Consider the following 56945-nt stretch of genomic DNA (forward strand, 5'->3'; position numbering starts at 1 on the left):
TCGGCCTTAGGCTGGAAAAGCCCCGTCGCTTTCGAAAGGAAAGTGGCTTAAACGAGCACTTGGAGCGGCACGAATACGTGACAGGTCCAATCGGCAGACAGTTCACGCGGCCATCGTCGCACCCACCGAAATGCAACGTGACCGAGCCGTCTTCTGCTGCTTCGGCTGTGTAACCGTTGTAGCTGTTTACGCCCAGATCATTGGCTTCCAGAAAGCCGTCACCGTTATAGACAGTCACCGACCAGAACGCCCGAACCGGCACATCCTTGACGGTTACCGCATGCGGTGTTTCGCCGTCATTCTGATCGACCGCGTCCAACAGATAGATCGCGGCCTCAGGCGGAAGACCGCCCCAACCCGAGAACGCACCGACCAGAAACTGAACCGGATCAATCTCGTCCTTTGTTCTGCCAAAGGCGCGGGCTGAATCGGTGCCCAGCAAGGATAAATCGTTTATCGCCTGACGCGCAGTGGCAAGTTGTTCGGTGTTCCAGTTGGGCGCGTCAAACGGGCCCGTTCCACCGCCGCTGACGACAATTCCATCCTGTGCCGCTTGCGCGGCGGCAATATCATCCGGGTCAGTCACATCGACGAATGTGCGAAACGCGATGAAACCAAAGCGCGTACCAAGGTCTTCCTGTGTGATTTGATACGTGCCGGGCTCTGCCTCGGCATACATGAAGTGGTCCTGATTGATGACATGCATCGAGATATAGCGGCCATCCGCTTTAGGCAGTGTCACTTCGACGGGTTCGCTCAAATCCAGCAGAACGCCGGAGTAGAGCGTGTCCTGGTTCATGCGGATGACGGGCTGGTTATCCGGTGTGGTGGCTTCGCGCATATGCCCCAATTCGCCAACAGCGAGGCCGAGATTGGCCATGTTGGTCCGAAACATGTGATCTGTCTCGGCGCGCACAAGGGTGTCGACGGTCACATCGACCATGTCTTCGGCCCAAACGCCTGTCGGGAGTGTAAGCGCGACTGTCAGAAGAAGCTTTTTCATCGTAAGCATCCTGTTGTTCAGTTTGCGGGTTCTACGGAGGGGAAGACCCAGCTTCCGTCGATGACCTCTGGGCCCGGCTGATAAAGGCGCACGGCATAGTTCCAGCCATCCATGATCGGGAGACAGTTCACACGTCCGTCGTTGCAACCGCCGAAGTGCACGGTCACACTGCCATCGTCATTCTTGGTGCCTGAGACCGAGTTGACCACATACGTGTCGAGGGAATTGAGTTCAAAAAACCCGTCTGCATTATAAAGGCTCACGGACCAGAATGCGTTCACTGGCACATCCGCCGGGACCTGGATTTTGTATTCCCCAAGCGGCAGGCCGGGCTCGATATTAAGATAAAAGGCCTCGTCTTCTGGCAGCCCACCAAAGCCGACTGCTGTGCCAAGGAAATGGCGTAATGGGTCTACATGATCTGCCTTACCAAAAGTCCGGACGCTGTCTGTGGCGAACCTGCCCAGCTCAATTGCGGCTTGGCGCAGCGCCTCAAAGCTCTCCGCGTCGTAATTGGGCATTTCGAAGGGCGTTGCGGAGGCAGCATCAATGGTGAACCCGTCCTGAATTGCATTGACCGCCGCAACATCCTTGGGGCTCTCGGCATCCACCAGTATTCTCATGAAAACAAGTACGTAGGGGGTATGGAATGTACCCATGTCAAGCTGGAACACACCGCCACCGTCGAACACTTCATTGATGAAATGATCCTGATTGACCACCATCGTCGTCATGTATCGGTCGCCCACATCGGGCAGAGTCAAGGTTGCGCCTTGGCTGATATCAATAACCGCAACGCTGTAGAGTGTGTCGCGATTCATCCGAATGGTGGGCTGATTGTCGATGGGGGTGGGTTCTTTGAAGTGAAAGAACTGATTTACGCCTCCGGCCAGGCCATTGTACGTCTTCAGTTCATTGTCTGTAGCAGCCCGAACAAAGTTGTTTATGGTAATGGGCACTTCGTATGTCTCAGCAAGTGCATCGACCGTGGTATCAAAGCTCTGAGCGGTCGCTGTGCTTCCAATCAAGACAGCTAAAGCAGCAAGTTTCCAGCGTTTGTGCGTGAGATTCATAGTTTGCCCGCTCCACTAGCCAATTACAGAAATGCATTGCTTGATGGTCCCGGCACCTGATCAAAAGCGCATTCTCACGCCTCTCATTTTGTTGTTTTTTAAAATGCTACAATTGGAGCCTTGGCCATCTCTCTCCAACAAACCACAAAGTTCGAATGTATGCCCTGACAGATTGGAGCGACCGCTTCCGAAAACTGGTTAAAAATGACAGGTAGCGATAGCGTTTCGGCCAACAACTAGAAACTCTCTTTGCATATTGACCCGACGGCGGTCCTATTATTCGTGTGGTGATGTCAATCTCTTAGAGCGCACTCTCTGCGGGTAGCGTGGTTCAATTCGATTGAGCCCCTACCAGCGGGCACCTGACTTTTTTACCTCAAAAAGTGACTTCCGCTTTGACGCAGGTCAGGGACACAGAGCCGCGCTGGTCTATGCTTGACGTGCCCGACCTTTCAATTGCGGGGTCTTAAGGAGCTATGATGACAGGGCATGACGCACATGCTCAACACAGAACACCGCCGCTTACACGCGGGCGGGTTATCGTGCCGCTTTTGCTTGCGTTTCAAGAATCCGGTCAATCTGTAGAAAGTCTCCTAGCGGAATTCGATCTATCCTTCTCGGAATTGAACGCTCCGAGTTGTTTCATTCCGCACGACACTGTCTATGCCGTGTTTGAAGCCGTCGCACAAAAGACATCCCCAGACTTTCCAGCACTTGTTGGTCAAACTTCAGATCCGACCGTTGCATCCCCATTCGGACAGGCCTTTCGCGTAGCAAAGTCGCTGGCCGATTTCATTGCCAGGTTTTGCGTTCATGCGGGAAACAACACAAACGCGGTCACCATGACACTCGATGTCTCTGGAGAGTTCGCCGTGCTGTCCGCCAAACGCAGGTTCACGCCATGCTGTTCGCCCGCCTATATGGATGCGTTTCAGATCAGCCGATGGGCTACGTTGCTGCATGAAACCGCAGGTCAGCGTTGGGAAGCAAAAAAGGTTCTTGTGCGTGTGAACCGTCCTGATCTGCTCCCGTCTTACTTCTACGGTATCCGGGCGGTAGGTGCGGGCTCAGACGGGTATTCCATCCGCTTCCCAAGTGCCTGGCTTTTGTTTGAACTGGTTAACCGAACCGCGACCGAGTACGTGTTGACCACTCAGGACGAAAAAAACCCTGTACCTACAGACTTGTTGAGTTCGATCCAAAGCGTTGCCAACTCAAGGGTCGGGCGCACGGACTTGTCGGCTACGGCGCTCGCCAAGGCATGCGGTTTTCGAGGCGCGGTTCTCAACCGACGGCTTGCTGTCTATGGGACATCACTGTCGCGCATCGTCATCGAAGCCAAATGTGACCAGGCGAAACTTCTGCTTTCCAAGTCTGAGTTGTCGGTGGGCGATATCGCTGATCATTTGGGATACTCTGACGCGACGGCCATGACACGGGCCTTCAAGAAATGGACGGGTCAAACACCGTCAGAGTTTCGCGCCCGTGAAATGAATAGCGTTAAGGCATCTGTTCCGATACTCGACCCGGTCGAATGCGATTGTGAAACGTAACAGGACAACGGCGCGGCCCATCTTTTGCCGCGCCTCGAACTCGGGATAGGCAAAGGGGGGAGCGGGCCATGGCGTGCTTAAAAATACGGTGTATCGCAAGCAGTTTTCTGGTTGCGGCGACGATGCTGCCCGGCGGATCAACAGCAGTGGCACAGGACTCCGACTGGAGTTTTTCCGGCAGCTTCTACATCTACGCGGCGGACACCAAGACAACCATTGGATCGCTGGAGTCGGAACTCAGCTTCAGTGAAGCGGTTGAAAACCTTGATCTGGCATTCATGGGTACACTTGAAGCGCGAAGTGGCCGGTGGTCGCTGATCGCGGACTACATGCGCACAGACCTGTCCTTTGACAATGACACTCCCGGCCCGGTGTTCAGTGGCGCTGAAACCAGTCTGAAGACGCAGTTTTTAAGTGGATATGCCGCTTACACGGCCTATCAAGACCAAAACCTGGCCGTCGATCTCGGTGGCGGGTTTCGCTGGTTTGAGACGAGCAGCACGATCACTCTGGTCGGCGGCCCCACCCCGGCACCAAGTTCCAGTGCCAGCGACGATTGGATAGACCCTCTGATTGCGGCCCGTATCCGGTATCAGATCAATGACCGATGGTCGGCCGTTGCCTTGGCCGACTATGGTGGATTTCGCTCAGATCGCGAAACCGCACAGTTTTTGGCAACGGTAGGTTATGCGATCGCTCCAAAGTGGAATTTGCGCGCAGGTTATCGCTACATCATGGTCGACAAAGGTGAAGTTGACAGCAGGTTCAAGCTCTCACAATTCGGACCCGTGTTGGGTGTGACCTACAGCTTCTGAGTAAGGGCATTATGCGAAAGGCGGCCATGCCGAACACAAACAGGTCTGTAGTATCGAAGTTGCGCCAAGGCGCGAGCAGCGGTGCCGACATGCTTGGGACCGACAATTGCAGCCGGATGCGAACAGTCGGACAAAGGCAATTCAGAAAAGGAACGACGAGGCGACTGATTGCCAGAGCTTTGCCTGCGGCAACCGTGTGTTCGTTCTGTGTCCTCGCTGCCTGCGGGCCAAACATCTATGACGAAATTGAACTGATGCCCTCCCCAACGGTCTATGCCGAGGCTGCTTTTGACCCTTACAAGGACATCACGGAAGACAATTTCGTGCAGCGTTCGCAGCTATTCTACGCTACAGATCGGCTGCCCGCGGTTCCCGGCGACCCACAAGCCTATTACAACAATGAGCGCGGTCACATTCTGCGTACCGGCATTGCCGAAGTGCAAAGCAACCCCCCATTGGCGACGTTGAAAAAGCTTCGCCACGTTACCATGACGCGCGACCGCGCTAAGGACTACACGCTCAGCTTGTCTGACGTACAAGAGATTGGTGTCATGCCGTTCAGTGTCACGCGCTACATGAACGATCCACCTTCGCAAAAGGAGATGAAGGCAGCCGGACTTCGGTTTGCCCAATGGATTGACGATCACCTTGCAGCCTCTCGCAACAAAGACATTTTCATCTATGTCCATGGCTACAATGTCGATTTTGATTACTCGACCCTTGTCTCCAAAGAGTTGCAACACTTTCTGGGCTATCAGGGCGCCTTCATCAGCTACAACTGGCCCGCTACACCCAATCGCTTGGCGTATTTTCGGGATCAGGAATCTGCATTGGCGACGCGCCGCAATTTGCGTTCTCTTGTCGAATACTTGTCGGCAAACACCAACGCCCGGCGCATTCACCTTATAGGATACAGCGCAGGCTCAAGGCTCGCATTTGAAGCCGCCTATCAGATTGCTTTGCGGCCTGGGCCAAAGCCGCGGCTGGGGCAGTTGATCCTGATCAGCAGCGATCTTGATCGAAGCTATTTCTTGCAATCAATTGAAGACGGCCTTCTGGATGCCGTTATAGGTGTGACACTCTATCAATCGCAGACCGATTCAGCGCTGGCGATGTCACGGTTGGTCTTCGGCCGCGACCGTCTGGGTCAGGTTTCCGATGAAGCAATAAATGGGTCTCTGTTCCAGCGCCGACTGTCTGAGATGAAAACCCTACATATCATCGATGTGACCGAGGCCGAAGCAGCCGATACAGGAAACGGGCATTGGTACTTTCGGTCTTCGCCCTGGGCCAGCAGTGACCTGTTCATTTCTCTGCTTACAGACCGAGATCCTCAAGCGCGCGGGCTTGTGCGTGCTCCGGGCGAAGCTGTCTGGAGTTTTCCATCGAATTATCCGCAGACACTGCAACGCTTTCGAAATGGCAGCTAGTACTGGGACTCCAGTGGGTCAGAACCATTAGAACCAGTTTCTGGATTTAATCTATGAGCCTGACAACGCACCTAGAATGCTCAACGCAAAGCTGACGTTCGAGCAACGCGCAGCATCGGTAGAAGTGGGCTCGTTGCCGTCATCGGAACAACCGCAGCATTTCATTGGAGGGCCCAGATCACGACAATGAAGTCGGCCCCAAGCCGACCTTGCGCGAGGTCTTCTGATGCTGCACTTGCAACCTGCGTTGCTGACATTCGCCGCGAGCGCATATTCCGTTGGATTGCGAATTCACACATCGCGGAACAAAACGGTCTTTCGTCTTTTGAATACATTGACTGCCATCAGCGTAAAGCGGAACCCCGGTTGTGCGCGAAGGGTGGACTGTAGTTATAGCGCGGTCACTTTATCATCGATTCTTAGCACCGGAAAAAGGACGATCTGGGTGGATTGACCAACAGGGCATTCATTAATGCTACGTGATGCTCCGACGGAATGATCCCCGATCGAACGGATCAAGAGGCGTCCCGTGTTTCCGAGAGGCCGCATCCTGAGAGGCAGCCTCTCAAGAGCCAGGTCATTTTGCTATCTCAACACCCAGCCTCTCTGCGGCTTCAATGTTGGCATGCAGATGGTGCTCGAAAGCGGGCAGGACCGCTTTGAAATGCTCCTTCAGCTCGGGCGCATCCGCCTCGGGCAACAGCAGCCCTTCGACCGCCGCAATTGCAGAACGGTGAAAGGCGACTTCATGCGTCAGGTAAGCTGCGTCAAATCCGTCGGGGCCCGCGGCGCGCAAGGTCTCGATTACCTTGTCATGCTCCATGGCCGCTTCGATCCGCGCCGGAGGCAGCATGGACCTGTCACATTTTCGTGCCGCTCCAAGTGTTCGTTTAAGCCACTTTCCGTTCGAAGGCGACCGGGCTTTTCCAGCTCAGTGCTGAGTGCTTTCGACGCGGATTGTAGAACACATTGTTCAGCGTTTGTACCGGGAACTACGCCCCAACGCGACGAGTTCATCAGCGTCCACCATCAAATACACGGGGCCGAATGATGCGCGATGAAATGCATATCGAACACGATTGTCTGAAGTCAGCGCCAATGGGACAATTTAGGTCGTTTTGATAAGAGAGGGTTTCTGGCACATCGTTGCCACCAAGGAGTGGAGATGAGACAGAAACCCCGAGCCAAGCGGAGCCACGGCGAGAAAGATGCCAAAGACATCCGTTGGCAGTGGAGAAATATGAGCGGCGCAGCAGTGCCAAACCAACCGAGCAGGAGTTGGCCTGACTTCGTGATAAACAGTTGTCGCGGTGAGTATCTTCTCGCGCTTTTCGCGTATCGTTTTATTGACGCAACGTCGATTCAGTTGTTGTGGCCATTAAGAAGTTTACGCAAACTTAAGAAGCGATTTGATTTTTCGACTAGTCGCTCAAAAAGTGACGTCAGACGGCGTTTTCTTCCCCCTTACGTGTCAGTTTGCAACTCTTACATGCGCTCAGTCGCTGCGGGTTGGCACTCACAGTAAGTGATCCTTGAGCCCTCCTTACCAGCGCGGATCGGATCAGACCCGCAGCGGCTCTATTCAAGTCGTAGTTCCTCTCGCCAGGGCATGGGATGCCAATCAATGCCCGACACGTGCCATTTCTTTTGAAACGCTGGTTCGAGTCGCAATTGAACAGGCGCAGTTCGGGATAAGAACTGCGCCTGTTCATGGTCAAACTCGAAAACCGCGCGTTTAAGCGGCGACCCACATCTTCAACGGTGCGCGGAAATCCATCAGGTCAAAGCCCTTGTGATCGTCAACCCAACCGCTGATCCGATCTGAAGTCGCACCGACAAAGTCGTTGAACATCGGACAGATCAGACCACCATCATCACGGATCAACGCTGAGGCTTCTGCGTACATTTCCTTGCGCTTCGCATCATCGAGTTCGGCGCGCGCTGCGATGACGATTTGATCGAAACGCTCGTTGAAGAACCGGGTGTCATTCCAATCCGCTGTGGACAAATATGCTGTGGACAGCATTTGGTCCTGAACCGGACGGCCACCCCAGTAACTGGTGCAGAAAGGTTGCTTGTTCCAAACTTCAGACCAGTAGCCGTCATTGGGCTCGCGCTTCACATCCAGCGTTATGCCCGCGGCAGCTGCGGACTGCTGGAACAACGCGGCCGCATCCAATGCGCCGGGGAACGAGTTCTCGGACGACCGAAGCGTGACCGGCCCGCTATGACCCGATTTCTTGAAGTGGAACGCCGCCTTGTCCGGGTCGTATTCGCGCTGTTCGAACCCAGTTGCGAGGGGATAAGAGCTGTTGATGGGTGTGTCATTGCCCACAGAGCCGTAGCCGAAGAGGATCTTGTCCACCATTTCCTGACGATTGATGGCGTATTTCAAGGCCATACGCAGATCATGGTTGTCGAACGGCGCGGTATTGACGTGCATGATAAACACGTAATGACCTGCGCCAGACGTAGAGCGCACCGTGATACCGGGCGCGCGGTCAACAAGACGTGCAGTACGGGGCGGCACACGGTCAATCATGTCGACCTGACCAGATTGCAGCGCCGCGACTCGTGCGGTGTTGTCGTTGATGACAATCACTTCGATCGTGCCGGCATGACCAATCGTGTCATCCCAATGGTTGGGGTTGTGTTCAGCCACGAAACGCACACCCATATCGGCGGCTTTCAAAACATAAGGACCGGTGCCAATTGCAGCAGCTGGGTCCTCTTTACCGCCGCCAGGCTGAATGACGAGGTGATAATCCGAAAGCAGATATGGAAGGTCCGCATTGGGCGCTTCCAGCTCGACAATGAACAGGTCGCCATCTGTTCGCATATTTGCGATACCGCGCAACAAGCCCAACGCCCCGGATTTGGTCTCTTCGTTCGAGTGTCGGTCGATGGTCTGTAGAACATCCTCGGCAGTGACGGGCTGACCGTTTGAGAAGGTGATGCCGTCTCGTATCTTGAACGTCCACGTTTTTGCGTCGGCAGAAGCCTCAAAGCTTTCTGCGACCTTTGGCTCAAGGCCGCCATCAGGTGCAAGCGTCAAGAGCGTCTCACCCCAAAGGCGGGCGACCATATTAGCGGTTGAGTTTGCGGCGGTCGCAGGATCAAGGCTGTCAGTTGTGCCGCCGCCCTGGATGCCAACGCGAATGGTGCCACCTTTTTGTGGACCAGCGGCTTTGACCGCTGACGACATCGCCAGATTGGCTGTTGCAGCAGCCAGCCCCAAGGCGGATGCCTTCCCAAGAAATTCACGGCGGGGCATTTTGCCAAGCGCTGCCTGTTTTGCCAGATATTTGATATGTTCGTTCATGGTGACTTCCCCGTTGTCGTTTGAGAGCTCAGATTTGATTAGTAGGTTGCAAGTGACACTCCGCCTGCATCCGCAGCTGGCGGAAAGTGTCGTGACAATTTTTCAATGATCTCGTCACGCGTGCTGCGGTATTCTTCTTTGAAGAAGAGATTGACGTGTTCACCCGGATCGTTGCGAAGATCGAACATCTCTCCCCAGTCTGCGTTTTGAGGATAGATTGTGACACGCCATTCGTCTGTCATTACCGTCTGGTTGTAAGTGTCCATGCGCGTACGTGGGTGATATTCGGCAAAAAACGCCCGACGCCCCGGGCCATCTGCCTGCGTCATCAGGTGAGCGAAAGAGACCCCTTCGGTCGGCTGATACTCCAGCTCCAAAAAATCCTGCAGGGTCGCGCGCAGATCCAGATGACTTGTTGTCCCGTGACGTTCGCCAGGCTCGATCCCCGGACCTGCAGCGATCAGCGGTACGTGCAAAAGCGATCTGTAGGGGCTGGGGCCTTTTCGGATAAGCCCGTGATCACCCAACAACTCGCCATGATCCGAGGTGAAAATGACAACGGTGTCTTCAAGGAGACCCTGATGCTCCGCCTGTGCCATGATCCGGCCGACGCAAGCGTCAATCATCGAAATCATTCCATTGGTATACGCGATCGCACGGCGAATTGAATCGTCCGAGAAGTTCGATGTTGTCTGCAAAAAACCCTGTTCTCGCGGTGGTCCCGGATCGCGCAGGAAGTCCACATAGCTTTTACCTTTTTCCTCATCATCGCCGTCGCGCAGGAAAGACGGCATCGCTGACAGCTCATCAGGCACATATGAGGGCATTGGCATGTCCGCCGGATCGTACATGTCGCACCATGGCGCAGGGGGGGAAAAAGGATGGTGCGGATCGGGAAAGGAAACAAACAGAAAGAACGGGTCTGACCCGTCATTTTCGGTCAGGAACTCGCAGGCCCGATCTGTAATCCAAGAGTTGTAATGCAAGTCGAAAGGGATGGCCGATTTCCAAACTTCGTCAATATCCCCACATTGCGGTTCAAGCGCGTTTTCCGGGAGATAGAGCTCGGCCGCTCCCGGCGCGACAGATTCCAGCCAACGGGCATAATGCCCACCCTTTGTGGCACTAACGGATTCTCCAATCAGAATGTCGACCGCGTCGAACCCGTAAAAGGGGCCGCACCATCCCTCACTTTCCGGTAAGTCCCAAAAGGCGTTTGAATCCGGCATAAGATGCTCTGGCCCGGCCAGAATAGGTTGGAAGTGGAATTTCCCAACCCCATGGGTCTTGTACCCCATGGCCTGAAAGTCATGGGTGATCAGTTTCAGATCCTCAGGCAGGGCAACCCCGTTGCGCGTCAGGCCGTGCGACCTTGCATACTGACCGCTGAACAAAGTGGACCGGCTTGGAGAGCAGATCTGGTGCGGTGTGAAATGCTTGGTAAAGACGGCGCCCCGCTGGGCCAGTGCGTCTATATTCGGTGTCCTGACATGCTTGTTTCCGGTGCAGCCCAGACTGTTCGCGCGTTGCTGGTCCGTCATAATCAAAATGACATTTTTCTTCATTCTTGGCGCTGCCCTCCGAAACAACGGGACAGTACCACAGCGCTTACATTTGAAATAATACTATCTGTTTCGACTGATATTTGTTAATCGAATACCTATGTTCACCCATAACCAACTCAACGTCTTCTCTGCGATCATGCAAACCGGGTCGGTTTCCGCTGCTGGTCGCAGGTTGAATCTGTCACAACCCAGCGTCAGCCGGCTTTTGTCGGATCTGGAGCGGGAGTTTGGCGTTCCTTTGTTTCGTCGCCGGAGTAAGGGTGTGACACCGCTCCCCGAAGCGGAAGAATTCTATCAAGAGGTTAAACGCAATTTTTCGGCCCTTGCGAACTTGGACGAGATCGCCTCTCAGATCGCTCGGAAGGATCGCGGGTCCTTGTCAATTGCCACAATAACCGCCGCCTCATTAGACCTCGTGCCTCAGGCCCTGAGACGGCTGAACATAGCGGAAAAGAACATCCGGATCGATTGGCGGGTACGATCTTCAAACTGGATACTGGACTATGCCCGTTTCGGCGCGATGAGAACAGGCTTCGCCTATGTTTCGCGCTCTCTGAAGCAAATGAACGTCCTGTTTGAGGGAAGCTTACCACATATTTGTTTTGTTCCCGAAGGTCACCCTTTAGCCGCAGGTCAGGGGGCGCTGACACTGGAACAGATGGCGCCCTATCAGATCATCGGGCTGCGCAACGAAGTTGAGAGTGCTTTGTCGCTAAGTGACTTGCTAGAGGGTGAGCGCCCACCGGTGACTGTCGAAACATCTTTAGCTGCACTTACTCTTAGCAAATCCTGCGGCGGGTTGCCTCTCGTGGATGCTTTTACGGTTTTTCATTGGTTGCAAGGGAACAAAGGACGGCCGCGGATCGTAGAGGGCCTTCCTCTCTATCGGTTTGCGGTCGTTGAACCAATTGGCATCAACGCTTCACAGATAGACAGGGATTTTCAGGATTGCCTGATCCAAGAGATCGAACGCGTTGTTTTGTGGACCAAACAACTCGGCTAAAAAACAAAGCGTTCATTGACGTTCAGACTTCTACGGATACACCGGCATTGCGGGACTGTTGCATGCGTTGATGGGTCCCGCTTTTGCCACCGACCAGGATATGCCTCTCGTCCACGCGCCAATCGACACTGGCACGCCGCACGTGTTTCTGGGTCCGCGTTGTGTGCTCCGGCGCAAACTTGGGGCAACGAAGACCAAAATCCAAGGCACTTGCGCGTAGACAGAGGTTAAAACAAGCAAACACCCTTAAGGGTGAGAATGATTGGACGCTCAAAAAGGCAGCACGCTTCTATGAGTGGCCAACCATAGTCCGAATGACTTCAAGCCAGTTGCGCCCCTTCACAAAACCACCGCGCGGACCGGATCACAAAGCAATACCCAGCCCGCAACATGCGGATTGGCCGTTTAGCCTTCGATAAAGGAGGAGTCTTTCAACAAAATGGGCTCAAAGCAGCCCTTCTTCCCGCAACAATTCCAGCATATCCGCTTCGGGTCTTGGGCCGATATGGCTGATGACCTCGCGGGCGCAGACGTTGCCGATCCTGGCGCAGGTCTCGTAATCGCGCCCTGTGGCCATTCCATACAGGAACCCCGCGGCGAACTGGTCACCGGCACCTGTTGCGTCTACTGGCACGATCCTCTTGACCGGCACGTCGATGCGCGCGCCTCCGTTCAGGACGGTCACGCCATCACCCGAGCGGGTGCAAACCACCAGCGGGCAAATCTCGGCGGTCTTGATCAGCGCCTCTTCCAGATCGTCGGTTTCAAACAGCGATTTGATTTCGGCCTCGTTGCCGATGACGAAATCCAGCTCATTCTCGATCAGCAGCAGGAAATCGACCCGGTGCCGTTCCACGCAGAACGGGTCGGAAATGGCGATCCCGGTCTTGCCGCCGCCCTTGTGGCAGGCGCGCGCGGCCTCAAGAAACGCGGCCTTTCCCTTTTCCTTGTCGAACAGATAGCCCTCAAGGAACATGATCTGGCTGCTTCCGGCGACCTCATCGGGCACGTCATGCGACGACAGTTCCGAGGAGATGCCCAGATAGGTGTTCATCGACCGCTCGCCATCGGGCGAGACAAAGATCATCGAGCGCGAGGTCGGCAATTCCCCGCCCGGAACCGGCGGGTTGACGAAATCGACGCCATCTTCGTTCATCGCATCCGCATAGAACCGGCCCAGCGCATCGTCATGCACCCGCCCGATAAAGGCAGCATCCAGCCCCAGCGCACCTGCGCCCGCAATCGTGTTGGCAACAGACCCGCCCGGTGTCTGTACCCGACCCTCCATCGAGGCATACAGCAGCTCGCCACGCTCCTGCTCGATCAGCTGCATGATGCCTTTTTCAATGCCCATCAGTTCCAGGAAACTGTCATCGGCCTGCGAGATCACGTCCACAACGGCATTTCCGATACCGGTCAGCTGGTAGGTTTTCATAATGTCTTGTCCTCGAATTGACAGAGATCACGGATGATGCAGGTCGGGCATTGCGGCTTGCGCGCCTTGCAATGGTACCGGCCATGCAGGATCAGCCAGTGATGCGCATGGAGTTGAAAATCGGCGGGGATATTGTCTTCGATGGCGCGCTCGACCGCGTCTACGTCCTTGCCGGGGCAGATGCCGGTGCGATTGCCGACGCGAAAGATATGCGTGTCCACAGCCTGCGCTGGCTGCCGCCACCACATGTTCAGCACTACGTTGGCGGTCTTGCGTCCGACACCCGGCAGCGATTGCAGCGCTGCGCGGGAATTTGGGACTTCACCGCCATAGTCTTCGACCAAAATACGGCTCAGCTTGATGACGTTCTTGGCCTTCTGGCGGAACAGGCCGATGGTCTTGATATGCTCGATCAGGCCCTCTTCGCCCAGATCCAGCATCTTTTGCGGCGTATCGGCGATCTTGAACAACTCGCGGGTGGCCTTGTTGACCCCCGCATCGGTTGCCTGCGCCGACAGCGCCACGGCCACGACCAGCGTGTAGACATTCACATGCTCAAGCTCACCCTTGGGTTCGGGGTCGGCCTCCTGAAAGCGCGTAAAGATCTCGCGGATCGTATGATAGTCGAGTTGCTTTGCCATCCGGGCCTTAATGCCGCCCGAGGGGCCGCGACACAAGCCCAAAGCCAATGCGCAAGTTCCGGGTCGCGGCAGCGTGTCGCGCGCGCTATGGTTTGTGCCAGGCAATGAGGTGCAACCATGAACGTCCAGACCCCCGAAAGCGGATACCACTACAACGTCATGCGCCGGGCAATCGAGCTGATCGATCAGGGCGGCGAGGGCCTGAGCCTTGATGAGTTGGCCCGCCAGATGGACATGAGCCCGGCCCATTTCCAGCGCCTGTTTTCGCGCTGGACCGGAGTGTCGCCAAAACGGTACCAGCAATACCTGACGCTGGGCCATGCCAAGGCGCTGCTGCGCGAACGGTTCACTACGCTTGAAACCGCCCATAACGTGGGCCTGTCCGGCAGTGGCCGCCTGCATGATCTGTTCCTGAAATGGGAATCCATGAGCCCCGGCGAATATGCCCGCAGGGGCGCGGGTCTGACGATCTACTGGGGCTGGTTCGAATGCCCCTTTGGCCCCGCGCTGGTCATGGGCACCGACAAGGGCATCTGCGGCATCGCCTTCGGGGCTGAAACCGGAGAGAAGGCGGCGATGGAGGATATGGTTTCGCGCTGGCCCAACGCGGATTATGTCGAAGATCCGATGCGCCTGCGCCCATGGGTTCTCAGCGCTTTCGGCACGGCCAGCGACCGGTCAGAGCCGACACCGCTCTACCTGATCGGCTCACCCTTGCAGATCAAGGTATGGGAAGCACTGATGCACATCCCGTCGGGGCAGGTGACGACCTATTCCGAGATCGCGCAGCGCGTGGGTTCGCCGCAGGCCGTGCGCGCCGTGGGCACGGCGGTCGGGCGAAACCCGGTCAGTTGGCTGATCCCGTGTCACCGCGCCCTGCGCAAATCAGGGGGGTTGGGCGGCTATCACTGGGGTCTGCCGGTCAAACGGGCCATGCTGGCCTATGAGGCGGCGCAGGCCGACGCCTGATTGACAGAAGGCCCGACCGCTGCCAAAAAGCAACGCAGGTTCGGGTCCCCTGCCGTTCGCGGCCATAGGCTTTGGTGAAACCCGGTTGAACAAACATCTGTTGCCCTTTCCCGGCGCGCGGATGGTAATGCGAACCCCGTCCTAAACTCGCGCCCGTTCAAGGAAACGAGGCAAAACATGACACTGTCACAAGACATCGCTCCGCTGGAGGAGCTGAAAGAGCAGGCCAAACGCCTGCGACGGAAACTGCACGACACCGGCGTTCAGCTGTCGCACGGTCAGGCCCTGGAACTGGTGGCTCATCAACATGGGGTGCGCGACTGGAACACATTGCACGCGATGGCGGGCAACCGGATGCGCTTGCGCGTGGGCGACCGGGTCGAAGGTCGATACCTGGGCCAGCCGTTCACGGCGGAAATTCGTGGTCTGACCATGCTGGGGGACGGTGCGCACCGCCGGGTGACCCTGCAGTTCGACACGCCCGTCGATGTGGTCCGGTTCGACAGTTTCTCGGCCTATCGCCAACGCGTGACCGGAGAGATTGGTTGGGACGGTCGTTCCCGTCGCCATACGTCCGACGGGGAACCCCAGCTAGTGGTGCGGCCTGTCTGACATAACACGGGCGAGGCAACCGCGTTGCCTCGCCCTCTCATCTTGCACTGCGCAGGGTGTATTACTCAGCCGCCCAACCGCCGACGGATTTGACTTCCAGAAAGTCCTCCAGCCCCCAAACGCCGCCTTCGCGCCCGTTGCCGGATTGCTTCATCCCACCAAACGGAGAGCCCGCGCTGCGCGACTGGCCGTTCATCTCGACCATGCCCGACCGCAGAACCCGCGCCATGCGGTTGGCGCGCGCCTTGTCCTGCGTCTGCACATAATTGGTCAGGCCATAAGGTGTGTCATTGGCGATCTCGACAGCCTCTTCCTCGGTGTCGAAGGGGATCATGGTCAGAACCGGGCCAAAGATTTCCTCGCGGGCGATGGTCATCTGGTTGTTGGCATCGGCAAAGACCGTCGGGCGGACATAATAGCCCTTGTTCAGCCCCTCGGGGCGTCCGGTGCCGCCCGCGATCAGACGTGCCCCTTCGTCGATACCTTTCTGGATCAGGTCCTGAATCTTGGTCCACTGAACCTCATTCACGACGGGTCCGATATGGCGGCCCTCTTCTGCGGCGCTGCCCACCGTGACCTTGCTGGCGACCTCGGCGGCGATCTCAACAGCCTGATCATAGATCGGGCGCTGCACCAGCATCCGGCTGGGGGCGTTACAGCTCTGGCCGGTGTTGTTCATCATGTGCAGGACACCGCGTTTGACAGCCTTTTCATCGGCATCGGCAAAGACCACATTGGCGCCTTTTCCGCCCAGTTCCAGATGCACTTTCTTGAGCGTTTCCGCCGCGTTCTTCGAAATCGCCGTACCCGCACGGGTCGAGCCGGTAAAGCTGACCATATCCACATCGGGATGACCCGACAGCTGCGAGCCAACGCCCGCGCCATCGCCGTTCACCAGATTGAACACACCGGGCGGGAACCCTGCCTCGTCCATCATCTCGGCAAAGATCATCGCATTCAGCGGGCTTTGCTCGGAGGGTTTCAGAACCATCGTGCAGCCCGCAATCGCCGCCGCACCGACCTTGAGCGTGACCTGATTCATCGGCCAGTTCCAGGGCGTGATCAATGCGGCCACGCCAACCGCCTCATAGATGATCCGGTCATTCGGGGCGTGATCCCCCAGAGGGCGTTCAAACTGAAACGCCTTGGCGGCGCGGATGAAGTTCTGCAAATGCCATGTGCCTGCACCAACTTGCTGGCTGCGCGACATGTCAATCGGCGCGCCCATTTCCAGCGACATGGCCTGCGCCAGATCTTCCGCGCGGGTCTGGTAGATGTCGATCAGCTTCTCGACCAGTGCGATGCGGGCCTCTACCGGCGTTGCCATCCAGCCCGGCAGGGCGGCCTTGGCGGCGGCAACTGCCGCATCCGTGTCGGCCTGCCCACCCAGTGAGATCACCGCGCACGGCTCCTCGGTCGAGGGGTTGATGACCTCGAAATCATTGGGTTGCGACGGCGCGACCCATTGACCATTGATATAAAAATTCCGCTTTTCGATCATCCTGAGCCCTCCTGTCGGTCCAGCTAGAATCCGCCTGTTCGCCGACACTCTGTCACCCAAGCGAACAGGGGGCAATAGGTGATTTGATCAAATTATTTTTCCTGTGAAACCGGTGAATTTCCGGGCCGCGACCACGATGCAAGTTTTAACCCGTGGGCAAAGTGATTAGGTTTCAGGCAATCGACTCAGGTTAATACTGGAAAGGAGATACCCCATGGGTTTGCGCATCAACGATACGGTCCCGAACTTCACCGCAGAAACAGATCAGGGCACCATTCAGTTTCACGACTGGATTGGCGACAGCTGGGCCATTCTGTTCTCGCACCCCAAGGATTTCACGCCTGTCTGCACCACCGAATTCTCGGCCGTCGCGCAGCTGAGTGACGAGTGGGCCGCGCGCAACACCAAGGTGATCGGTGTGTCGGTTGACGGTGTCGAAGACCACAAGAAGTGGAAGAAGGACATCGAGGAATACGGCAAGGCCAATCCCGGTTTCCCGATCATCGCTGATGAGGGGCTGGCGGTGTCGAAAGCCTTCGATATGCTGCCCGCCGAAGCCTACCTGCCTGATGGTCGCACCCCGGCGGACAGCGCCACCGTGCGGTCGGTCTTTATCATCGGCCCTGACAAGCAGCTGAAACTGTCGATGACCTATCCGATGACCGTGGGCCGCAACTTTGCGGAAATCCTGCGCGCGCTGGACGGGTTGCAGATGTCGTCGAAGGGTGTCGCAACGCCTGCCAACTGGGTGCCGGGTGAAGACGTGATCATCCCGCCCTCAGTGTCGAACGAAGACGCCAAGGCCAAATTCGGCGCGTTCGAGACGATCTTTCCCTATCTGCGCAAGACCAAAGCGCCGTCTTAAGGCGGGTGCCGGGTCAGGGGGGCTGTCTGCCCCCCATCGTGCCTGCCGGCACGATTTCCCCCCGAGGATATTTGGGGCCAGATGAAGCAGGCGGGGGCAGGGTAACCGAAGGGAGACCTGCCCCTGGACCTCAGAACTTGTACCGAAGCCCGAAATTGACACTGAACGTATCCAGATCGTCTTCGACGATGCCGGTCAACGCGCCGTTCGGGGCCAGCCGCCGCGACGAGACGTCAAAGGCGCGGGCATAGCGGGCGTCGACGGTAAAGGCGGTTGACGGGTTGATCTCGTAAGCCACACCGGCGATCAGCTGCGCGGCAAAGGCGGTGTCGCTGTCATCCAGCGCCACACCGGGCCCATAGGCAAAATCCAGATCCGAATAGGTGGCCCCCAGACCAAACCCGGCATAGGGCGTCAGCGCACCCGCCTGTTTGAAATCGAACAGCACATTGGCAAACAATGAGGTCTGCGTGACATCGCCCGAGATATTGCCCTCGGCCCCCGGCCCGTTGCCCGAGAAGTTCACACCATCCACGTCGCTGTCGCGGTAAGACAGCTCCAGCTCAATCCGCGTGCCGAACCTGTCATTGGACCATTGCGGGATCTCCTTGCCGATGGCCACGCCCAGACCGAACCCCGCGTCGAACTCCGTGTCGACCGATTGCGGCGCGCCGCCGATCGTGCCCGCGAAATCGCTGTCCTGCAGCTGGCTGTACCCGACAAAGCCCTGAACATAGGTGCCGTCGCCCAGGCTCTGCGCGGCAAGCGCCGTCGCGCTGACGGCGAGGGCCGTTGAGGTAAGTAAAATGCGCTTGAACATGATTGTCTCCGTTGCTCCAAAACTCTGCTTGGCCTCGATGTGGGCGGGCTTGACGGAAAGGAAAGGCGCAGGGCCATCACTTCGTTTCACAGGTTTTTGGACGCGCGTGAATGAATAGATCCGGGGCTGGGCAGGACCGTTCATCTGCCGTCTCATGGCCCTCAGGTTCTGGTTCCGGGCAATTTGTGATAGGGTGCGCGGGGGCAAAACTCAGGCATGCGACCAATCACCTCGGGCTTTCGGACTGTTCAAAGCAGGAGAAGACCATGGCTTTTACAGATTGGTATGTTGAAGGAGAGAGTTTCGGGAACTGCAACTGCGGCTATGCCTGCCCCTGCCAGTTCGAAGAGTTGCCGACCCATGGCGATTGCCGGGGGTTCGAAGTGCTTGAGGTGACCAAAGGGTATTTCAGTGACACCGACCTCAGCGGGACCAAAGCCGCGCTGATCTATGCCTGGCCGGGGCCGATCTTTGAAGGCGGCGGCGAGATGCAGGTGATCGTTGATCCCGCAGCAACCCCGGCACAGCGCGACGCGCTGGAAAAGGTCTTTCACGGTGAAGAAACCGAAGAGATGGCGACGCATTGGTATGTGTTCAGGGCGATGTGCGAGACGGTTCATGACACGCTCTACCTGCCGATCGAGTTCGAGATGGACCTCGAAGAGCGCACGGCCAGCGTTACCGTTGGTGATGTTCTGAAATCCACCGGACAGCCGATTCAGGCTCCGCATGGTGGCGGCGCGCATCGGGTCCGCATCGATATCCCGGGCGGGATCGAGTTTTCCATTGCCGAGATTGGCAGCGCCTCGACACGCTCTGATGCCGCGATAAAGCTGGACCTGAAGGACAGCTATGGCCAGTGGCATCTTCTGAAACATGGGCCCGGCGGGGTTACCCACTGATCGGCCCCCCTGTCAGGCGGCGTGCGCAGATGTGTTCGGGACCGATGACCAGCAGGGCAGCGTCAGATCCGCCTTCAGTACCCGAACCTCAAAGGGTTTCAGCACCGGCAACGCGGTTGACCCATAGCCACCGGCACCGCAGGCCAGTTCCGGGAACAGGGTGAACAGCTCGCGCCTTGTGGCGGGTGCCATCGCGCCCAGTGTCGTGTCACCGGGATAGAAGGATTCGGACCAGATGCCTTCGACATTCACCAACTCATGCCGGTCAAAAAGGATATGGACATACTCGACCCCTTGCGCGGGCAGCTCCTGAACGATTGTCCGCCCGTTGATCAGCCCCTTGGCCGGGGCCAGCATCGCGGTCTCGCAATGCATCAGCTCCATCATCGCCGAGGTGACGGCGATCCGGTGTTGTGGCGAGACGACCAGATCACGGTTGGGGCTGTTTGGCCCGAAACATCCCGCCATGATCCGAACCGGACAGAGATGAGGGTCCTGTTGCAACTCCTGCGCTGACAAGCGACGCCTGCCGACCCAGCGCACCGGGCGGATATGGCCCTTGGCAGTGACAACCGGGTCGCCGGGGTTCAGGGTTTCGACCCGGCGCAGCCCGGCGGGTGTCCGGATCAGGGACCCGGCGGTAAAGCACACGAAAGACGGCAGGGTCTGATAAGTAGTTGGCGCTGCCGTCCCGCCAAAGCTGGTCCCCGTGATCGTATCGTTCAGCTGCGCCTGACCCGAGGTGACGATGATGTAGCGCGGGTTCGAGAACTGAACCAGAATGAAGGTGACAGGCGCCCCGTTCACCGTCCCCGAATAGCTTTCGAAAGTGCTGAAATTCTGGCTTGTCCCGGAAAAACCGGGCAGGGCCGACAGATCAAGCTGCGCGCTGTCAGGGTCGGGATCCTGCAACAGGGCGTCATTGTCGGTGATATCAACGGAATAAGCGGCAGTAATATCGACGCTTTTATTGCTGTAGGGGTCTGCGCTGATTTCGAAAACGGTTATCGAGGCCACGGTCGAAAAGCATCCCTGAATGCAACATGATCATCCTTATGGTTGAGTAAATACACGCATGAAGTGTTAATAATTGATTTACCAAGCCACGGGACGCCCGACACTCCTGACCGCGCGGACAAAAAAAGCCCCGGTCGAAACCGGGGCCTTTCGCATTCAATCAGAGGGTGGGCAGATTACTCTGCGCTTTCCTCTTTAAGCAAAACCAACCTAGCCCCGGCATTTCACATATGCGGATATGTGGGTGGTAGAAGCGGAGGTTAGTGGAAGGTAGCGGAGGTTAGCGGAAGGTAGCGGAGGTTAGTGGAAGGTAGCGGAGGTTAGTGGAAGGTAGCGGAGGTTAGCGGAAGGTAGCGGAGGTTAGCGGAAGGTAGCGGAGGTTAGTGGAAGGTAGCGGAGGTTAGTGGACGGTAGTGAAACATTATTGCAAAACATTTTCAGAATGAGTGCTGGAAACGACAGTTATCCAAGTTGCAAAAGACCTTGTAGGTAACCGATAAAACCCTTTGCGCGCTTCATCAGCTAAGATAATCTCGCGCTTTTTTAAAGCCGCAAGAGCATTATCCACATTAGAAGCGGATACTTCACAGCCTTCAATAATTGACTTGCGTGCAACCCAACCGTCGCCGTGTTCAGCCATAAAATCCAAAACTCGTCTATAATCGTCAGACCAAATCTTTGAATAGTACATCTCGCTGAAGTACTTCGCACCGAGTTGATCTATCGCGCCGTTCTCTGCCGAAGCACCATGAAGTACATCTTTCAAATCAATCGCGTCATCCGTGTCGGTGTCAAAAGCACAGTAACAAAACTGCTGAAGGAAGTGTGGGTATCCTTCAGAAAGATCGCTCAACAGGTCAGTTGCTTCTTCATCAATTTTTGTTTTGCGTTCGTTTTCTTCATTTGCTCTAGCGATGCCTACACGGACTACATTCTTTCTCTCTTTCGGTTCAAGTGGTTGCATGGTCAAAACCTGAAAAACTCTAAGAGATGACTCGTGAGAATCCCGAAGCTTTTGAACAAGAATCGACTGACCAGCGAGCAAGAACAATACGTCGTTGCAACCTCGCTTCGCCAAGCGTTCCGTTACAATTTTTAAAAATTCTCCCAGGCCAGCTTCCACCGGAGGTGTGTCTGCCTCGTCCAGAAGCACTGCGATTCCGTCAAAGTTGCGTGTCTCCGAGATGTCGACGAAGAGGGAAACCAGATCATCAAGTGCTTCGTCGGGGTCGATCTCTTCCTCTTTTCCTCTATAGGCGACGCCCAATATTTCCCAATTGGAAAGAAACTCCCAAACCAGCTTTGCTTTTTCTTTAAGGTTCTCGTGCGAACGGAGCTTGGATTTTAGTTCACGTCCAATTTGCTTAACGATTCCACCCTGCGTTTGAACGCCTGCTAAGTCGGTAGAAACAGTCAAGAAATTGAATTCTAAAGCTTCGACGTTGATCTCTCCGCGGGCTATTAGATCTGCATAATTCAATAATGATGATTTTCCTATGCCACGCTCGCCGGAAATGAGGAGGTGCTGAGGGTTGTTATTCTTTGTCTGAAAAAGAGCCTGTTCAATCGCCTCAATCTCATCGAACCGTCCAATGAACATTCCAGGAAAAGCGATCCCGAACGGTACAAACGGATTAAACTTCATGTTCACCTCAGAATTTGCTCTCAGAATACACAAAGGCTCCGGTAATTCCACCGGAGCCCCATAAAAATATCAAGTAAGAAGCAGATTACTCTGCGCTTTCCTCTTTCTTTTCTTTCTTCTCGGGAACGATCTCTTCCCCGGTTTCCTGATCGACCACTTTCATCGACAGGCGAACCTTGCCGCGATCGTCAAAGCCCAGCAGCTTGACCTTCACTTCCTGACCTTCCTTCAGAACATCCGACGGATGGTTCAGGCGGCGGTTTTCGATCTGGGACACGTGGACCAGACCATCGCGCTTGCCAAAGAAGTTCACGAAGGCACCGAAATCGACGATCTTGACCACCTTGCCGGTATAGACCTGACCTTCTTCCGGCTCGGCCACGATCGACCAGATCATGTCATAGGCTTTCTTGATCGATTCCCCATCGGGCGATGCGATCTTGATGACGCCATCGTCGTTGATGTCGACCTTGGCACCCGAAACCTCGACGATCTCGCGGATGACCTTGCCGCCCGAACCGATCACTTCACGGATCTTGTCGGTCGGGATGTTCATGGTCTCGATTCGCGGCGCGTGGACCGAGAACTCGTTGGTCTCGGACAGGGCTTTGCCCATCTCGCCCAGGATGTGCATCCGGCCGTCCTTGGCCTGTGCCAGGGCGGTTTCCATGATCTGAGGCGTGATGCCCGCGACCTTGATGTCCATCTGAAGCGAGGTGATGCCGTTTGCAGTACCCGCAACCTTGAAGTCCATATCGCCCAGGTGGTCTTCGTCACCCAGAATGTCGGTCAGAACTGCGTAAGACCCGTCATCTTCCAGGATCAGGCCCATGGCCACACCGGCAACCGGGGCTTTCAGCGGAACACCCGCATCCATCATCGACAGCGAACCGCCGCAGACAGACGCCATCGAGCTGGAGCCGTTGGATTCGGTGATCTCGGACACCACGCGGATGGTATAGGGGAAGTCGGTTGGCGCAGGCAGAACCGCCTGAAGTGCGCGCCATGCCAGCTTACCGTGGCCGATCTCGCGACGGCCGGGCGAACCCACGCGGCCCACTTCACCAACCGAATAGGGGGGGAAGTTGTAATGCAGCAGGAAGTTCGATTTGAAGTTGCCGTGCAGCGCGTCGATGAACTGCTCATCGTCGCCGGTGCCCAGCGTGGTCACGGCCAGCGCCTGAGTTTCACCGCGGGTGAACAGGGCAGAGCCGTGTGTGCGCGGCAGCAACGAGGTTTCGGCTTCGATGGCACGCACATCGGTGGTCGAACGACCGTCGATGCGCTTGCCGCCCTTGACGACGTCACCGCGCAGAATACCGGCTTCCAGCTTCTTCATCGCCGAACCAAGGTTGGCGTCTTCCAGCTGTTCCTCGCTCAGCGCTTCCTTGATCGCTTCACGGGCAGCGGCAACAGCGGCGGTGCGCTCCTGCTTGTCGGTGATCGCGAACGCGGCGCGCATCTGCTCTTCACCGGCAGCCGAAACGGCGGCATAAAGCTCCGAGTAATCGGGTGCGACGAATTCAAACGGCTCTTTCGCGGCGTCTTCGGCCAGCGAAATGATCAGGTCGATGACCGGCTGGATCTGCTCATGCGCAAAGGTCACGGCACCCAGCATTTCGGCCTCGGACAGCTCATAGGCTTCTGATTCAACCATCATCACGGCGTCTTTGGTACCGGCAACAACCAGATCCAGACGCTGTTCAGGGTTCAGGCGCAGGTCCTGCATGTCATCCACGGTCGGGTTCAGGACGTATTCGCCATCCACGAAACCAACGCGGGCACCGGCGATCGGGCCCATGAACGGCGCGCCGGAAATGGTCAGCGCAGCCGACGCGGCGATCATCGCGACGATGTCGGGATCATTGACCAGATCGTGGCTCAGCACGGTGCACATCACCAGAACTTCGTTTTTGAAACCGTCAACGAACAGCGGGCGGATCGGACGGTCGATCAGACGCGCGGTCAGCGTCTCTTTCTCGGTCGGGCGCGCTTCGCGCTTGAAGAAGCCACCCGGAACCTTACCGGCGGCATAATATTTCTCTTGGTAATGTACGGTCAGCGGGAAAAAGTCCTGACCGGGCTTTTGTTGCTTGGCAAAGGTCACGTTGGCCATGACGCTGGTTTCGCCCAGCGTGGCAATCACGGTGCCGTCGGCCTGACGGGCAACCTTGCCGGTTTCCAGTGTCAGCGTCTCCTCGCCCCACTGCATCGATTTCTTCGTTACATCAAACATATGCGTATCCTAGAACGGAGCACTCCCGCCCCTGCGGGTCTCCGGTTTTGCATGGCGGCCCCATTGCCGCCGACCCCATTTATCTTCCGTTCGAGTGCCGGGGTCAGGGCACAACGTCTCAGATACCGCGCGCATACATGAGAATGCGTTGGAAGGAAAGCGAAACCGAAAAAGCTGGCCGGATCATGCTGAGGCAGGCCCTGCCCCCTCGCAGCGCGACACAAGGCACAAGGGCCGCATGATGGTGCGACGCGTGCCATAACCCCCGTCCGGGAAATGGCCTGACAGAACCGGATCACTGCGCTAACCTCACTTTCATCGGGGGGTGCGAATGAAAAGACGGCTTACGACAGTACTGGCGGCTGACGTTGTCGGGTACTCTGCGCTTATGGATCAGGACCGGCAGGGTACACTTGCAGCACTGAAATCGTTCCGTGACGACACGCTCACTGCCCTGCTGAAATCCCACAACGGCACATTGATCAAAAGCATGGGGGATGGCTGGATCGCTGAATTCCAGTCAACGTCCGACGCGTCGGATTTTGCGATTGCCCTGCAATTCTGCGACAAGCCCGAAGGGCTGCGGCTGCGCATCGGTATTCACACGGGTGAGGTCATTACAGAAGGCGAGGACATCTTCGGTGATGGCATCAATGTCGCTGCCCGGCTCGAAGCTCTGGCCAAACCCGACCAGATCCTGATTTCGGACACGGCGCATCACAGTCTCGACCGGGGCGATGCAGCCCTGTTCGACGGCGGCGGGCAGGCCGAGCTGAAGAACATCACGCGCCGCGTTGGTGTCTGGTGCTGGCCAAAGGGCTCAACCGCCAATCTTGCAACACCCGCCGACACCCGCCCGGGGATCGCCGTCCTGCCCTTCGACAACATGTCCGGCGACCCCGAGCAAGAGTTCTTTGCCGACGGCATAACCGAAGACATCATCACGGAACTGTCGCGCTTTCGTTGGCTGATGGTGGTGGCCCGCAACTCGTCCTTCATCTTCAAGGGAAAAACGACAGATATCCGCCAGGTCGGCCTGACGCTCGGGGTTCGGTATGTGCTGGAAGGGTCCGTCCGACGCGCCGGACAGCGTGTCCGGATCACCGGTCAGTTGATCGATGCGGAAAATGGCAGCCACCTGTGGGCCGATCGCTTTGACGGGGTGCTGGACGATATCTTCGACCTTCAGGACAAGGTCACGCAAGAGGTCGTCACGGCGATCGAGCCTTCGCTGCGCCACGCTGAAACGAACCGGTCCCGCGCCAAGCCGACCGAAAACCTCGAAGCATATGAACTCTATCTTCAGGCGCAGTCGCATTTTCATCTGCTGACAGATGACGCCAATCGCGAAGCCATCCGGCTGACGACGCTGGCGCTGGACCGCGACCCGGATTACGCCGCTGCCGCAGGGCTGCTGGCCTGGCTGCATATTCAGCGCCTTGTGCAGGGGCTCGACCCCATCGGCGAAGGGCCCAGGGCCGCCATCAGCGCGGCAGAACGCGTTCTCATGAGCGACCGCGCCGACGGCATTGCCATGGCTTATGCAGCGCATTCAATCTCGATGCTGGCCCGCGATCTGCCGCGCGCGCGGGCGGCGTTCAAACAGGCTCTGGCCGAAAACCCTAATGCTGCAAGTGTTCACATGCTCGCCTCCATCAACCTGTGCATGTTGAACCGGTCGGACGAGGCATTGGAACACGCAACACATGCCATTGAACTCAGCCCGAAAGACCCGATGCGCCATGCGGCGCATATCGCCCGGGCAAGTGCGCTTTTTCAGCTGCGCCGGTATGACGAGGCCGCCGCCGCCGCGCGTGACGCTCTGGCCGTTCGGTCAGGATTTGTCATGAGCCACCTGATGCTTATTGCCGCCTTGGGCCAGATGTCGGATGCCGCAGCGGCGCAGGCGGCGATAAGCGACCTGCAAGCGCTGCGCCCCGATATCACCGCTTCCTCGGATCAGACCAGCCTGCCGGTCTTTACCGTTCCGGCCTGTGCGGAAAGCTGGCGCGAAGGGTGGAAAAAGGCCGGTCTTCCCGAATAACGGCTGATCTACAGATACGCGTTCTGCTGCGGCCACGGAACGCCGCGCGCCCCGGCTGGCGACGTCCGGATGTTCAAGTGTGATGTTCACCACAGAGAGAATTCAAAACTCGTCTATTGTGCAGGCTTATTGTGTCAAAGTTAATGAAAGTAGGTTTACCCATGAAGCTCCATTCCGCCTCTGGCATTTCATTCAACCCTGATGTGTTCGACGAGTCATTTATCGAGATGCTCGACAAGCTCCCCGAGGACGCGGTCGAGGACATCGACCTTGATGCAGGCCCGAAGATGCCGCTGATGACAACCCCCGCCGCCGAACCAAGTGCGGCGGACGTGGCCGCGATCATGGAAAGCGCATGGGAAGAGCTTTATGCCTCAGACGAAGGGGCCGATATCCGCGCGCTTCCGGCCGACCAACAGGCGCAGATCAAGGCACGGTTCCTGTCCCCCGACCCGATACCCGAGGCCGAAGCCGCCACGGTTCCCGTCGATGCCGCGCCGTTTTCGGTGCAGGAAACTGCGGACAGCCTGATCCTGATGCAGGGGGACACGCCGCTTTTGGGGGCACCGCTGGGCACCAGCAGGAAAAAGCGCAAGAAAGCCGCGCTGAACACCTTTATCGGGGCCGCCGCCAAGGCCTTTGCCGATATCATCACGATGGCCATGGCCGCGCTGGGGGTTTATCAGGCGCTCGGAACCAAGACGGTCACGCGGGCCGGGGCCGGGATTGCCGTCAAATGCAGCGGCCCGATCAGCCGACATGCCGGCGCAATCGCCAAGGCCGGAACGGCGGGCAGCGATCTGGCCATGATGAAGGCCATGCTGGGCGTCGCCAAGGCGTCCGTCGGGTTCACCAAACTTGCGGGCATCGTTCTGACCGACATGAGCGGCCTTGAAAAAGCCGCCGCGATTGCCACCTGCGTCGGCGGCATGACACTGGCCGTCGCCTCGGCAAGCGGGTCGTTCTGGCTGTCGATGCTGGCGATGGTAACCGCAGTTGCGATGTTCGTGATCGACACCGCCTTGGCGGTCGATACCTACAAAAAGTGGCAGGCAATCTGACCCGAAATCAAAGACGCCCGCCAATTGGGCGGGCGTACAAATCTTACAGACCGGGGTTCAGAACCGGTACAAAACGTAACAAATACGTTTAGCGGCGGATGCCCAGCTTTTTGATCAGGTCCTGGTAACGCGCCTCTTCCTTGCCCTTCAGGTAGTCCAGCAGCTTACGGCGCTGAGCAACCATCTTCAGCAGACCACGACGACCGTGGTTGTCTTTCTTGTGGGTCTTGAAGTGCTCGGTCAGGGTGTTGATGCGCGAGGTCAGGATAGCAACCTGTACTTCAGGCGAACCGGTGTCGCCTTCTTTGGTTGCGAATTCTTGCATGACGCGTGCTTTTTCAGCGGCAGTGATCGACATCGGGGTCTCCTTTAAAAGGTTAGAGTTGATGGCGCAGGCCGGGATGTCGTCCAGCACAGGCCCATGGAGAAAACCGCACCGATTCCGATGCGGATGGGCGCGTATAAGCGCATTTGACCCAAATGGCAAAAGGTTTCTGCGGGCTCAGACCATCTGACCGTATTGTGCCAGCTGCGCTTCGGTGATCAGCTGAATATCGGCCGCAGTCATCCCTTCGGCACCATATACCTGCGCAACTTCCTGCCCATCGATGAAAACCCTTGTCAGGTTGGCGTTTTCGGCGTCGGCCTCAACCTCGATTGCCGGGTCGGTCTCATCCTCCCACGTCACCAGCAGCTTGTCTTCGCCGGGTTGAAACCCCATCACGGTCACCTGATCGTCGCCTGGGTTCAACACGATGTCATCGGCCCCGTCTCCGCCCGTTACCACGTCTTTGCCGCCTGCCAGAATGGTATCGTCACCCGCACCGCCGTTCAGGAAATCCCTTTCGGCGGCCCCCTCTTCGATCCCGAAAACAAAGTCGTCTCCATCCCCGCCAAAGACGGTATCCTCACCTTCGCCCCCGTTCAGAACATCGTCCCCGAACCCGCCCTGCAACGCATCATCCCCTGCGCCACCGTCCAGCCTGTCGTCGCCCTGACCGCCAAACAGTTCGTCCTCACCCGCACCGCCATCCAGTGTGTCGTCACCAAAGTGACCGTAAAGGGCGTCCTCCCCGTCATCTCCGAACAAGAGGTCGTCATCCGCCTCACCGTGCAGGATGTCATTTCCCTGCCCGCCCGATATCTCATCCGCGCCGTCGCCCCCGTGCAGAACGTCGTTGCCCTTGGCACCGCTTATCGTGTCGTCCCCGCCATAGCCGTTGATCTGATCGACACCGTCCTGCCCGGTAATCACGTCCGAACCATCGTCACCGGCAATCACGAGATCGCCTTCAAACTCCGAGATCACAGTCCCGGTGGAGGGTGCCTCGTCACTGTCCGGCGAAGGTTCGGTGTCGGTGCTTTCCGGATCTTCGACACCCTCGCCGATGACCAGAAACTCACCAGTATCAACCTCGGCTGATGGTTCACCTTCGGGGTTTTCATCCGGCGTGTCGTCCTCTTCGATCAGAAAATCGCTCATCGCGTAAGCAGCGCCGCCGATGGCGGCCAGTCCAAGCAATCCGGCCAGAAACATGGAACCCCTCCGAAAGCATGATGCTCCGAGGGTGGAATATCCCATATCGCCCGTCACAGGGTCAAAGGTAAACCTTTGAAATGGTTAACCCTTGTCACCAGAGCTCAGGCTGCTGCGTATAGGCGATATAAAGCGGATGTTTGGGGTGGCCGTCCTTGGTCAGGCCCAGATGGAACAGCGATTGGCCGGTGCCGCGCAACAGGGTTTCCACCGCAGGGCCACGCTCCAGATGCGCGCCATGCGTGCCCCAGGCCGCGATGACCTGATCGGCCCATTGCACGCCGTCCAGAATGGCCGCGTCATTCTCGGGCCCGACCGGATCGGCGGCAGCCCGCATCTTGCGCGGGTCGGTATCGCGCCACGCAAAGATGTTCGTGACCTGAAACGCCCCGAACCCCAACGCGCGTGCGCGCCGTTCACAGCGTTCAACCGTCGGATCGTTCTGCACCTCGGTCGCGGTTGACGGGTTCAGCATCACAAATAATGCCTTGCGCCCTTCAGGGTCCCAGATGCGGGTCAGGCTATAGCGGTATTTCTCGCAATCGGAGTATATGGCGGTCGAGGGCGCGTCGCCCTTGGTGTGGGAACGGGTGATCATGCCCTTCGCCTAACACGACTCTCAGTCGACGAACACCCGGCTGGGGTGCAATTCACCGGATTTATAGATGCCAACGGCCACGGCCTTGCCGTCGAATGATGCCCAGGCCTCGTCGCCGTATTCAATGTCTGAGGCCAGCACCATGCCCGGATTGCCATTGCGCAGACGGGTTGCCCCCTCGGCGGTGCATTTCAGCTCGGGCAGGTCGGACAGGCCGGTTTCCAACGGGTGCAGATATTCGTCCAACGCGGCTGTTTTCGCCATTTCGTCGATCTGTTCGATGCTCAACCCGTCCTCGGCCTCGAATGGGCCGGACCAGATGCGGCGCAGTTCCTTGACGTGGGCGTGACAGCCCAGCGCATCGCCCAGGTCGCGGGCAATCGAACGGACATAGCCGCCTTTGCCGCAGGTCATCTCCAGCACCACATGGTCTTCGTCGGGGCGGTCAACGAGGATCAGTTCCTCGACCCAGAGGGGGCGGGCGGTCAACTCCACATCCTCCCCATCACGGGCCAGTTTATAGGCGCGCTGGCCGTCGATCTTAACCGCCGAGAATTTGGGCGGCACCTGCATGATGTCACCCAGAAACGGGGTCAGCGCCTGTTTGATATCGTCATCCGAGGGGCGTGCATCGCTTTGCGCGATCACTTCGCCCTCGGCATCGTCCGTGTTGGTGGCCTGCCCCAGACGCACGGTAAAGGTATAGGCTTTCAAGGCATCGGTGATATAGGGAACGGTCTTGGTTGCCTCGCCCAAGGCAATTGCCAGAACGCCGGTCGCCTCGGGATCCAGGGTGCCCGCATGGCCCGCCTTTTTGGCATCCATCGCCCAACGCACCTTGTTGACCACGGCGGTCGAGGTCATGCCCGCGGGCTTGTCCACCACCAGCCAGCCGGAAATGTCGCGACCCTTGCGTTTGCGTCCCATCATGCACCTTGAATCTTGCTAAGGCGCGCGAGTTAACGGATCACTCTGCCGCTGTCAATTTGCGGGCGTTTCTTCGACGACGCCGACAATCGGCCCCAGCGAGAACCCCAGATCCGAGCGGTTGCTGGCACGCTCATACATCCGCGAGATATTGCCGTCGAAAAACAGCGCGTTTGGCGTGCCAAGCACATCGCGGAACAGACGCCCGAACTCGTGGAAGGTGACATAATCTTCCGAGATCGCAAACACCGCCCGTGTACCATCGGAACTGGTGCCGACCCCATTTCGAACATAAAGCGAGGTCGAATCGGGCAGGAAACGCGGGTGCAGTTCTCCGTCGATCACAAGCATGGGGCCGGATTGGGTGGCAAAGCGGCAGGTGGGGGCCTGATCCACGTAATCAAGCGTTTCAAACACATCCGCCCGGTCCTCGCGGATGCAGAACACGCCATTGGGCAGCAAACCGAAATTTCCGGGGCCGGGGTTGGTGATCACACGCATCTGCTCCTGGCCGTCCTCGACAAAATGGCCAACGGGTGAACGGTCGTCGTGATACATGCCCGCGTTCATAGCAAAGGTCAGCCGTTCGCCTTCCGGGGCCAGCACTTCGTTGACCGACGAAAAATGCCCCAATACCTGACCGTCTTCACCGTTCAGAAAAAGCCTCAGATCTTCGTTGGCGGCATCGACGTTGCAAACCGTATAACGTTTGTCCTCATGGGTCAGCTTTTCACAAGTGACCGCGCCTGCCTGCGCGGCCCAAACAAGCGTCGCCAATGTGACAAACGTGCGGATCACTCGTCCAGATCGCGGCGCACCGCGTCCTGTTCGAACATGCGGCGGGTGTCGTCCAGACGGTCGAACGTGTCATCCAGCCGAAAGCGCAGATCGGGCGCGAATTTCAGGCCGACTTTCTTGCCGACCATGCGCCGCAGCTCACCCTTGTTGCGGGCCAGAAGTTCGATCACGTCCTCCTGCCCTCTGCCGCCAAGGGGCAGCACATAGGCGGTGGCGATCTTCAGATCGGGCGAGGTGCGCACCTCACCCACGGTGATCGACATGCGATTCAGGTCGGGGTCGTGGACATCTCCGCGCGCCAGAACTTCGGACAGGGTGCGGCGGATCAGTTCGCCGACACGCAGCTGCCGTTGGGACGGGCCGGGGCCATCATGGAATTTATTCTTTGCCATAATCCCCGATCTAAGCGCAAAGCGGGGCTTTGCCAAGCGGGCGCGAACCGGGTAGGAGGCTTTGAGCCGACTTAACGAAAAGGACCAGCGTAATGACCCATATTCCGGGGATCGTCATCACAGGGGCTTCGGGCCGTATGGGGCAGATGCTGATCAAGACCGTGACGGACAGCGATCAGGCGCGTCTGGTCGGCGTGGTCGAACGCAAGGGCCATGACTGGATCGGTCAGGATGTGGGCACGGTCATGGGCGGGCAGGCGCTGGGCGTTACCGTCACCGACGACCCGCTGGAGGCCTTTGCGCAGGCGCAGGCAGTGATCGACTTCACCGCGCCCGAAGCGACACTGGAATTCGCTGCGCTGGCGGCGCAGGCGCGCTGTGTGCATGTGATCGGCACCACCGGCATGTCCGACGAACAGATCGCAGCACTGGAACCCGCGTCGCGCCATGCGGTGATCGTACGAGCCGGAAACATGAGCCTTGGCGTCAACCTTCTGGTGCAATTGACCAAAAAGGTCGCAGCTGCGCTGGATGAGGATTTCGATATCGAGATCATCGAAGGTCACCACCATCACAAGGTAGATGCACCTTCGGGCACCGCCTTGATGCTGGGAGAGGCCGCAGCCGAGGGGCGCGGCGTTGCGTTGTCGGACGTGTCCGACCGGGGCCGGGACGGCATCACCGGTGCGCGCAAGCGTGGAGATATCGGTTTTCACGCTATTCGCGGCGGCGACATCGTGGGGGAACATGATGTCCTGTTCGCCGCCCCCGGAGAACGCATCGTCCTGCGCCATCTGGCCACCGACCGCGCCATCTTTGCCCGCGGCGCGTTGAAAGCGGCGCTGTGGGGGCAGGGCAAATCCCCCGGTCAATATGACATGGTGGATGTGCTTGGGCTGTAAGCCATAGACGGGCCGCTCGACGGCGTTACACTCGGGCGTATGCGGAACCTGACATCACGTGTGATGACCGGATTGGTGCTGGTCCTGTTCTATCTGACCCTGCTGCCCTTCGTCGCGCAGGGGTTTGACATGATCGGCGTCGGGCTGTCTGAGAGCGCGGCACAAAAAAGCTACTTGTTTGCCTATGACCAGAGTGTCGCTAATGCGGCGATGATGTTGCATATCCTTGCCGGAACGGTGTTGGTGGCTCTTGTGCCGCTGCAGCTGCTGAAAGGGCTTCGGCTGAAATACAATCGGTTTCACCGCGGCTTGGGTGTGGCTCTGATTGCGTCGGCTTTGATCACCGGGCTGGCAGGAATGACCTATATCCCCCTGCGGGGAACGATCGGTGGACCGATGATGTCTGCAGCGTTTTTCTTGTATGGGCTCTGCCTGTTCACTGCAGCTCTGATGGTGGCGCGCATGGCTGTAATCCCGGATCGTGCTGGCCATTGGGCATGGGGTCTGCGGCTGTTCTGGCTGGCGCTGGGGTCGTGGCTCTACCGTGTGCATTATACGGTTTGGTATCTGTTGACCGGCGGGTTGGGGTCAGAGCCTGATTTCTCGGGCCCTTTCGATCAGGTTCAGAACTTCGCGTTCTTCGTACCATACCTGCTGGCTACGCAGATTTGGATCGCGCGTTGCCGATCTGCTCATCGGGGGGCTCTGATCACAAATCCCTGATCTTGTCGGCGCGCAGCGGGCAGGCGAGGTAGACGCCAAATTCCTGACCGATATCAGCGCTGACGCGGGCGTGCACCGCACCCTGCCGATCGAGGAACCGCTGGTTGTCTTCAACCGGGAATATCCCCTCGTGCCAGATACCGGGATGGATATACAGCCCGCGCGAACCGTCGCACCAGAACGCCACCACCTTTTCTGGTGTCAGGTTGTCGCCGGGCAATGCAGCAGGAATGATGAAGGGCTTGTTGTCGAGCGGCCAGAACATCTGCCCGCCATCCGGGTGGTAGTTCATGTGCCACAGCAGCACCTGATCGCGGGGCGCTGTTTGGCGGCTTGTCTGTGCCTGCTGCGGATCGGTGGACCAGCCGAGGACATAGTGGCCATTGACCGCTTCGTTCTCGCCATAAAGTACGTCGCCCTTCCACTCACCACGAAAGGTGCCTTCGACCCAGCCGCCTTCGTCGCCGGTGCCTTCATCGATCGGCCGCCACCCCTGTTGTGGCCAGCGGGTGATCTCGATCTCGAACCCTTCGGGATCATCGACCAGACACCCATAGCCTTTGACCGAGGCGTCCGTCGCGCGGATCAGGGGAACCTCGTGCCAGGGCAGCGAGGGTTTGGTGCTGGCTTCAAAGATGTATTCCGGGGCGTTCATGCGGCCTCCATGTGCTTGTCGACCATACGCTGCACCATCGGCGCAAAATGTGCAAAGTCCGGGGTTTCCATATCCGCGCGTTTGCCGGCCTCATCCAGATAGCGGACCTGAATGATCTCTTTCAGGTTCGGGTTGGCTTCGAACGCGGCAACTTCTTCGGCGCTCATCGGACCACCTTGCAGTTCCAACGTGTGAACCGACGCCGCGGACAGGCGATTGAAATACTCGGGTTTGGTGGCACAAAGATACCGCTTGGCTGCCACGTGATAGCGGCAGCAATCGGTGATGACCGAGGGGAAGAACTGCTCCAGCACCTCGGCGCCCGCGTCCTCATGATGACGGTCTTCGGTGTCGTCGGGGTGGTAGGTGCCGAACTCGGATGTGAAATGGCCGATGTCGTGCAGCAAGGCGCCCACGATAATTTCCTCGGGCAACCCGTTCTGCTCGGCAATGGTTGCACCTTGCAGCATGTGCTGGGCCATGGTGACAGGCTCGCCCAGATATTCTTCACCGCCGCGGCGCGCAAAGATGTCGCCGATGAAGGCGACGATATTGTCCCGGTTCAGGGTCGAGAAATCAGGTTTCATTCCGCCGCCTCCGGTTGCGCCATCTCCATCGCCGCCAGTGTGGACAGCAACCCGTCCTTGTCGGCGTAACATCCCTGCAACCAGCGCGATCCGGCCCCGGAATAGCCAAGCCGCGCGTGCAGGACGCGGGTGTTGTCGACGATAAAGCTTTCCCCCGGTTCCAGTTTGAACGACACGCCCATCGCCGGATCGTCGATGATATCTCCCAGTTGGCGATAGGCGGCGTAATAAGCCTCCATCTTGTCAAACGGCACATCCACAAAGGGGGCGGAAGAGCGGTTGTTGAAGCGGATGCCGATCAACTCGCCATCCGGCGACAACTCGATCATCGGGCGGCGCGACCGCAGGCAGACCCCGTCCGAGCCCTTGTACTCGAACCGCGCCGGATATCCAGCCAGCAGGGCAAAGCCTTCGGGGTTTGCGTCACGCAGTTTTTCGATGGCGCGGAAGCCGTCAACAACGATGGACTCTCCACCTTCAGCCGAGTTTTCCAGACAATAGAGGATTTGCAAGGTCGGCACCGGGTCGCGATAGGGGTTGTCGGTATGCGCCTGAAGGCCAAGCCCGGTATAGGCAAGGTTGGTCGGGTTCACCTCGGTCCGCACCTCGAAATAGGGGCCATAATTGGTTTCGCGGACATAGCCGAACAGGTCAGCGACCTTCAGCAATGATTCAGGCTCGGTCGGGCCGCCGGTCAGCTTGGCAAAGCCGAACTCGGCCACAGCGGCCAGCCAATTGCGCTTGGCCGCCGGGCTGGCATGGACCTCGTTCCAATCGCCGCTGGGCGCGGCGATGCCACTTTCCCAGGTCGTGATGCCGGGGGCGATGCGACCCAGCGCAATGTCATGATCGCGGTCGTAGCTGTTTTCGGCCAACCAGTCCGCCGGGAAGGTGACGGTTTTGCCCTCAGGCTGGAACGTGACTTGCAGGTCGCCCGCGACCACCTCGGCTGAACTGACCGAGATGTCGGCAGGAATATCGCCGATGGTGATCAGGCGCTGACCGTTGCCCGGCGCTCGGGTATCAGCGTCCAGCGCGTTGTCGCGCAGCCAGATGGCGTGGAAACGGGCCTTGGCCCCGGTGTCAAACGCGACTGTAACAATCGAGGTGTCGTGGGTGGCGGTGCGCAGCATTGGGGGTCTCCTGTTCGGCGCGAGCTTTGGTTGAGCAGATACGCCGTTCGTGGCATTACGACAATTAATCCTTATTTCGGCTGAGGCTTGGAAAAACTAATGGCTAAGAATAAGACCGGATTACCGCCGCTGGATTGGTTGCGCGTGTTCGAAGCCGCTGGGCGGCTTGGCGGGTTCTCGGCCGCGGCGAAAGAGTTCGGGTTGACGCAGGCCGCTGTCAGCCAAAGGATCGGCAATCTTGAGGCGTGGCTGGGCCGGTCCCTGTTTGTGCGCGAGGCGCGCGGCGTGTCGCTGACGGTCGAAGGTGAAAGCTATCTGCCGCTGGTGCAGGACAGCCTGCTGGCGTTGGAACGCAACACCGAGGATCTGTTTGGAAAATCGCCACGCGAACTCAGGGTCGCCGGGTTGTCATCAAACATCCACGCCCTTGTTGTACCAGCCCTGCCTGTGTTCCGAAATCTGCGCCCCGAGGTGCGGGTGATGACCGACTCGGTTGCGCGCCGGTCGTCGCTGGATGAGGAACGCACCTGGCTGCAAATCCGCTATGGTCGCGGCGTGTGGACCGGGCGCGACGCGGCATTGATCGCGCATGAGGTGCTGGTGCCGATGGCCGCGCCCGGCGTTGAATGGGGTGCCCCCCTGATCGATCTGCGCGGCGAGCGTCCGGGCTGGCGCGAGTGGAACCGGAAATACGGGCACGGGGACGTCGCGCCATCTCATGTCAGTTTCGATTCGATGGAACATGCTGTTTCGGCGGCAAGGCGCGGAATGGGGGTTGTGCTGGGCTCGGTTCCGCTGGCGTCCGGTGATCTAAAGGATGGCCGGTTGCGCAGGTTAGAGCTGCCAGAGCTGCAAACCAAGGACGGGTATTGGCTGACATGGCCCGAAGATAGGGCGCAGTCCAGGAAACAGCGCGCCCTGATCGATGATTTTCTGAAGGCGCTGCGCGGCTGAGGGCCTAGAAATCGATGGCGATGCCTTTCTTTTCCCAATCACCGTAACGGGCGGGGTCCAGCCCATCGCGCCCGCCCAGTTCCTTGGGCATTTCCCTGGCTTCGGCCTGGGCTTTTTGGCGGCGTTCTTCCGCTTCGGCCAGCGCGCGTTGGGCGGCGGGGGGCAGGTCTTTGCGGTCGTCACTCATGACATCGGGTTCCTTTCCGTGCATAGCCTTGATATACGCCCGCGTCCGCCAATGGCAATGCGGGCACAGGTCACATGAAGGCGGTACCATGACAAACAGCGCGACAGCAGCACGGCGCAGCGCAATCTATCTGTTGGATCAGGTTCTGGGCGAAGGCCGCCTGTTGTCTGAATGCCTCGCTGCGGGCGCTTTGGATCGGTTGGGGCCAGAGGATCGTGCGCGTGCCCAGCGGCTGGCCTCGGAAACCCTGCGCGGGCTGGAGCGCGCCGACCGTCTGCTGGACAATCACCTGAACCGAACACCCGCCCTGACCGTACACAACGCGCTGCGGCTGGGCGCGGTCGAGCTGTGCAACGGGGAAGCTGCGCATGGGGTGGTGAACTCCATGGTTGAAATCATCAGCCGCTCGCGCAAGCACGGGCGTCTGAAAGGCTTGGTGAATGCCGTTTTACGCAAGGTCGCGTCCGAGGGTCCCGAAGCATGGCCGAAAATGCGTGTCCCGCGCCTGCCGGAGTGGTTGCGAGATCCGCTGATCGCGGCGTGGGGTGCCGAAGCGGTGGCCGGAATGGAACAGGTGCATTTCGCGGGCGCACCGCTGGACCTTACCCTGAAGCCGGGGGCGGAAAGCCCTTCGGGCGAAAAGCTGCCTACCGGGTCTGTGCGTATTCAGGATGCCGGTCAGGTCTCGGCCTTGCCGGGATACAAGGCTGGGGATTGGTGGGTGCAGGACGCGGCAGCCGCGCTGCCGGTGCGTGTTCTGGCACCGAAGGCGGGCGAGAAGGTGTTGGACCTTTGCGCGGCACCGGGCGGTAAAACCATGCAACTGGCTGCGGCGGGCTCGGATGTGACGGCGCTGGATGTATCCGCGGCGCGCACAGAACGCGTGCGCGAAAACCTAGCGCGAACCGGATTGACGGCAGAAGTCATCGTGGGTGACGCGCTGGACCATCAGGGTCAGTACGACGCGATTTTGCTGGACGCGCCCTGCTCGGCCACGGGTACGATCCGCAGGCATCCTGACTTGCCCTTTGCCAAGGATGGCTCGGAAATTGCCGGATTGATCGAATTGCAGGCGCAGATGCTGGCCCACGCATGGACGCTGCTGAAACCTGGCGGGCGGCTGGTCTATTGCACCTGTTCGCTTTTGCCGGATGAGGGCGAGGTTCAGATCGAAGACGCGCTGGGCATGTATCCGGACATGCGTGTTGATCGCGAGGCACTAAAGCTCTCCGGCATCGAAGACAACTGGATCACCGAGGCAGGCGGCCTGCGTCTACGGCCCGACTACTGGCCCGATCGCGGGGGTATGGACGGGTTCTATATCGCCTGCCTGAACAAATCCGCCTGAGTGCACGCTTTTCGATGACTTGACGATCGGCGCGGTCTATCGTTGGGTCTCAAGCGCCAGCAGAGCGCAAGGGGCAGAGTAACACGCGCATGTCAAATTCGGACACCATGGCCAGTCGGTGGATGCGGTTGCAGAACCGTTTCTACGCGCGTCTCAGCCAACGGCAAAAGGCAGCTACGGGGTTTGTTGCGCAGCCCCAGCCGCGCACCGTTGGTTCGTTTGCGCGCGGGCGGCAGCTGGTTGCGGGGAATCTCTTGTTCGCCGGCTATCTGGTCGAGGCAGACGATACAGCGTTGTGGGATGTCATTGCCCCCAGCGCCGGCTTTGACGAGGAACGCCATGGTTTTGCATGGCTGGATGATCTGGCCGCCGTCGGTGATATGCGTGCACGGGAAAAAGCGCAGCGCTGGGTCTGGGGCTGGATCGAGGCGCATGGCCGCGGGCAGGGCCCCGGCTGGGTGCCTGACCTGACCGGGCGGCGAGTGATGCGCTGGATCAACCACGCACTCTTTCTGCTGCGCGGGGCAGATGAGAAGCAAAGCAAACTGTTCTTTCGGTCTTTGGCGCAGCAAACATGGTTCCTGTCCAAACGCTGGCAGGCCGCGACGCCCGGGTTGCCGCGTTTCGAGGCGCTGGCCGGTCTTGTGCAAGCCGGATTGGCGCTGGAGGGGTTGGAGCAGATGGCCGATCCGGCCCTGCGGGCTTTGGCTGGCGAGTGTGACCGGCAGGTGGACGCACAGGGCGGTATTCCAACACGCAACCCGGAAGAGCTGCTTGAAGTGTTCATGCTGCTCAGCTGGACGTCGGCGGCGCTCAGCGACCTTGGACGCGGCACACCCGTTGCGCAGGCCAAGGCGATCAAGCGGATCGCACCGACCTTGCGCAGTCTGCGCCATGCGGATGGCGCGCTGGCGCGGTTTCACGGCGGTGGGCGCGGGGTCGAAGGGCGGCTGGAACAGGCGCTTGCGCAAAGTGGCGTCAAGCACAAGGCGGCGACCGAACTGCCAATGGGCTATGCCCGCCTGTCCGCAGCACGCACCACGGTGATCGTGGATGCCAGCGCGCCGCCGTCCGGAGCGGCCTCATTCAACGCGCACGCATCCACGCTGGCGTTCGAGCTGACCTCGGGGCGTCGCCCTTTGATCGTGAATTGTGGATCGGGGGCCAGTTTCGGGTTGGATTGGCGCCGTGCCGGGCGTGCGACCCCATCTCACTCAACCCTGTGTCTGGACGGGTTCTCGAGCGCGCGGTTGGCCAACCCGTTGCCGGGCCGCGAAAGTCAGGCGCTGGTCGATGCGCCGCGGGACGTTCCGGTCGATTTTGAAGATGCGTTCGAAGGCATCCGTTTCATGGCCGGGCATGACGGATATGTCAAAGTCTTCGGGCTGACCCACGCGCGCACATTCGAATTGCGCTTTGACGGGCGTGAGCTGACGGTCGAGGATATTCTGCTGACCGCAACCGACAAGGCCAAGCGTCAGTTCGACAGGGCGATGGACGCCTCGGGCCTCAGGGGCGTTGGCTATGACATCCGTTTTCATCTGCATCCTGACGTTGATGCTGCGCTGGATCTGGGCGGGGCGGCAGTGTCGATGGCGCTCAAAAGCGGCGAGATCTGGGTTTTCCGCCATGATGGTGTGGGAAAATTATCTGTCGAACCAAGTGTTTACCTTGAAAAAGGACGTTTAAAGCCACGCGCGACAAAACAGATCGTTCTATCTGGCCGCGCAATGGAGTATGCGACGCGCATCCGGTGGACGCTGAGCAAGGCGCAGGATACAGCCTATGCCGTGCGCGATACGCACCGGGACGAGCCCAAGTTTGACTGACGCCAAAAGGACCTTTGGACCCATGACCGACCTTCAACCCGTGCGCCGCGCGTTGCTTTCCGTTTCCGACAAGACCGGGCTGATCGAACTGGGCAAGGCGCTGTCCGAGCGCGGGATCGAACTGTTGTCGACCGGCGGCACAGCCAAGGCGCTGCGCGATGCAGGGCTTGAGGTTCGCGATGTCAGCGAAATCACCGGCTTCCCCGAGATGATGGATGGCCGGGTCAAAACGCTGCACCCGATGGTGCATGGCGGGTTGCTGGCGCTGCGTGACAATGACACCCATGTTGCGGCGATGGAGGAACATGGCATCGGCGCCATCGACCTGCTGGTCGTAAACCTCTACCCCTTCGAGGCAACCGTCGCCAAGGGCGCGGGCTATGACGAATGTATCGAGAATATCGACATCGGCGGCCCGGCGATGATCCGCGCGGCCTCAAAAAACCATGCCTTCGTGAACGTGGTGGTGGATGTCGAGGATTATTCCTCCCTGCTGGATCAGCTGGAAGAAAACTATGGCAAGACATCCTATGGCTTCCGCCAGTGGTTGGCGCAAAAGGCCTATGCACGAACAGCGGCTTATGACGCCGCCGTGTCGAACTGGATGGCCGATGCGCTGCAACTGGACGCCCCAAAGCGCCGCGCATTTGCCGGTGAGTTGAAGCAGACCCTGCGGTATGGCGAAAACAGCCACCAGCAGGCAGCGTTCTATACGGACGGCACCAACCGCCCCGGCGTCGCCACCGCCGTTCAACATCAGGGCAAGGAACTGAGCTATAACAACATCAACGACACGGACGCGGCCTTTGAGCTGGTGGCCGAGTTTGATCCGGCGAAAGGCGCGGCTTGCGCCATCATCAAGCACGCCAATCCTTGCGGTGTAGCCACAGGTTCAACCCTTCTTGAGGCGTACAAGGCGGCATTTGACTGCGACCGCACCTCGGCTTTTGGTGGCATTGTTGCGCTGAACCAGCCGTTGGATGCAGAAACAGCGCAAGAGATCACGGGCATCTTCACCGAGGTTGTGATTGCCCCCGGTGCCTCGGACGAGGCCAAGGCGATCTTTGCCGCCAAGAAAAACCTGCGCCTGCTGACGACCGAGGCGCTGCCGGATGTAACCGAAGGTGGCAAAACCGTCCGTCAGGTGGCTGGCGGGCTGTTGGTGCAGGATAAGGATAACGGCTTTATCGGCATGGACGACCTCAAGGTCGTGACCAAGAAAGCCCCGACTGACGCGCAGATGCATGACCTGTTGTTCGCGTGGAAAGTGGCCAAGCACGTCAAATCCAACGCCATCGTCTACGTCAAGGATGGCGCAACCGTGGGTGTTGGCGCGGGGCAGATGAGCCGTGTGGATTCGGCTCTGATCGCGGCCAAGAAAGCCGAACGTATGGCTGAAGCACTGGGCTTGCCGCAGCCGCTGACCATCGGTTCTGCCGTGGCATCGGATGCGTTTTTCCCCTTCCCCGACGGGTTGATGGAAGCCGCCGAAGCGGGCGCGACCTGCGTCATTCAGCCGGGCGGGTCCATGCGCGACGATGAAGTGATCGCCGCAGCCGATGAGGCCGGTCTGGCGATGGTCTTCACCGGCATGCGTCATTTCCGTCACTGATGCGGTCACGCCTGCTTCTCTGGGCGGCCTTGGCCGCCTTCGCGATCGACCAGATCAGCAAATATCTGGTCGTTCACGTCCTGCGCGTTGCTGAACGGCCCGGCGGTATCGATGTTCTGCCGCCGCTGCTGGTGTTCCGATACGGCGAGAATCGGGGCATCAATTTCGGCCTGTTTCAGGGCGACTCTGAGGCCGCGCGCTGGTTTTTGATCGGTGTATCCGTGGCGATCTGCATCGGTGTTCTTGTTTGGCTTGGTCGTTCGATGCGTTCAAAATTCATGTTGCTCTGTGGCGGTCTGCTGATCGGCGGAGCGCTTGCGAATGTGGTCGACCGGCTCCTTTATGGGTTTGTTCTGGATTTCCTGAACATGTCCTGCTGTGGCATCAACAACCCGTTTGTGTTCAACTTGGCGGATGTGTTCATATTCGCCGGAGCGCTGGGGCTGGTTTTGTTTGACGGCAAAAAGCCCTCGTGACGCGCGGAATGATATGCGATAAAAGCGCCAGAAACAGGCTGGAGACACCAATGCGGATGCCGCGCGCCATATTTGTTCTGACAGTTGCCGCTGCGGTCGCGGCATGTTCGAATCCCGGACTGCGGGATCTGGCGCCTCCGGGACAAGGTCCTGATGAATTTTCGGTATTGCCGGTCAAGCCGCTGACCCAGCCTCAGGATTACGCGTTCCTGCCGGCACCCACGCCGGGTGGTGGGAATCTGACAGACCCGACCCCCAAAGCCGATTTGGTGGTCGCGCTGGGTGGTAATGCCGCCGCCCTGAACCCCAACGCTGGTGTGCCGTCGTCGGATGCGGCGCTTGTGACGGCGTCCAGCCGTTATGGCGTGTCACCCGATACGCGGCAGGTGGTCGAAACCGAGGATGCCGCATTCCGCAAACGCCGGGGCCGCTGGACCGGTCTGCGCCTGTTCCCTGTCGACCGCTATAGTCAGGTCTACGAACGCCAGTCGATCGATCCGTTCTCGGAAACCGATGCCGCCCGCCGGGCCGGGGTCGAGACCCCGACCTCGCCCCCGAATGAATAATTCTTAACTTTCCGTCATCGGGCTTGAACCCGGGCCGCACCACCGTAGTTTAAATGACAGAAACGAAACGGAGGATGCCCCATGGTTCGGGCCCTGGCCTTGTCGGCTGCCCTGATCGCCACCACCCCGGCTTTTGCCGGGGGCGGGAAAGAAGCGGTCACCACATTCACTTTGGACAACGGCATGAATGTCGTCGTGGTCGAAGACCATCGCGCACCTGTCGTGCAGCACATGGTCTGGTACCGCGCCGGATCTGCGGATGAGCCGATCGGATCGTCGGGTGTCGCGCATTTTCTTGAACACCTGCTGTTCAAGGGCACAGATACTTTGGCGCCGGGTGAATTCTCGGCCACTGTCGCGGCCAATGGCGGCAACGATAACGCGTTCACCTCGTATGATTACACTGCCTATTTCCAGCGCGTCGCCGCCGACCGGCTTGAGTTGATGATGCGCATGGAATCGGACCGTATGCGGAACATACGCCTGAGCGATGAGGATATCGTGACCGAGCGCGATGTGATCCTTGAGGAACGCAACCAGCGCACCGAAAACAACCCGCGCGCTCTGTTCGGCGAACAGATGAGCGCGGCACAATACCTCAATCACCGTTATGGCGTGCCGATCATCGGCTGGAAGCACGAGATGGAAGAACTGGAACTGGAAGACGCGTTGTCTTTCTACCAGACCCACTATGCGCCCAATAACGCTATTCTGGTTGTCACCGGAGACGTTGATCCCGCCAAGGTCCGCACTCTGGCCGATCAGTATTACGGTGTGATCCCGGCCAATGCGGATTTGCCGGAACGGGTCCGGTCGCAGGAGCCCCCGCAAACCGCCGAACGCCGTCTGACATTCAAGGACCCTCGCGTGGCGCAACCCTATGTCCAGCGCAGTTATCTGGCGCCGGAACGCGATCCGGGCGATCAGGAAAAGGCGGCAGCCCTGTTTCTGTTGGCGGAACTTCTGGGGGGCAGCACGACCTCTTACCTGAACGAAAAGCTGCAATTCGATCAGAAAATGGCTGTTTATACCGGGGCGTTCTATCGTGACGTCTCGCTGGATGACACAACATTCGACCTGTTGGTGGTTCCCGCCGAAGGAGTTTCCCTGCAAGAGGCCGAAGATGCCATGGATCAGGCCGTGGCCGATTTCATTGCCGAAGGTGTCGACGAGGACAATCTGAACCGTATCAAGATGCAGTTGCGGGCCGCGCAGACCTATGCGCGCGACAATGTGGACGGGATCGGCAACCGCTATGGCCGCGCCCTGACCAGCGGCCTGACAATACAGGACGTGCAGGCATGGCCCGATATCCTTCAGGCCGTGACCGGAGACGAAATCATCGCCGCCGCCCGTGACGTTCTGCAACCCGAGGCGTCGGTCACCGGCTGGCTGATGCGCGATGATGAGGTGACGCAATGAAACAGTTTCTCGCAACGCTGATTGCCTGTCTGGTTGCTCTGCCCGCTTTGGCCGAGATCGAGATTGAAGAAGTGACCTCGCCCGGCGGGATCACCGCATGGCTGGTCGAGGATCACTCGATCCCTTTCACCGCGCTTGAGCTGCGCTTCCGTGGCGGTACGTCGCTGGACGACCCGGACAGGCGCGGCGCGGTCTATCTGATGAGTGGGCTGATCGAGGAAGGTTCCGGTGAAATGGACGCGCGAACCTATGCGCGCGAGCTTGAGGCTCTGGCCGCATCGTTCCGCTATAACGCCGGTGACGACACGGTTTCGATTTCCGCACGATTTTTGACCGAAAACCGGGATGAGGTTGCCGACCTGCTGCGTGAGACGATTCACGAACCGCGCTTTGATCAGGACGCGGTTGACCGTGTGCGCGCGCAAATCCTGTCCGGGCTGCGATCAGATCAGACCGACCCGAACGAGATTGCAGGCCGCAACTTTGCCCAGATGGCCTATGGCGATCACCCTTACGGATCGGAAGGCAAGGGCACGATCGAAAGCGTCTCGGCGCTGACACGGGATGACGTGGTAACGGCGTATGAAAGCGTTTTTGCCAAGGATCGTCTTTATGTGGGGGCCGTCGGCGATATCACGGCCGAAGAACTGGGCGCATTGCTTGACACATTGCTCGCCGACCTGCCGGAAACGGGCAAGCCCATCCCGGGCAAGGCCAACGTGACCATCCCCGGCGGGATCAGTGTTGTCGAGTTTGACACCCCGCAATCCGTCGCGCTGTTTGGTCATGCCGGAATAGATCGGGACGATCCTGATTTCTTTGGCGCCTATATCCTGAACCACATTCTGGGCGGTGGCGGGTTCGAAAGCCGTCTGATGCAAGAGGTGCGCGAAAAGCGTGGCCTGACCTATGGGGTTGGAACCTATCTTGTGCCCAAGGATCTGGCCTCGGTTTACTTGGGGTCGGTGTCATCGGCCAATGACCGCATTGCCGAGGCGATAGAGGTTATTCGGAACGAATGGGCGCGCGCCGCCGCCGAAGGGGTGACGCAGAAGGAACTGGACGATGCCAAGACCTACCTGACCGGCGCTTATCCGTTGCGCTTTGACGGCAACGGGCAGATTGCCGGGATCATGGTGGGGATGCAGATGGAAGGATTACCCATCGATTATATCGCCACCCGCAATGACAAGGTGAACGCGGTTACACTGGAAGATGTGAACCGCGTTGCATCCGAACTGTTGGATCCGGACGGCCTGCATTTCACTGTTGTTGGAAAGCCGGTTGGGCTGGAAACTACCAACTGAACTGCAAGGGGTGAGTTGCGGCTCACCCCTTTTTCATACTCCGCAGCATATCGCCCATCATCTGCCCGAACTTGCCCGATCCGCGCTGATAGAGTGCCCCGTCCACGGCCAGAACCGTGCCGCTGATATAGCTGGCCAGATCCGAGCTGAGGAACAGGCAGGCATTGGCCACGTCCTGCGGCTGGCCCCAGCGGCCCAACGGCACGTCGCGGCGCAGTTCTTCGTGTGCGTTTTTGGTGGGCGCAAGGCGTTTCGCACCCTCGGTGCCTTCGATGAACCCCGGCACAACCGAGTTCACCCTGATTCCCTCGACACCCCATTCCATCGACAGCGTGCGGGTGATCTGATCCACCCCCGCCTTGGCGGCGCAGACATGGGCTTGACCCTCATAAGGCAGATAAGATTGCGGGGCCGAGATATTAATGATGCTGGCACCGGGGCGTTTGAGGAACGGATACGCCCCCTTCATCACGTGGATCGTGCCCATCAGGTCGATATCGATCACGGTCTTGAACGCGTTGACCGACATTTCGGACGCCAGCGCCGGGAAATTACCCGCCGCGCCCGAGATCAGCACATCGATATCCCCGAAGGCGTCATGGAACTGCTTCAGTCCCGCCGCCACGGCGCCTGCATCGCGCACATCAAACGCAACCCCAATCGCATCCTGTGCGCCTGCGGCTTTCAGCGCGGCGATGGTGTCATCGACCTTGTCCTGCGAGCGGCTGGCCACGGCCAGTTTCGCACCCGAGGCCGCGAAGGCCTCGGCGATGCCCCGGTTGATGCCACTGGTGCCACCGATGACGATGACGGTTTTTCCCGAAAAATCCATGTAGGCCTCCCTGGGCAGGGAGCCCTACTCGCCGTAGGGCACCCAGATGTTTTTGACTTCGGTTGCAGCCTGAAGGAAGCGGCGGGAATGGTCCATGCTCCAGTCAAATGCCGTCGCGTTATTGACCCAGGTCCGCTTCAGGTTCCCGGCTGAAACGACCTCGATCTCTTTCGACAGGTCGGTGGACGAAAACGACCAGACCGCGTCGACATTCAGATGCGAGGCCAGCGGTTTCGCCAGTTCCGCATGGCTGCCCGTCAGGATGTTGACCACACCGGCAGGGACGTCCGAAGTCTCAAGGATCTGGTAGAAATCCGTCGCCGCCAGCGGGTAGGGCTCAGAAGCCACCAGAACCGTCCGGTTGCCCATCGCAATCGCAGGCGCCATAGCCGAGACCAGACCCAGCAGCGGTGCTTCATCCGCGCAAAGCGCACCGATCACGCCAACGGGTTCCTTCATGGCGATGGCCACGCCCCGGATCGGAACGCCATGCACCTGGCCGTCATACTTGTCGGCCCAGGCGGCAGCAGTGAACAGGCGTTGGATCGAAGCCTCAACTTCTTTCGCGCCGTCTTTCCTGCCGGTCATGGCGTCGATCCGCGCCGCGAATTCACCGGCACGGGCCGAGAGGTTTTCGCCGATGTAATAGAGGATCTGGGCCCGCAGATGGCCGGTGGTTCTGGACCAGCTTTTGGCACCTGCCGCAGCCTCGACCGCGTTGCGCACGTCCTTGCGGTTGGCAAGACCCACATGGCCCAGCAGGCCGGACTTGCCCCAAACCGGTTTCGAATAACCACCATCGGGCCGCGCCTGCTTGCCGCCGACATACAACTTGGCAGTGCGGTCGATCGGGTCGACCGGTGCCCCTTCGCCCATGGCTGCCTCGACCTTTGCCAGCGGCTTGGCCTTACCCTTGGGTCTGGTATAGGCGGTCAGCCCTTCCCAACCGCCTTCGCGGCCAAAGCCGCTTTCGCGGACCCCACCGAACCCGGCAGCGGCGTCAAACAGATTGGTGGCATTCACCCAGACGACGCCCGCAACCAGCTTGGGCGCGATACCCAGCGCAAGGTTCACATTCTCGGTCCAGACGGTCGCCGCCAGACCATACCGGGTGTTGTTGGCCAGCTCGACCGCCTCTTCCGGTGTGCGGAAGGTCGAAGACACCAGAACCGGACCAAAGATCTCTTCCTGCATCAACGGGTCCGAGGTCTCGAGCCCCGAGATCAGTGTTGGCGGGTAGTAGCAGCCGTTTGCGGGAAGATCGCAGGCAGCTTGATGCACATTGCCCGCTGTGTTGCTTTCGACCATTCCTTTGATGGTCTGCAACTGAACCGGGTCCACAACCGCGCCCACGTCGATACATTTGTCCAGCGGATTGCCGACGCGCAGCGTGTCCATCCGGGCGCGCAGCTTGTCGTGGAAACGGTCGGCGATGCCTTCCTGCACCAGCAGGCGCGAACCTGCACAGCAGACCTGACCCTGATTGAACCAGATCGCATCCACCAGCCCTTCGATGGCCGAGTCGATATCGGCGTCATCAAAGACGATGTACGCGGATTTTCCGCCCAACTCCAATGTCAGTTCCTTACCAGATCCGGCAGTGGCCTCACGGATGCGGCGGCCCACAACAGTCGAGCCGGTAAAGGCAATCTTGTCCACGTCCGAGGCCACGATCATCTCGCCCACGGCACCGTCTCCGGTGACGATGTTGACGACACCGTTCGGCAGACCGGCCTGTGTGCAGATATCGGCAAATAACAGCGCCGTCAGCGAGGTATATTCAGCGGGTTTCAGAACCACCGTATTTCCCATCGCCAGCGCTGGCGCGATCTTCCACGCCAACATCAGCAGGGGGAAGTTCCACGGGATGATCTGACCGCACACACCCAACGCTTCAGCGTCGGGCAGCTCGCTGTCCATCAGCTGCGCCATACCGGCGTGGTAATAGAAATGCCGCTGCGCCAGCGGAATATCGATGTCACGCGATTCCCGGATCGGTTTGCCGTTGTCGAGGCTTTCCAGCACCGCAAACAGACGCGAATGCTTTTGCAGCAGTCGCGCAATTGCATAGAGATACCGCGCACGGCCCGCGCCGCCCAGTTTCTCCCATTTCGGCTGAGCCTTGCGCGCGGCGGCAACAGCGGCGTCCACGTCGGCCTGCTTGGCCTGCGTCAGCTTGGCCAGAACCTCCCCGGTCGCCGGGTTGCGGCTGTCAAACCCTTTGCCCGGCTTGGTGAAAGCACCATCGATATAGTGTCCGAACTTGTCGCCCTGATCGACCAGCCAGGCCAGCGCCTCGGCGGCGCTTTCGGGGGCGGGGCCGTATTCCATGGTCTCAAAAATCTCTTTGACTGTCATGACTTCATCTTTTCCCAAATACTCACTGTCCAGACATACCCACGGGCTCAGCCCATCGAATGCCTGTAACCAGCCGAGTAAGCCCCGGTGACATAATGTTCCAACTGCCGCTCGATATCGCCCAGCAACGATGAGGCGCCAAAGCGGAACAGATCCGGTTCCAGCCAGCGGTCACCCAGCTCGTCCTTGATCAGCGACAGATAAACCAGCGCGTCCTTGGCTTTCGAAATACCACCTGCAGGCTTGTAGCCGACCCGATATCCGGTGCGGTCATAGTAATCGCGGATTGCGCGGATCATCACCAGCGACACGGGCAGGGTGGCGTTGACGCTTTCCTTGCCGGTCGAGGTCTTGATGAAATCCGCCCCGGCCATCATGCACACCAGCGAGGCGCGCGCGACATTGCGCAGGCTACCCAATTCTCCGGTCGCAAGAATGGCTTTGACATGGGCATCGCCACAAGCCACGCGGAACGCCTTCATCTCATCATACAGGGCCTGCCAGTCCCCCGACAGCACGTGACGGCGCGAGATTACGATGTCGATTTCCTCGGCCCCGGCCTTCACGCTTTCCTCGATCTCGGCCACGCGCAGATGGAACGGGGACAGGCCTGCGGGAAAGCCGGTGGACACGGCAGCGACCGGAATGCCAGTGCCTTTCAGGGCGTCCACGGCGGTTTCGATCATGTCGTGATAGACACAAACCGCCCCGGTCGTGATCGGCGGCATGTCCAGCGCCTGAAGGACCGAAGGCGCAACCGGCTGACGGGCCTTTGCACACAGGCGGCGCACACGGCCCACCGTATCATCGCCCGACAGCGTGGTCAGGTCGATCATCGTGATGGCTTTCAGCAGCCACGCAGCCTGATATTCCTTCTTGACCGAACGGCGGCCCGGCAATGTGGCCGCACGGCGTTCAATCGCGGAAGTATTGGCCTGAACGGCGCGCACCCAGTCCAGATCCAGTTCCATTCCTGGGTTCCGGGGTTCGGTCACTTGCGGCAGATGCGCGGTGCGCACGGGGCTTTCTGAGCTCTGCGTATCCATGGTTACGTCCTTTGGGAGGTTTGCGACAAAATCGCACGGGTGGCCCGGGAATGGAAGGTGTTCCGGCGCAATGATCGAATATTTTTGACCATTTGGACAAATAATTGAGGTTTTCTTGCGAATAATTCTCATTAGCGTTGACTTAGTTGCGAATGGTTCTCATATTTGATCCTACACGTATCCAAATCGAGGTTGGAAATGATTCGTCGGCATTGCCTTGCATTTTTGGCTCTGGCCCTTTCGGTGCCAGCCATGGCGTTTGCCGGGGCACCGCTGAAAGTGGTGGCCACGACGGGCATGATTGCAGATGCGGCCCGTCAGGTCGGTGGTGATCTGGTTGAGGTCAGAGGGCTTATGGGCCCCGGCGTTGATCCCCATGCCTATCGCCAGACGCGCAGCGATATTGTTGCGATGACACGGGCAGACCTGGTTCTGTGGCACGGCCTGTATCTCGAAGCGCAAATGGAAGACTTCTTTCATGATCTCGAGCGGAAACGGACCGTCATTGCGGTTGCAGAGGGCGTAGATAAGTCCATGCTGCGTGCGCATGATGATTATGCCGACAAGTATGATCCGCATGTCTGGATGACACCCGCGCTGTGGCGCAAGGTAGTTGTGGAAGTGCAGCGTGCGCTGACGGAGGCACGCCCCGAAGCAGCCGAGGTTTTTGCGGCCAATGCACAAACCCATCTGGCCGACATAGACCGTCTGACGGCCTATGCCGAGAAAACCCTGTCTTCGGTACCGGACCACAACAAGGTTCTGGTCACAGCCCACGACGCCTTTGGCTATTTCGGTGAAAGTTTCGGGTTCGAGGTTCTGGGCATTCAGGGCATCTCGACCCAATCCGAGGCGGGCCTGAACCGGATCGGAGAGCTGGTTGACCTGTTGGTTGATCGCCGGATCACGGCGGTCTTCGTCGAAAGCTCGGTTTCTGACAGGTCGATCCGCGCGCTGATCGAAGGGGCCGCAGCCAAAGGGCACGAAGTGAAGGTCGGGGGCGAGTTGTTCTCGGACGCCATGGGCGAGGACGGCACCTATGAAGGCACTTATATCGGGATGCTGGATCACAATATCACCGTCATCGCAGGCGCATTGGGCGGAGAAGTTCCCGATCGCGGCATGAACGGCAAACTGTCAGCGGGGTTCTGAGAGATGCTGGGGCTGATCAGCAACGAAGGTGTGACGGTCCAGGAACAAAACCTGGATAACAGCCCTCTGGCTGTTCGGGGCCTGACGGTTTCCTACGGGCAAAAACCTGCGGTCTTTTCGGTTGATATGACGGTTACGCCTGGCGCGATGACCGCCATTATCGGGCCAAACGGCGCTGGAAAATCAACGCTGCTCAAGGCGGCGCTGGGCATCGTTACGCCATTGTCGGGGCAGGTGACCGTATTTGGTCAGCCGCTGAATTCGCAGCGCCCGCGTGTTGCCTATGTTCCCCAGCGTGCCAGTGTGGACTGGGATTTCCCGACACGGGTGATCGACGTGGTTCTGATGGGTCTGTCTCGTGAACTGGGCCTGTTGGGCCGCTTGCGCGCGCGCCACAAGGCCCGTGCGATGGATTGCCTGAACCGTGTGGGTATGCGCGATTTCGCGGATCGCCAGATTGGCCAGCTGTCCGGTGGCCAGCAACAGCGTGTGTTTCTGGCGCGTGCTCTGGCTCAGGATGCTGATCTGTACCTGCTGGACGAGCCGTTTGCCGGTGTCGACGCCGCCACCGAAAAAGCCATCATCGCGGTGCTGAAATCCCTGAAAGAGGCCGGTAAGACAGTCGTTGTGGTGCATCACGATTTGGCCACCGTGACCGACTATTTCGACCACGTTTTCCTGATCAATACCCGCAAGGTGGCCGAGGGGCCGGTGGCCGAGGCGTTCACGGCGGAATCGCTGCAATCGGCCTATGGTGGCAGGTTGGCAACGGCGCAGATCGATCAGATTTCACGCGCGCTGGGATAGTTCATGCTTTGGGATGCTCTGACCCTTCAGCTTGGCTATAACGCCACGCTGGTTGCCATCGGTGCAACATTGCTGGGCGTGTCGGCGGGCGTGACGGGGACATTCCTGTTTCTGCGCAAGCGCGCCCTTGTCAGCGACGCAATCAGCCATGCAACCCTGCCGGGCGTCTGTATCGCTTTCATGGTGCTGGTCGCGCTGGGCGGGGACGGGCGCAACCTGCCGGGCCTTTTGGTGGGGTCCGCTATTTCCGCCTGGGTTGGTCTGTTGTGCATGAATTGGCTGACACGGCGCACCCGCCTGGCCGAGGACGCCGCGATCGGTGCGGTTCTGTCCGTGTTCTTCGGCTTTGGGATCGTGCTGCTGACGGTCATCCAGACCATGGGGGTTGGCCGTCAGGCCGGGCTGGAAGGTTTCCTGTTGGGTTCAACCGCCGGAATGCTGTGGGCCGATGCGGTGATCATCGCACTTGGTGGCGCCTTGACGTTGGCGCTGGTGCTGATCATCCGCCGTCCGATGACCCTTGTCGCATTCGATCCCGAATACGCAGCGGCGCGCGGGTTGCCAGTGCATCGTATCGACCTGGCCATGATGGGGCTGGTCATGGCCGTGACCGTGGTCGGCCTGAAAATCGTCGGCCTGATCCTGATCGTGGCGTTGCTGATCATTCCGGCAGTGACCGCCCGGTTCTGGTCTGACCGCTCGGAACGCGTTGTTCTGTTGGCCGGGCTGGCCGGTGGGCTGGCCGGATATATCGGCGCTGCCATATCCGCATCTGCGCCCAATCTTCCAACCGGCCCGATCATCGTACTGGTCAGCTTTGCCTTTTTCCTCGCCTCCCTCTTCTTCGCCCCAGTGCGCGGCGTTCTGGCGGCGGTGCTGCGGCATCTGCGGTTTCAGCGCCGGGTGCATATTCGTCAGGGACTTCTGGCGATGGCGCAAGGGCAGAAGATCTATGAGCCCCTGACCTTGCGTTTGCTGCGGCGTGCCGGGCTGGTCCGGGCGGATGGCGTGGCGACGGACACCGGCAAGGCCCGCGCGGCCAAAGCCCTGCGGGATGAAAAGCGATGGGAAATCGTGCGTGCCGATCAGGCGCACGAGGCGACAGCTGCGCTCTATGACGGATTGCGCGATATCGAGTCTGTTCTGACACGGGACCAGATTGATGAGATCGACCGCCAGATTGGCGGGCCGCAGGGGATACCGGCATGAGTGGTGAAGAATTCGTCCCGCTGTCTCTGACGCCGCTGCTGATCGGAACATGTGCGGCCATCGCCTGTGCCTTGCCCGGCAACTTTCTTGTGTTGCGAAAACAGGCGCTGATCGGCGATGCGATTAGCCATGTGGTGCTGCCGGGTATCGTTGTTGCGTTTCTGCTGACAGGGGCCATATCCACTTGGCCGATGATGTTGGGCGCGGCAGGGGCCGCGGTTCTGGCTGTTGTCCTGATCGAGGCCATTCGCCGACTGGGGCAGATCGAACCCGGGGCCGCCATGGGCGTGGTCTTTACCACCATGTTCGCGGCAGGCGTCCTGCTGCTAGAGCAGACGGATACGTCAACCGTGCATCTGGATGTGGAACACGCGCTTTACGGCAATCTCGAAAGCCTGATCTGGCTGGACGCGACCGGGTGGTCCTCGGTGCTGGACGCTCAGGCCCTTGCCGGATTGCCCCCGGAACTGCCCCGTATAGCGCTGACACTGGTCGGAGTGATGCTGTTCACATGGCTGTTCTGGCGGCCGCTGAAAATTTCCACCTTTGACGAAGGTTTCGCCCGCACGATTGGTATTCGCACGGGACTTCTGGGTATGGCGCTCGTCATCACTGCAGCCATCGCGGCGGTTGCCGCTTTTGACGCTGTGGGCTCGATCATCGTGATCGCGATGTTTATTTGCCCTCCGGCAGCCGCGCGGATGCTGACCAACCGGCTTGAGGCGCAGATTGGCTGGAGTGTCGTGATCGCTATAACCTCTGCCGTGACAGGGTATGTGCTGGCAGGCTACGGACCCCTGTGGCTGGGTGCAGCGGATGCGGTCAGTGCGGCGGGGATGATCGCAACGATGTCCGGGCTGATCCTGGCACTGGCGGCCATGTTTGGCCCATGCCGCACACGTGTTGGTGTTCAGACATCAGCCTGAGACGGCATTTTCCTGCCGCAGATGCCCATGCGTCATCGGCCAAACTCTGCCCAGATGCCGTTAAGGTTAATCTTAAGCAGATTTTTGGGAAGTCTCGTGCTAGAGGCTGCCCATTGATTAGCTGAACACACCACTCACTCTGGTAGGCCCGGATGGTACGGAATGGGGATTCATTCACGGCCATCCGGGCGCCCCTTTCCGATCAGAAGACATGCTCAAACCGGTGGCAGAATCGTGCGCGGTTGTGCTAGGTCTAGGGGTATGGCGCAGACAAACCCCAATATCAGCGAAAATCGCCCCGTGATCAGACAGCTTGACGATGCTGCCATCAACCGTATTGCGGCGGGTGAAGTGGTGGAACGCCCGGCCTCGGCGGTCAAGGAACTGGTCGAGAATGCGCTTGATGCTGGGGCCGCGCGTGTAGCCGTCGAAATCGCCGACGGGGGAAAGACACTGATCCGCGTGACCGACGATGGGTGCGGCATCCCGGCCCAAGATTTGCCGCTTGCCCTGTCGCGCCATGCCACATCAAAGATCGACGGATCGGACCTGCTGAATATCCACACCTTCGGGTTTCGAGGCGAAGCTTTGCCCTCGTTGGGGGCTGTCGGACGCCTGACCATAACCAGTCGCGTGCCCGGTGCGGACGCGGCGCAGATCCATGTTGCGGGTGGCAAGATGGGTTCGGTCAAGCCTGCCGCCCTGCGCGCGGGCACGGTGGTCGAGCTGCGCGATCTGTTCTTCGCCACCCCCGCACGGCTGAAATTCATGCGCACCGACCGGGCCGAGGCGCAGGCGATCACGGACATGGTGAAACGGCTGGCTATGGCCGAACCATCCGTCACATTTACCCTGCGCGATGTCTCGGGCGGTGGCGAAGGCCGTGTTATCTTCCGCGCGGATCGCGAGAATGGCGACCTGTTTGATGCCCTGCACGCCCGTCTTGCCCGTGTGATAGGGCGCGAGTTTGCCGAGAATGCGCTGCGGATCGATGCCACGCGCGACGGTCTCAGGCTTTTTGGTTATGCGGCCCTGCCGACCTATTCCCGTGGCGCTGCGGTGGCGCAGTACCTTTTCGTCAACGGGCGTCCCGTGCGCGACAAGATGCTGACCGGCGCTTTGCGGGCGGCCTATTTCGATTTCCTCAGCCGGGACCGTCACCCGGCCGCGGCATTGTTCATCGACTGCGACCCGACATTGGTTGACGTGAACGTTCACCCTGCCAAGTCCGAGGTCCGGTTCCGCGATCCCGGCGTTGCGCGCGGGCTTATCGTGTCCAGCCTGCGCCACGCTTTGGCCGAGGCAGGGCATCGTGCGTCATCGACCGTGGCCAATGCGACCCTGGGTGCAATGAGACCGGAGCCTGCGCAGTCTGCACCAGCGCGGGTCTATCAGATGGATCGCCCGTCGCCCGCAGCGCGCCAGGCCGCGTACCGGGCGCAGGCTCCGGGTTTTGCGGAACTGGCGCATGATTACAGCGGCAGCATTGTCGATCCGACCCCGGTTGCACCCGTATCACAGGGTCAGGAGCCTGATGCGCAAAACCTTCCGCTGGGCGCTGCGCGCGGGCAGGTGCATGAAAACTACATCATCGCCCAGACTGCCGATGGAATGGTGATCGTTGATCAGCACGCCGCGCATGAACGGCTGGTCTATGAAAAGCTGAAAACACAGATGGCCGAGACAGGCGTCGCGGCGCAGGCACTTTTGATCCCTGAGATTGTTGAGTTGTCCGAAGGCGACTGCGCCCGTCTGATGGCGGTCTGTGATGATCTGTCCCGTTTGGGGCTGACCATCGAACCCTTTGGCGGAGGCGCAATTGCCGTGCGCGAAACCCCAGCCATTCTGGGCGAGGTCGATGCGCGCGCGATGATCCTGGATATCCTCGACGAACTGGCCGATCAGGGCGAAACACAGATGGTGCAGGCAAGGATCGAGGCGATCCTCAGCCGGGTTTCCTGCCACGGCTCGGTCCGGTCCGGCCGCCGGATGCGGGCCGAGGAAATGAACGCCCTGCTGCGCGAGATGGAGGCGACGCCGCATTCCGGCCAGTGCAATCACGGGCGACCCACATATGTGGAACTGAAGCTAAGCGATATCGAACGCCTGTTCGGGCGCAGTTGATTTGGTGTCAAACAGGCCTTAAGAAGACAGAAACAAAACGAGAACATACTGAACCCCATGATCCAGATTGCAGGTATTGAAATAGCGCTGAATGATCCCGTGATTCTGGTTGCGGGCGGAACAGTCGCGCTGATCCTGCTGCTGCTGTTCCTGTCGTTGCGCGCAGCCAATCGCTCGGCCCGGATGGCGGAACCGCTGGCGCGGCAGATGGCGCTTCTGGGTCAGCATGTGCAGCAGCTGGGGCAGGGGCAGGAACAGTTGCGCGGCGGCTTGCAGCATGTCTCGGACACGCAGGCCAACGCGCAGGTGCAGGTGATCCAGACGGTCGAGGCGCGCTTGTCCTCGGTCCAGCAGCAGATGAATGACCGGCTGGCGGACAACGCGATGAAATCGGCGCGCGCGCTGGCCGAAATGCAGGAACGGATGAAGGAAACCCTGCACGGTTCGTCAAAGCAGACGGCGACATCACTGACGCAGTTGCAGGAGCGTCTGGCCGCCATCGACAAGGCGCAGGACAATATCACGAAACTGTCGGGCGATGTTCTCAGCCTTCAGGATATCCTGTCAAACAAACAGCGGCGCGGGATGTTTGGTGAGATTCAGCTGAACGATATCGTGTCCAAGGCACTGCCCGCAGACAGCTATTCGCTGCAGGCCACCTTGTCGAACGGCAGGCGTGCAGATTGCCTCGTGCATCTGCCGAACCCGCCCGGCCCGATCGTGATTGACGCGAAATTCCCGCTTGAGGATTTCGAAGCACTTGCCGCCGCGCAGAGCAAGGCAGATGTTGAAAGATGTCTGCGGGCTTTTGGCGCTGCCGTGAAAGTGCATATCAAGGCGATTTCCGAGAAATACATCCTCGACGGGGAAACCGCTGATGGTGCCCTGATGTTCGTCCCGTCCGAAGCGATCTATGCCGAGCTGCACGCCCGCCTGCCCGATGTGGTGCGCGAAGGGTTCGCTGCCCGGGTCTGGATCGTCTCGCCCACCACCTGTATGGCCACGCTGAACACGATGCGGGCGATC

Annotated in this window: 51 protein-coding genes and 1 pseudogene (1 of these 52 running past the window's edge); 26 read left to right on the forward strand and 26 right to left on the reverse strand. The window is 59.1% G+C overall.

What is annotated here, in order from left to right; all coding sequences use genetic code 11:
- Together ACR0BZ_RS16400 and ACR0BZ_RS16405 are read right to left on the reverse strand one after the other, a co-directional pair.
- Window positions 1–1003: DUF1254 domain-containing protein (locus tag ACR0BZ_RS16400; RefSeq protein ID WP_480920752.1), on the reverse strand; the 1003-nt coding region annotated here is incomplete at its 3' end.
- A 17-nt stretch (window positions 1004–1020) separates the two neighbouring features.
- On the reverse strand, window positions 1021–2076 hold the full coding sequence (locus ACR0BZ_RS16405) for a DUF1214 domain-containing protein (RefSeq protein WP_170431627.1): 1056 nt from the start codon (window positions 2074–2076) through the stop codon (window positions 1021–1023).
- A 479-nt stretch (window positions 2077–2555) separates the two neighbouring features.
- Between ACR0BZ_RS16405 and ACR0BZ_RS16410 the strand changes: the two genes are divergently transcribed.
- The 3 genes from ACR0BZ_RS16410 to ACR0BZ_RS16420 all read left to right on the forward strand — a co-directional run bounded on the left by ACR0BZ_RS16410 (window position 2556) and on the right by ACR0BZ_RS16420 (window position 5874).
- Window positions 2556–3629 carry an AraC family transcriptional regulator gene (locus tag ACR0BZ_RS16410; RefSeq protein WP_480920753.1) on the forward strand — a complete coding sequence of 358 codons (1074 nt, stop codon included), beginning with the start codon at window positions 2556–2558 and terminating at the stop codon, window positions 3627–3629.
- A 68-nt stretch (window positions 3630–3697) separates the two neighbouring features.
- The gene (locus tag ACR0BZ_RS16415) at window positions 3698–4444 is read left to right on the forward strand and encodes an outer membrane protein (protein ID WP_253282656.1); all 747 of its coding nucleotides are present in this window, start codon (window positions 3698–3700) and stop codon (window positions 4442–4444) included.
- Between the two features lie 254 nt (window positions 4445–4698).
- Entirely contained in the window at window positions 4699–5874 is a 1176-nt protein-coding gene (locus ACR0BZ_RS16420; protein WP_170400931.1) for an alpha/beta hydrolase, read from the forward strand.
- Between the two features lie 577 nt (window positions 5875–6451).
- Here ACR0BZ_RS16420 and ACR0BZ_RS16425 read toward each other — a convergent pair.
- From ACR0BZ_RS16425 to ACR0BZ_RS16435, 3 genes are all read right to left on the reverse strand, one after another.
- The gene (locus tag ACR0BZ_RS16425; protein ID WP_480920754.1) at window positions 6452–6727 is read right to left on the reverse strand and encodes a DUF4142 domain-containing protein; all 276 of its coding nucleotides are present in this window, start codon (window positions 6725–6727) and stop codon (window positions 6452–6454) included.
- An 882-nt stretch (window positions 6728–7609) separates the two neighbouring features.
- On the reverse strand, window positions 7610–9196 hold the full coding sequence (locus ACR0BZ_RS16430; RefSeq protein WP_480487811.1) for an ABC transporter substrate-binding protein: 1587 nt from the start codon (window positions 9194–9196) through the stop codon (window positions 7610–7612).
- A 38-nt stretch (window positions 9197–9234) separates the two neighbouring features.
- The gene (locus ACR0BZ_RS16435) at window positions 9235–10761 is read right to left on the reverse strand and encodes a sulfatase family protein (RefSeq protein ID WP_480774278.1); all 1527 of its coding nucleotides are present in this window, start codon (window positions 10759–10761) and stop codon (window positions 9235–9237) included.
- Window positions 10762–10858: 97 nt separating this feature from the next.
- Between ACR0BZ_RS16435 and ACR0BZ_RS16440 the strand changes: the two genes are divergently transcribed.
- Entirely contained in the window at window positions 10859–11764 is a 906-nt protein-coding gene (locus tag ACR0BZ_RS16440) for a LysR family transcriptional regulator (protein WP_480920755.1), read from the forward strand.
- Between the two features lie 82 nt (window positions 11765–11846).
- On the opposite strand, the pseudogene ACR0BZ_RS16445 reads toward ACR0BZ_RS16440, so the two are convergent.
- The 3 genes and pseudogenes from ACR0BZ_RS16445 to nth all read right to left on the reverse strand — a co-directional run.
- A pseudogene (locus ACR0BZ_RS16445) lies at window positions 11847–11945 on the reverse strand (IS6 family transposase); the annotation flags it as partial.
- 264 nt (window positions 11946–12209) lie between these two features.
- Window positions 12210–13199, reverse strand: coding sequence for an adenosine kinase (locus tag ACR0BZ_RS16450; protein ID WP_480482801.1), 990 nt, complete (start codon window positions 13197–13199; stop codon window positions 12210–12212).
- On the reverse strand, window positions 13196–13840 hold the full coding sequence (gene nth / locus ACR0BZ_RS16455; protein WP_209505105.1) for an endonuclease III: 645 nt from the start codon (window positions 13838–13840) through the stop codon (window positions 13196–13198). Before nth ends, ACR0BZ_RS16450 begins: the two co-directional genes overlap by 4 nt.
- 117 nt (window positions 13841–13957) lie before the next feature.
- Between nth and ACR0BZ_RS16460 the strand changes: the two genes are divergently transcribed.
- Together ACR0BZ_RS16460 and ACR0BZ_RS16465 are read left to right on the forward strand one after the other, a co-directional pair.
- Entirely contained in the window at window positions 13958–14809 is an 852-nt protein-coding gene (locus tag ACR0BZ_RS16460; RefSeq protein WP_267365305.1) for a bifunctional helix-turn-helix domain-containing protein/methylated-DNA--[protein]-cysteine S-methyltransferase, read from the forward strand.
- A 177-nt stretch (window positions 14810–14986) separates the two neighbouring features.
- A complete protein-coding gene (locus tag ACR0BZ_RS16465) occupies window positions 14987–15421 on the forward strand; it encodes a glyoxalase superfamily protein (protein WP_480474265.1) in 435 nt (144 codons plus the stop codon).
- A gap of 61 nt (window positions 15422–15482) precedes the next feature.
- Here the strand turns inward: ACR0BZ_RS16465 and ACR0BZ_RS16470 are convergent, their stop codons facing one another.
- The gene (locus ACR0BZ_RS16470) at window positions 15483–16922 is read right to left on the reverse strand and encodes an aldehyde dehydrogenase family protein (RefSeq protein ID WP_480920756.1); all 1440 of its coding nucleotides are present in this window, start codon (window positions 16920–16922) and stop codon (window positions 15483–15485) included.
- Between the two features lie 214 nt (window positions 16923–17136).
- Between ACR0BZ_RS16470 and ACR0BZ_RS16475 the strand changes: the two genes are divergently transcribed.
- Complete coding sequence (locus tag ACR0BZ_RS16475; protein WP_480482809.1) at window positions 17137–17787, forward strand: peroxiredoxin; 651 nt, start codon at window positions 17137–17139, stop codon at window positions 17785–17787.
- A 130-nt stretch (window positions 17788–17917) separates the two neighbouring features.
- Here ACR0BZ_RS16475 and ACR0BZ_RS16480 read toward each other — a convergent pair whose 3' ends face one another.
- Window positions 17918–18607 carry an outer membrane protein gene (locus ACR0BZ_RS16480; protein WP_480920757.1) on the reverse strand — a complete coding sequence of 230 codons (690 nt, stop codon included), beginning with the start codon at window positions 18605–18607 and terminating at the stop codon, window positions 17918–17920.
- A 266-nt stretch (window positions 18608–18873) separates the two neighbouring features.
- Here ACR0BZ_RS16480 and ACR0BZ_RS16485 point away from each other — a divergent pair, with 266 nt between their 5' ends.
- Window positions 18874–19509 carry a DUF1326 domain-containing protein gene (locus ACR0BZ_RS16485; RefSeq protein ID WP_480920758.1) on the forward strand — a complete coding sequence of 212 codons (636 nt, stop codon included), beginning with the start codon at window positions 18874–18876 and terminating at the stop codon, window positions 19507–19509.
- A 12-nt stretch (window positions 19510–19521) separates the two neighbouring features.
- Here ACR0BZ_RS16485 and ACR0BZ_RS16490 read toward each other — a convergent pair whose 3' ends face one another.
- From ACR0BZ_RS16490 to pnp, 3 genes are all read right to left on the reverse strand, one after another.
- A complete protein-coding gene (locus ACR0BZ_RS16490; RefSeq protein WP_480920759.1) occupies window positions 19522–20526 on the reverse strand; it encodes a Hint domain-containing protein in 1005 nt (334 codons plus the stop codon).
- Window positions 20527–20947: 421 nt separating this feature from the next.
- The gene (locus tag ACR0BZ_RS16495; protein WP_480898844.1) at window positions 20948–22171 is read right to left on the reverse strand and encodes an AAA family ATPase; all 1224 of its coding nucleotides are present in this window, start codon (window positions 22169–22171) and stop codon (window positions 20948–20950) included.
- An 85-nt stretch (window positions 22172–22256) separates the two neighbouring features.
- Window positions 22257–24407 (reverse strand): polyribonucleotide nucleotidyltransferase, encoded by a 2151-nt coding sequence (pnp, locus tag ACR0BZ_RS16500; RefSeq protein WP_480920760.1) that lies wholly within the window; start codon window positions 24405–24407, stop codon window positions 22257–22259.
- Window positions 24408–24738: 331 nt separating this feature from the next.
- On the opposite strand from pnp, the gene ACR0BZ_RS16505 reads away from it, so the two are divergent.
- Window positions 24739–26451 carry an adenylate/guanylate cyclase domain-containing protein gene (locus ACR0BZ_RS16505; protein ID WP_480920761.1) on the forward strand — a complete coding sequence of 571 codons (1713 nt, stop codon included), beginning with the start codon at window positions 24739–24741 and terminating at the stop codon, window positions 26449–26451.
- 161 nt (window positions 26452–26612) lie between these two features.
- Entirely contained in the window at window positions 26613–27512 is a 900-nt protein-coding gene (locus tag ACR0BZ_RS16510) for a hypothetical protein (RefSeq protein WP_480920762.1), read from the forward strand.
- Between the two features lie 88 nt (window positions 27513–27600).
- Here the strand turns inward: ACR0BZ_RS16510 and rpsO are convergent, their stop codons facing one another.
- The 6 genes from rpsO to rbfA all read right to left on the reverse strand — a co-directional run bounded on the left by rpsO (window position 27601) and on the right by rbfA (window position 31764).
- Entirely contained in the window at window positions 27601–27870 is a 270-nt protein-coding gene (gene rpsO / locus ACR0BZ_RS16515) for a 30S ribosomal protein S15 (RefSeq protein ID WP_170329634.1), read from the reverse strand.
- A 144-nt stretch (window positions 27871–28014) separates the two neighbouring features.
- The gene (locus tag ACR0BZ_RS16520; RefSeq protein WP_480920763.1) at window positions 28015–29049 is read right to left on the reverse strand and encodes a calcium-binding protein; all 1035 of its coding nucleotides are present in this window, start codon (window positions 29047–29049) and stop codon (window positions 28015–28017) included.
- 94 nt (window positions 29050–29143) lie between these two features.
- Window positions 29144–29647 carry a DUF1643 domain-containing protein gene (locus tag ACR0BZ_RS16525; RefSeq protein ID WP_209598417.1) on the reverse strand — a complete coding sequence of 168 codons (504 nt, stop codon included), beginning with the start codon at window positions 29645–29647 and terminating at the stop codon, window positions 29144–29146.
- 21 nt (window positions 29648–29668) lie between these two features.
- Window positions 29669–30574 carry a tRNA pseudouridine(55) synthase TruB gene (gene truB, locus ACR0BZ_RS16530; RefSeq protein WP_480920787.1) on the reverse strand — a complete coding sequence of 302 codons (906 nt, stop codon included), beginning with the start codon at window positions 30572–30574 and terminating at the stop codon, window positions 29669–29671.
- Window positions 30575–30628: 54 nt separating this feature from the next.
- Window positions 30629–31372 carry a phosphodiester glycosidase family protein gene (locus tag ACR0BZ_RS16535; protein ID WP_480920764.1) on the reverse strand — a complete coding sequence of 248 codons (744 nt, stop codon included), beginning with the start codon at window positions 31370–31372 and terminating at the stop codon, window positions 30629–30631.
- Window positions 31369–31764 carry a 30S ribosome-binding factor RbfA gene (rbfA, locus tag ACR0BZ_RS16540; RefSeq protein ID WP_209505090.1) on the reverse strand — a complete coding sequence of 132 codons (396 nt, stop codon included), beginning with the start codon at window positions 31762–31764 and terminating at the stop codon, window positions 31369–31371. The genes ACR0BZ_RS16535 and rbfA overlap by 4 nt, the downstream gene beginning before the upstream one ends.
- Window positions 31765–31856: 92 nt before the next feature.
- Between rbfA and dapB the strand changes: the two genes are divergently transcribed.
- A complete protein-coding gene (gene dapB, locus ACR0BZ_RS16545) occupies window positions 31857–32666 on the forward strand; it encodes a 4-hydroxy-tetrahydrodipicolinate reductase (protein ID WP_480487790.1) in 810 nt (269 codons plus the stop codon).
- A 39-nt stretch (window positions 32667–32705) separates the two neighbouring features.
- A complete protein-coding gene (locus ACR0BZ_RS16550) occupies window positions 32706–33389 on the forward strand; it encodes a DUF2306 domain-containing protein (RefSeq protein ID WP_480487788.1) in 684 nt (227 codons plus the stop codon).
- Here ACR0BZ_RS16550 and ACR0BZ_RS16555 read toward each other — a convergent pair.
- From ACR0BZ_RS16555 to tmpA, 3 genes are read right to left on the reverse strand one after another with little or no spacing between them, the layout of a single operon-like run.
- Window positions 33376–34044, reverse strand: a complete 669-nt coding sequence (locus ACR0BZ_RS16555; protein ID WP_267363508.1) for an ureidoglycolate lyase — start codon at window positions 34042–34044, stop codon at window positions 33376–33378. The genes ACR0BZ_RS16550 and ACR0BZ_RS16555 overlap by 14 nt on opposite strands.
- Window positions 34041–34631 carry a (R)-1-hydroxy-2-trimethylaminoethylphosphonate oxygenase gene (gene tmpB / locus ACR0BZ_RS16560; RefSeq protein ID WP_480560513.1) on the reverse strand — a complete coding sequence of 197 codons (591 nt, stop codon included), beginning with the start codon at window positions 34629–34631 and terminating at the stop codon, window positions 34041–34043. The genes ACR0BZ_RS16555 and tmpB overlap by 4 nt, the downstream gene beginning before the upstream one ends.
- Window positions 34628–35764 carry a 2-trimethylaminoethylphosphonate dioxygenase gene (gene tmpA, locus ACR0BZ_RS16565; RefSeq protein WP_480774268.1) on the reverse strand — a complete coding sequence of 379 codons (1137 nt, stop codon included), beginning with the start codon at window positions 35762–35764 and terminating at the stop codon, window positions 34628–34630. The genes tmpB and tmpA overlap by 4 nt, the downstream gene beginning before the upstream one ends.
- Window positions 35765–35863: 99 nt before the next feature.
- Here tmpA and ACR0BZ_RS16570 point away from each other — a divergent pair, with 99 nt between their 5' ends.
- Window positions 35864–36718 (forward strand): LysR family transcriptional regulator, encoded by an 855-nt coding sequence (locus ACR0BZ_RS16570; protein WP_480920765.1) that lies wholly within the window; start codon window positions 35864–35866, stop codon window positions 36716–36718.
- Window positions 36719–36722: 4 nt separating this feature from the next.
- On the opposite strand, the gene ACR0BZ_RS16575 is transcribed toward ACR0BZ_RS16570, so the two are convergent.
- Window positions 36723–36905, reverse strand: a complete 183-nt coding sequence (locus ACR0BZ_RS16575; protein WP_209505084.1) for a DUF1674 domain-containing protein — start codon at window positions 36903–36905, stop codon at window positions 36723–36725.
- Between the two features lie 88 nt (window positions 36906–36993).
- Here ACR0BZ_RS16575 and ACR0BZ_RS16580 point away from each other — a divergent pair, with 88 nt between their 5' ends.
- The 7 genes from ACR0BZ_RS16580 (at window position 36994) to ACR0BZ_RS16610 (ending at window position 45465) form a co-directional block, all read left to right on the forward strand.
- A complete protein-coding gene (locus tag ACR0BZ_RS16580; RefSeq protein WP_480920766.1) occupies window positions 36994–38253 on the forward strand; it encodes an RsmB/NOP family class I SAM-dependent RNA methyltransferase in 1260 nt (419 codons plus the stop codon).
- 89 nt (window positions 38254–38342) lie between these two features.
- On the forward strand, window positions 38343–40082 hold the full coding sequence (locus tag ACR0BZ_RS16585; RefSeq protein ID WP_480538534.1) for a heparinase II/III family protein: 1740 nt from the start codon (window positions 38343–38345) through the stop codon (window positions 40080–40082).
- A gap of 22 nt (window positions 40083–40104) precedes the next feature.
- Window positions 40105–41694: a bifunctional phosphoribosylaminoimidazolecarboxamide formyltransferase/IMP cyclohydrolase gene (purH, locus tag ACR0BZ_RS16590; RefSeq protein ID WP_480920767.1), complete on the forward strand. Its 1590-nt coding sequence runs from the start codon at window positions 40105–40107 to the stop codon at window positions 41692–41694.
- Complete coding sequence (gene lspA, locus ACR0BZ_RS16595) at window positions 41694–42170, forward strand: signal peptidase II (RefSeq protein WP_480920768.1); 477 nt, start codon at window positions 41694–41696, stop codon at window positions 42168–42170. The genes purH and lspA overlap by 1 nt, the downstream gene beginning before the upstream one ends.
- A gap of 50 nt (window positions 42171–42220) precedes the next feature.
- Complete coding sequence (locus tag ACR0BZ_RS16600) at window positions 42221–42736, forward strand: DUF3035 domain-containing protein (protein ID WP_480920769.1); 516 nt, start codon at window positions 42221–42223, stop codon at window positions 42734–42736.
- An 81-nt stretch (window positions 42737–42817) separates the two neighbouring features.
- Window positions 42818–44158: a M16 family metallopeptidase gene (locus ACR0BZ_RS16605; RefSeq protein WP_480920770.1), complete on the forward strand. Its 1341-nt coding sequence runs from the start codon at window positions 42818–42820 to the stop codon at window positions 44156–44158.
- The gene (locus ACR0BZ_RS16610; RefSeq protein WP_480920771.1) at window positions 44155–45465 is read left to right on the forward strand and encodes a M16 family metallopeptidase; all 1311 of its coding nucleotides are present in this window, start codon (window positions 44155–44157) and stop codon (window positions 45463–45465) included. Before ACR0BZ_RS16605 ends, ACR0BZ_RS16610 begins: the two co-directional genes overlap by 4 nt.
- Window positions 45466–45487: 22 nt before the next feature.
- On the opposite strand, the gene ACR0BZ_RS16615 is transcribed toward ACR0BZ_RS16610, so the two are convergent.
- The 3 genes from ACR0BZ_RS16615 to deoC are packed head-to-tail and all read right to left on the reverse strand — an operon-like array spanning window position 45488 to window position 49701.
- On the reverse strand, window positions 45488–46297 hold the full coding sequence (locus ACR0BZ_RS16615) for an SDR family oxidoreductase (RefSeq protein ID WP_480920772.1): 810 nt from the start codon (window positions 46295–46297) through the stop codon (window positions 45488–45490).
- A 24-nt stretch (window positions 46298–46321) separates the two neighbouring features.
- Complete coding sequence (locus tag ACR0BZ_RS16620; RefSeq protein ID WP_480920773.1) at window positions 46322–48655, reverse strand: aldehyde dehydrogenase family protein; 2334 nt, start codon at window positions 48653–48655, stop codon at window positions 46322–46324.
- Window positions 48656–48702: 47 nt separating this feature from the next.
- Window positions 48703–49701: a deoxyribose-phosphate aldolase gene (deoC, locus tag ACR0BZ_RS16625; protein WP_480474226.1), complete on the reverse strand. Its 999-nt coding sequence runs from the start codon at window positions 49699–49701 to the stop codon at window positions 48703–48705.
- A 198-nt stretch (window positions 49702–49899) separates the two neighbouring features.
- On the opposite strand from deoC, the gene ACR0BZ_RS16630 reads away from it, so the two are divergent.
- The 6 genes from ACR0BZ_RS16630 to ACR0BZ_RS16655 form a co-directional block, all read left to right on the forward strand.
- Entirely contained in the window at window positions 49900–50853 is a 954-nt protein-coding gene (locus ACR0BZ_RS16630) for a metal ABC transporter solute-binding protein, Zn/Mn family (RefSeq protein ID WP_480920774.1), read from the forward strand.
- Window positions 50854–50856: 3 nt separating this feature from the next.
- Complete coding sequence (locus ACR0BZ_RS16635; RefSeq protein ID WP_480871428.1) at window positions 50857–51660, forward strand: metal ABC transporter ATP-binding protein; 804 nt, start codon at window positions 50857–50859, stop codon at window positions 51658–51660.
- Window positions 51661–51663: 3 nt separating this feature from the next.
- Window positions 51664–52869 carry a metal ABC transporter permease gene (locus ACR0BZ_RS16640; protein ID WP_480915133.1) on the forward strand — a complete coding sequence of 402 codons (1206 nt, stop codon included), beginning with the start codon at window positions 51664–51666 and terminating at the stop codon, window positions 52867–52869.
- A complete protein-coding gene (locus ACR0BZ_RS16645; protein ID WP_480915131.1) occupies window positions 52866–53795 on the forward strand; it encodes a metal ABC transporter permease in 930 nt (309 codons plus the stop codon). The genes ACR0BZ_RS16640 and ACR0BZ_RS16645 overlap by 4 nt, the downstream gene beginning before the upstream one ends.
- A gap of 261 nt (window positions 53796–54056) precedes the next feature.
- Entirely contained in the window at window positions 54057–55919 is a 1863-nt protein-coding gene (gene mutL, locus ACR0BZ_RS16650) for a DNA mismatch repair endonuclease MutL (RefSeq protein ID WP_480920775.1), read from the forward strand.
- Window positions 55920–55976: 57 nt separating this feature from the next.
- A protein-coding gene (locus ACR0BZ_RS16655) for a DNA recombination protein RmuC (RefSeq protein ID WP_480900752.1) crosses the window boundary here: on the forward strand, window positions 55977–56945 show its 5' portion. Its footprint extends 261 nt past the window's final position; the window shows 969 of its 1230 coding nt (coding positions 1–969); it begins with the start codon at window positions 55977–55979; its stop codon lies beyond the right edge, outside the window.

Source organism: Ruegeria sp. P8 (genome assembly GCF_056534665.1).

Coding starts and splice junctions, on each gene's coding strand:
- ACR0BZ_RS16620 (WP_480920773.1), bottom strand. CDS start 48,655: ATGACAGTCAAAGAGATTTTTGAGACCATGGAATACGGCCCCGCCCCC.
- ACR0BZ_RS16510 (WP_480920762.1), top strand. CDS start 26,613: ATGAAGCTCCATTCCGCCTCTGGCATTTCATTCAACCCTGATGTGTTC.
- ACR0BZ_RS16420 (WP_170400931.1), top strand. CDS start 4,699: ATGCCCTCCCCAACGGTCTATGCCGAGGCTGCTTTTGACCCTTACAAG.
- ACR0BZ_RS16475 (WP_480482809.1), top strand. CDS start 17,137: ATGGGTTTGCGCATCAACGATACGGTCCCGAACTTCACCGCAGAAACA.
- ACR0BZ_RS16580 (WP_480920766.1), top strand. CDS start 36,994: ATGACAAACAGCGCGACAGCAGCACGGCGCAGCGCAATCTATCTGTTG.
- ACR0BZ_RS16550 (WP_480487788.1), top strand. CDS start 32,706: ATGCGGAACCTGACATCACGTGTGATGACCGGATTGGTGCTGGTCCTG.
- ACR0BZ_RS16440 (WP_480920755.1), top strand. CDS start 10,859: ATGTTCACCCATAACCAACTCAACGTCTTCTCTGCGATCATGCAAACC.
- ACR0BZ_RS16435 (WP_480774278.1), bottom strand. CDS start 10,761: ATGAAGAAAAATGTCATTTTGATTATGACGGACCAGCAACGCGCGAAC.
- ACR0BZ_RS16460 (WP_267365305.1), top strand. CDS start 13,958: ATGAACGTCCAGACCCCCGAAAGCGGATACCACTACAACGTCATGCGC.
- ACR0BZ_RS16635 (WP_480871428.1), top strand. CDS start 50,857: ATGCTGGGGCTGATCAGCAACGAAGGTGTGACGGTCCAGGAACAAAAC.
- ACR0BZ_RS16585 (WP_480538534.1), top strand. CDS start 38,343: ATGTCAAATTCGGACACCATGGCCAGTCGGTGGATGCGGTTGCAGAAC.
- ACR0BZ_RS16480 (WP_480920757.1), bottom strand. CDS start 18,607: ATGTTCAAGCGCATTTTACTTACCTCAACGGCCCTCGCCGTCAGCGCG.
- ACR0BZ_RS16610 (WP_480920771.1), top strand. CDS start 44,155: ATGAAACAGTTTCTCGCAACGCTGATTGCCTGTCTGGTTGCTCTGCCC.
- ACR0BZ_RS16430 (WP_480487811.1), bottom strand. CDS start 9,196: ATGAACGAACATATCAAATATCTGGCAAAACAGGCAGCGCTTGGCAAA.
- ACR0BZ_RS16405 (WP_170431627.1), bottom strand. CDS start 2,076: ATGAATCTCACGCACAAACGCTGGAAACTTGCTGCTTTAGCTGTCTTG.
- ACR0BZ_RS16425 (WP_480920754.1), bottom strand. CDS start 6,727: ATGCTGCCTCCGGCGCGGATCGAAGCGGCCATGGAGCATGACAAGGTA.
- ACR0BZ_RS16630 (WP_480920774.1), top strand. CDS start 49,900: ATGATTCGTCGGCATTGCCTTGCATTTTTGGCTCTGGCCCTTTCGGTG.
- ACR0BZ_RS16505 (WP_480920761.1), top strand. CDS start 24,739: ATGAAAAGACGGCTTACGACAGTACTGGCGGCTGACGTTGTCGGGTAC.
- ACR0BZ_RS16450 (WP_480482801.1), bottom strand. CDS start 13,199: ATGAAAACCTACCAGCTGACCGGTATCGGAAATGCCGTTGTGGACGTG.
- nth (WP_209505105.1), bottom strand. CDS start 13,840: ATGGCAAAGCAACTCGACTATCATACGATCCGCGAGATCTTTACGCGC.
- tmpB (WP_480560513.1), bottom strand. CDS start 34,631: ATGAAACCTGATTTCTCGACCCTGAACCGGGACAATATCGTCGCCTTC.
- ACR0BZ_RS16485 (WP_480920758.1), top strand. CDS start 18,874: ATGGCTTTTACAGATTGGTATGTTGAAGGAGAGAGTTTCGGGAACTGC.
- ACR0BZ_RS16605 (WP_480920770.1), top strand. CDS start 42,818: ATGGTTCGGGCCCTGGCCTTGTCGGCTGCCCTGATCGCCACCACCCCG.
- purH (WP_480920767.1), top strand. CDS start 40,105: ATGACCGACCTTCAACCCGTGCGCCGCGCGTTGCTTTCCGTTTCCGAC.
- ACR0BZ_RS16570 (WP_480920765.1), top strand. CDS start 35,864: ATGGCTAAGAATAAGACCGGATTACCGCCGCTGGATTGGTTGCGCGTG.
- ACR0BZ_RS16410 (WP_480920753.1), top strand. CDS start 2,556: ATGACAGGGCATGACGCACATGCTCAACACAGAACACCGCCGCTTACA.
- rbfA (WP_209505090.1), bottom strand. CDS start 31,764: ATGGCAAAGAATAAATTCCATGATGGCCCCGGCCCGTCCCAACGGCAG.
- truB (WP_480920787.1), bottom strand. CDS start 30,574: ATGGGACGCAAACGCAAGGGTCGCGACATTTCCGGCTGGCTGGTGGTG.
- lspA (WP_480920768.1), top strand. CDS start 41,694: ATGCGGTCACGCCTGCTTCTCTGGGCGGCCTTGGCCGCCTTCGCGATC.
- ACR0BZ_RS16575 (WP_209505084.1), bottom strand. CDS start 36,905: ATGAGTGACGACCGCAAAGACCTGCCCCCCGCCGCCCAACGCGCGCTG.
- ACR0BZ_RS16470 (WP_480920756.1), bottom strand. CDS start 16,922: ATGATCGAAAAGCGGAATTTTTATATCAATGGTCAATGGGTCGCGCCG.
- ACR0BZ_RS16645 (WP_480915131.1), top strand. CDS start 52,866: ATGAGTGGTGAAGAATTCGTCCCGCTGTCTCTGACGCCGCTGCTGATC.
- deoC (WP_480474226.1), bottom strand. CDS start 49,701: ATGGATACGCAGAGCTCAGAAAGCCCCGTGCGCACCGCGCATCTGCCG.
- ACR0BZ_RS16640 (WP_480915133.1), top strand. CDS start 51,664: ATGCTTTGGGATGCTCTGACCCTTCAGCTTGGCTATAACGCCACGCTG.
- rpsO (WP_170329634.1), bottom strand. CDS start 27,870: ATGTCGATCACTGCCGCTGAAAAAGCACGCGTCATGCAAGAATTCGCA.
- ACR0BZ_RS16415 (WP_253282656.1), top strand. CDS start 3,698: ATGGCGTGCTTAAAAATACGGTGTATCGCAAGCAGTTTTCTGGTTGCG.
- dapB (WP_480487790.1), top strand. CDS start 31,857: ATGACCCATATTCCGGGGATCGTCATCACAGGGGCTTCGGGCCGTATG.
- ACR0BZ_RS16600 (WP_480920769.1), top strand. CDS start 42,221: ATGCGGATGCCGCGCGCCATATTTGTTCTGACAGTTGCCGCTGCGGTC.
- ACR0BZ_RS16555 (WP_267363508.1), bottom strand. CDS start 34,044: ATGAACGCCCCGGAATACATCTTTGAAGCCAGCACCAAACCCTCGCTG.
- ACR0BZ_RS16525 (WP_209598417.1), bottom strand. CDS start 29,647: ATGATCACCCGTTCCCACACCAAGGGCGACGCGCCCTCGACCGCCATA.
- ACR0BZ_RS16520 (WP_480920763.1), bottom strand. CDS start 29,049: ATGTTTCTGGCCGGATTGCTTGGACTGGCCGCCATCGGCGGCGCTGCT.
- ACR0BZ_RS16495 (WP_480898844.1), bottom strand. CDS start 22,171: ATGAAGTTTAATCCGTTTGTACCGTTCGGGATCGCTTTTCCTGGAATG.
- mutL (WP_480920775.1), top strand. CDS start 54,057: ATGGCGCAGACAAACCCCAATATCAGCGAAAATCGCCCCGTGATCAGA.
- ACR0BZ_RS16615 (WP_480920772.1), bottom strand. CDS start 46,297: ATGGATTTTTCGGGAAAAACCGTCATCGTCATCGGTGGCACCAGTGGC.
- tmpA (WP_480774268.1), bottom strand. CDS start 35,764: ATGCTGCGCACCGCCACCCACGACACCTCGATTGTTACAGTCGCGTTT.
- pnp (WP_480920760.1), bottom strand. CDS start 24,407: ATGTTTGATGTAACGAAGAAATCGATGCAGTGGGGCGAGGAGACGCTG.
- ACR0BZ_RS16465 (WP_480474265.1), top strand. CDS start 14,987: ATGACACTGTCACAAGACATCGCTCCGCTGGAGGAGCTGAAAGAGCAG.